The sequence below is a fragment of the Ancylobacter mangrovi genome, from assembly GCF_024752355.1.
In the GTDB taxonomy this organism is placed as follows: domain Bacteria; phylum Pseudomonadota; class Alphaproteobacteria; order Rhizobiales; family Xanthobacteraceae; genus Ancylobacter; species Ancylobacter mangrovi.
The window spans coordinates 1-56,082 of sequence record NZ_JANTHZ010000009.1 but is presented as its reverse complement, the minus strand read 5'-3'; the positions used below and the strand labels follow the sequence as shown (position 1 = coordinate 56,082).

Sequence of the window (56,082 nt, the reverse complement as noted above, 5' to 3'; positions counted from 1 at the left end):
TCCGCGGCGGGAGCCGTCTAACCCTTGCCGCGCACACGGAACCGCCGATGGGGCCGCCTATGAGCGCTGCGCGCACCGCCTTCTATCCCGGCTCGTTCGATCCGCCGACCAATGGGCATGTCGAGGTGGCGCGGGCCGCCGCGCGCCTGGCGGACCGGCTGGTGGTCGGGGTCGGGGTTCATCCGGGCAAGACGCCCCTGTTCGCCGCCGCCGAGCGGCTCGACATGCTGCGCGAAGTGTTCGCTCCGGTCGCGGCGGAGCAGGGCGCGGCGCTCGACTGCGTGACGTTCGACGGGCTGGTGGTCGACGCGGCGCTCAGCCATGGCGCCGGCATCCTCATTCGCGGCCTGCGCGACGGCACCGATCTCGACTACGAGATGCAGATGGCGGGAATGAACGGCACGCTGCGCCCGGAAGTGCAGACCGTGTTCCTGCCGGCCTCGCCGATCGCCCGCCCCATCACCGCCACTCTGGTCAGGCAGATCGCCGCCATGGGTGGAGACGTCTCCGCCTTCGTTCCGCCCGCCGTGCTGAGCCGCCTGAAGGCGCGCTTCGGCCGGACCGACTAGACGCGGACGCCGCCGAACGAGCGTCCAACGGAGTTCTCCCGATGATCCGAAGCCTTTTCGCCGCCGTCGTCCTCGCCTGCGCCTTTGCTCTCCCGGCCGCGGCGCAGGCGCCCAAGCTGCCGCCGAATGTCGACCCGCAGAACACCATCGTCATGCAGACCACCAAGGGTCCGGTGGTCTTCGTGCTGCGTACCGACATCGCTCCCAAGCACGCCGAGCGCATCAAGAAGCTGGCGCGCGAGGGCTTCTACGACAACGTGCCGTTCCACCGCGTGATCGACGGCTTCATGGCCCAGACCGGCGACGGCCAATATGGCAACGGCACCGGCGGATCGCGCTATCCCGACCTCAAGGCCGAGTTCTCCAACGTGCCCTTCAAGCGCGGCACGGTCGGCATGGCCCGCGCCTCGAGCCCGGACAGCGCGAATTCCCAGTTCTTCATCTGCTTTGGCGACGCCTCGTTCCTGAACGGCCAGTACACGGTGATCGGCCAGGTCGTCTCCGGCATGGAGAACGTCGACAAGCTCAAGCGCGGCGAGCCGGTGCAGAACCCGGACAAGATCGTCTCGATGAAGGTCGCCTCCGACGTCAAGTGAGGCGCTTCCGCGTCCGCAACGTCCATTTCCAAGGAGAAAGTCATGTCCGACAACACGAATTTCCTGCTGCTCGAAACCACGCAGGGACCGGTGAAGATCAAGTTCCGCCCGGATCTTGCTCCGAACCATGTGGCCCGCATCGCCGAGCTCGCCACCGAAGGCTTCTATGACAATGTGCCGTTCCACCGCGTGATCGAGGGCTTCATGGCCCAGACCGGCGACGGCCAGTTCGGCAACGGCACCGGCGGCTCGGGCAAGAAGCTCAAGGCCGAGTTCAACAAGGGCAAGCACGTGCGCGGCACCGCCTCGATGGCGCGGGCTCAGAACCCGGATTCGGGCGACAGCCAGTTCTTCATCTGCTTCGCCGACGCCTCCTTCCTCGACGGCCAGTACACCGTCTGGGGCGAAGTCGTCGAAGGCATGGAAAACGTCGACAAGATCAAGCGCGGCGAGCCGGTGCAGAACCCCGACAAGATCGTGAAGGCTTCCGTCTCCGCCTGATCGACGCCGTTTCGACCGAACTGGTCCCGGGGACGCGCGCGAGCGCGCTCCGGGATCGTCGTTTCCGGGCTTAGGCGCCGCCCGCCGCCCGCCCGTCTTTTCGCGTTCAGCCATCGCCGCCGAAGCCCATGCATGTCGACCTTTTCGATTTCGAGCTCCCGCCCGAGCGCATCGCCCTGCGTCCCGTCTCGCCGCGCGACGCGGCCCGGATGCTCGTCATACGCCCCGGCGCCGAGCCGGAGCTGACGGACGCCCATGTGCGCGACCTGCCGGAGGTGCTGGCGCCCGGCGACGCACTGGTGGTGAACGACACCCGCGTCGTGCCGGCCCGGCTCGACGGCATCCGCCGGCGGACCTCCTCGCAGGGCGAGGGCGTGCATGTCGAGGCGATGCTGCACAAGCGCATCGCCGCCGATACGTGGCTGGTGCTGGCGCGCCCGGGCAAGCGCCTCGCGCCGGGCGACGTGATAGAGTTTTCCGCGCCGGATGGCGTGCGGCATCTTTCCGCCACGCTGGAAGCGAAGGGCGAGGGCGGCGAGGTCACGCTGCGCTTCGAGCTTGGCGGTGCCGAGCTCGACGCCGCCATCGCCGCCATCGGCCACATCCCGCTGCCGCCCTACATCGCGACGCGGCGCCCCGACGACGCGCAGGACCGCAGCGACTACCAGACCATGTTCGCCGCCCATGAGGGCTCGGTCGCCGCGCCGACGGCGGGGCTGCACTTCACGCCCGAGCTGATCGCCCGGCTGGAGGCGCGCGGCATCGCCACCCACCGCCTGACGCTGCATGTCGGGGCGGGCACCTTCCTGCCGGTGAAGGTGGAGGACACGGCCGACCACCGCATGCACGCAGAGTGGGGTGAGGTCTCGGCCGAGACCGCGGCCGCGCTTAACGCCGTGAAGGCGCGCGGTGGGCGGGTCGTCACCATCGGCACCACGGCGACCCGGCTGATCGAGAGCGCCGCCTCGCCTGAGGGCGACTTGCAGGCCTGGCGCGGCGAGACCGACATCTTCATCACGCCCGGCTACCGATTCCGCTATATCGACGGCATGCTGACCAACTTCCACCTGCCGCGCTCGACCCTCGTCATGCTGGTTGCCGCCTTCATCGGGCACGAGCCGCAGAAGCGGGCCTATGCGCACGCGATCCGCGCCGGCTATCGCTTCTATTCCTATGGCGACGCCTGCCTTTTGCTGCCACAAGCGCGTCCATGAACGACCTGTCCACGATCGACTTCCACTACCGCCTGAAGGCCACCGACGGCGCGGCGCGCCTCGGCGAGGTCGTCACCCCGCGCGGCATCGTCAACACGCCGGCCTTCATGCCGGTCGGCACCGCCGCCACGGTGAAGGGCATGTATCCCGAGCAGGTGCGCGAGCTCGGCGCCGACATCGTGCTCGGCAACACCTATCACCTGATGCTGCGTCCGACCGCCGAGCGGGTGGCGGAGCTGGGCGGCCTGCACGCCTTCATGCGCTGGCCCCACCCGATCCTCACCGATTCCGGCGGCTTCCAGATCATGTCGCTGGCCGCGCTCCGGAAGATGAACGAGAAGGGCGTGACCTTCCGTTCGCATATCGACGGCAGCTATCACGAACTCTCGCCCGAACGCTCGGTGGAGATCCAGGGCCTGCTCGGCTCCGACATCCAGATGCAGCTCGACGAATGCGTGCGCCTTCCCGCCAGCCGCGAGGAGATCGCCCGCGCGCTGAACCTCTCGCTGCGTTGGGCCGAGCGTTCGAAGAAGGCGTTCGAGCGCCAGCCGAAAGGCCGGGCGCTGTTCGGCATCGTGCAGGGGGGCGACGACGCGGCGCTGCGCGAGGAATCCGCGCGCGGTCTCGTCGACATCGGCTTTCCCGGCTATTCGATCGGCGGCCTCGCCGTCGGGGAGCCGCAGGCCGTGATGCTCGCCATGCTGGAGGTGGTGAACCCGATCCTGCCGGCGAACCGGCCGCGCTACCTGATGGGCGTGGGCACGCCAGAGGACATCATCGAGAGCGCGGCGCGCGGCGTCGACATGTTCGACTGCGTGATGCCGACCCGCGCCGGCCGGCACGCGCAGGCCTTCACCCGCTTCGGCAAGATCAACCTGAAGAACGCCCGCCACGCCGACGATCCGCGCCCGCTGGACGAGGAGAGCGACTGCCCGGCCGCACGCGACTATTCGCGTGCCTATCTCCACCATCTCACCCGCTGCGACGAGATGCTGGGCGCGATGCTGCTGACCTGGGTGAACCTCGCCTATTACCAGAGCCTGATGGAGGGCATCCGCACGGCGATCGGCGAGGGCCGGTTCGAGGCCTATCGCGCCGAAGTGAAGGACGGCTGGGCGCGCGGCGACATCCCCGCGCGCGGCTGAGGGCACGCCCTCCAAGGCACGAATCGAAAGCGGCCGGGCTTGGAACCCGGCCGCTCACGCTTCGATGGTCTGCCACGATCAGCCGTGCAGCTTGCCGGCGATGGTGGCGACATGGCGACCCTGATAGCGGGCGCCGTCGAGCTCCACCGCCGAAGGCTGGCGGCTACCGTCGGCATTGGCGATGGTCGAGGCGCCGTAGGGCGAGCCGCCCTTGATCTCGTCGACGCCCATCTGGCCCTGGAAGGCGTAGGGCAGACCGACCACCACCATGCCGTGATGCATCAGGGTCGGGATGAAGCCGAGAATGGTCGATTCCTGGCCGCCATGCTGGGTCGCCGAGGCGGTGAACACCGAGCCGACCTTGCCGACCAGCCCGCCGGAGAACCACAGGCCGCCGGTCTGGTCGATGAAGCTGCGCATCTGCGAGGCGACGGTGCCAAAGCGGGTGGGCGCGCCGAAGATGATGGCGTCGTAATCCTTCAGCTCGTCGACGGTGGCGACGGGCGCCTTCTGGTCGAGCTTGAAGTGGTTCGCCTGGGCGACTTCCGTCGGAACGGTCTCCGGCACGCGCTTCACCACCACCTCGGCGCCGGCCTCGCGGGCACCCTCGGCGACGGCCTCGGCCATGGTCTCGAGGTGGCCGTAGGTCGAATAGTAGAGAACGAGAACTTTAGCCATCGGATCAACTCCCTGCATCTCGCTGCGAACCGCGAGGGCGATCCGCTGAATGTCGCGGTGCAAGCTAAGACCGGCATGGCGGGCACAAAAGCCATATGATCGACAGAGTGGTATTGCATCCGCGCAATCGAAACCCGGTCGACGGCCGCCATCTTCGCGTGGGAGGCGGACATATGGGACAACCTCGCGCGCGGCTTGCCTTCGGCGGGCGAAACCCTTAATCCCCCGGTACGTGGGAGAGCCCGTAGCTCAGCCGGTAGAGCACGTGACTTTTAATCATGGGGTCCTGGGTTCGAGTCCCAGCGGGCTCACCACGCGTAAGGCATTGATAGATATAAGATAATCGGCGTCTTGCGCCGCTCGCCGGAAGAGAACATGAGGCGGTTTGAACCCGTCTCACGTCTCGCCCGAGATCCGCAGGGCTTTCTCTTGTTCGCTCGCGGCTTCGGCGGCCGTTTTCGAACGATGGACGAACCCGCCGATCAGCCGGCGACGGCGGACGCAACCGAGGCGACGGGCGCCGCTTGGAGGGCCTGAATGCCGCTCCAGCCATGCCAGCCGACATACACACCCACGGCGACGAGGAGCGCGCCGGAGAGATAGGGCGCCCGCCGGGCGGCCGTCGAGAACCAGCTCCACCGCTTCGAGGCGTGCTGGACGCTCAGCGCCGCCGCCGCACCGACCACGACGAGCGTGACGGCAAGGCCGATCGAGAAGCAGAGCACGAGGCCGAACCCCAGCGTGAACTCGCGCAGTTGCAGACAAAGCAGCAGCACCGTGATGGCGGCCGGGCAGGGGATAAGCCCGCCGGTCAGGCCGAAGAGAACGATCTGCCAGGTGGTCACGTTGCGATCGGCGAAGCGCTTGCGGATGTCGTTGGCATGCGCCAGCTCGTGCGCATCCTGATAGCCGTCCGTTCCGACCTCGAGGCCGCGCAGTTCCTCGTGCAGATGGTCGTGCCCCTCCGAGCTCTTGAGGAACGACACATCGAAGTCATGCGAATGATTGCCGTGCCCGAGCGCCAGGCGAACCATGAAGTCGAACGGCTCGGGAATCGCCTCCACGCTCTCGATGTAGCTGCCGCGCTCGGCGAAGGCGAAGCTCTGGCTGCGGCCGTCCGGACGCTCGATGGTGAGCTTCACCTCGCCCGCCGTCCACGGCTTGCCGCGCTCGGGGCTGAAGCGCCAGTGGGCGTCGCCGTGCCCATGATCGTGCAGTTCCAGCTTGTGGAGCCCATGGCCGGTGTCGATCATCCGCACATCCGACGTGCCGTGCCCATGATCGTGGCCGCCGTGATCATGATCGCCATGATCGTGACCATGGCTGTGATCATGCCCATGGCTGGAACCGTGATCGTGCCCCATCGCCAGCTTCGCGCGCTGCTGGTCCTCGTAGGTCCGCCAGAGCATCCATGCCGCCATGGCAACGATGACGAACGCCGAGACGAGCTGCAGATACGGCTCGAAGGTTTCTGGGGCGATCCCCCGCCAGAGGTACGTGCCGCCGAGCGCGATGATCCAGACGATCAGCGTGTGCGATGCCGTGGCGGCGAGGCCGAGGAGAACCGCCTGGCTCACGGTGCCGCGGACGGCGACGATGAAGGCGGCCATCATCGTCTTGGAATGCCCGGGCTCCAGCCCGTGGAGCGCGCCGAGCAAGATGGCGCTGGGAATGAAGAGCCACGCGTGGGTGGTACTTTGCTGGATCAGCTCGGCGAATGTGGGCATGGGACCTCAGAGATATTTGATGATTTCCTTGAAATCGTCGATCGAGCGCCGCTCATCCCGCTCCAAAGGCGCCACGACTTCATCGAGGCAATGATCGAGATGGTCCTGGATAAGGGTCTTCTTGGCCTGACTGATCGCCTTTTCCACGGCGTGGAGCTGCTGGGCGATGTCGAGGCACGTCCGACCGGACTCCAGCATCTCGATCACCGTGCGCAGGTGGCCGTGAGAACGCTTGAGGCGCTTCACGATCTGCGGGTGGCTCGCGTGGACATGCGGATGCTCGTTCATGGCTGACTCCTATCCCCCCTAGGGGGTTATGTCCATCCCCTCTGGGGGGATATGTTGATGGCAGATTTTCGCACGGGGTCGCCGCGCGGCCAACGCGGCGCTGTTAAAGCATTGATGGATTGGTGCGCGAGCCATTGCGCTTCGCTTCAGTCCCGTGCCGGCATTGCTGTGCCGTCGCGGCCGGGTGGCCGAGACTCGCGATCGCGGCGCAAATTTTCGACCTCGCCGACCACGACCATGCGGGCCGCCGGAACAAATTGCGGTCTCGGAATTTCTATCAGCGGTTGTCAACGCCTGCGTCGCAGGTCGGCCTGTCGCTGCGGCAACCCCAGCACGCTGTTCCCTGAAGATGTGAGTTGACACCTGCATTGCCGGTCGTGTTCTATCGTCCTTATCTGCCAGAGTCGCGCTAACCTCGGCGATATATGTAGTAATTATTGCGCATAGATCTGTACGCGCCGCAGAAATGTGCAGTATTGAATTCGACAAATAAATAAATAATGAAATTCGAAATATTGTCGACTTCATGTAGAGGTAATATAGTCCTTACGACGTGAGCGGTTACGCCGGGCAGGCGGTGCGGGTTCTTTCGCCTCGTTTGCCCGGCCTTCTTCCTCGGAGCGGCGGTGCCTCATGCAGCAGAATGCCATCTATCTCCACTTTCCCGATCGTGCCGCCGCGCTGGCCATGGGCGCGGCACTCGCGGGCGGGGAGAGAGTCGAGCAGCTCGCGCCGGAAGGCGTCTATGCCGGCACCTATTGGCGGATGGACGATATTGGCACGCTCTACCGGCCGACCGGCGCCATGGACGGGGTGGGCGCGCCGCTCTACGAGGCGCTGGCGGGCTATTACGTCAATATGGTGTGGTGCGGGCCCGTTGAGACGCTGCCGGACGCCATCGACGCCTTCCGCATCTATCCCGACACGCCGTTTGCCGTGCAGGCCGGGCGTGCTTCCTGAGCGATCCTTCGCCCCCCTAGGGCGGCGGACTTTCGTGGTCTAGCGGGCTGCCGGACGGCTCGACGCCAGCGTCTCGACCGACTTCAGGTGCCGCTGGGAGACCGGCGTCGACAGGCCGTTGCTGAGGCGGAGCATCCCGGTGCGCCCGGTGCGGGCGAAGCTCTCCACCGCCTCATCCGCCACCCACCAGGAACGGTGCACCTGCCGCCCGGCCGTCGGCGCAGTCTCGGCCATCGCGTCGCTCAGGCGCAGCAGCAGGAGCGCCGAGCCGCGCTCCGTGTGCACGCGCACATAGTGGTCTTCCATCTCGAGGCAGATCAGCCGGCCGCGCAGTTCCGGGGCAAGGCGCTGGACGAGGCGGCTCTCCACAAGCTGTGGCACGGCGGGGCGCACGTCCGGCACGATGGCGGCCGGCAGCGCGCCCGCCATTTCCCGAGGGGTGGGCGGGCAGATCGCGGCGGTTTCGGGCGTGCGGGCGAGAGCGGCGCGGGCGATCAGCCACACGCCGGAGCCGACGAGGACGATCTGCACGTATTTCTCGCCGAGTTCGAGAAGGGTCACCTGCCATCCGGTGAACAGGTAGGTCGCCGGCGCGACGATAAGGAGCATCGGGAAGGCGGCGAGTGCGATGATCGCCGCCCTCTTCGCCGCCGGGCGCGCCTCCGCGAACAGGCCCGCATTGCCGAGCAGTTCCTCGGTGATCGCCATCACGACGAACCAGCTCGCCAGCATTCCGCTCCAGTAGATGAGCCCGGAGAGAAAGGGCTCGTCATCGGTGCCGAACGGACCGACCCAGGCGAAGGCCGGGCCGAGGGCGAGGGCGAACCCCACCTCCGCGGTCCAGCGCGGCAGCCGGACGGCGGGGTGGAAACTGGCGAATTCACGCATCGTGAACGGTCCCGATTCCTGTGTCGGGGCACCGTTGACGAAGAGTTTGGCGCAATTGCGAAACCGGGCTGGAGGCGGCCGGGTGCGGCGGGGATTGTGCGGCGGTCCGCAAGACCTGCGTTTTCACTCACGAAGAGCCGCTGCATGAGAAACGCCGACCTGACCTGCATCAGGCCGTTCTCGATCGTCCCTGCCATGATGATCGCGATCCTGTCGCTCGCCCCGAGGCCGGCGAGAGCCGACGAGGCCGCGCCGCCCGAAACGGCCCCGCGCGAAACCGCCGAGCCCATGAGCGGCTGGGACTTCGACACCGCCAGCGCCGATCTGCGCTCCACGGTGAGCGAGCAGCTCACCTTCGCCAACCAGCGGCTGGCGGAGTGGAAGGTCATCCTCGGCGGCGGGGCGATGATCGCGCCGAAATATGAAGGCTCGAACGAGCTCGACGTGCAGCCGATCCCGTTCTTCGCCGCAAGCTTCGGCGAGTGGGTGAAGGTCGACCCGCGCGCGGTCTCGATAAGCCTGTACGAGCTCGGCAATCTGCGCTTCAGCGGCCAGGTCGGCTACGACCGCGGGCGCAAGGAGGACGATTCCGACAAGCTGCGCGGCCTCGGCGACATCGACGTCGGCGCTGTAGTCGGCGGCACGGTGCAGTTCGGCACCGACCCGTTCGACTTCTACGCCTCGTTCAGCCAGATCATCGGCGGCAGCGACGGCATCGAGGTCACGTTCGGCGGCGACTTCGCGCAGACCATTGACCGCTTCCGCCTGTCGGCCGGCCTGTCGACCACCTGGGCCGACGGGGACTACATGCAGACCTTCTTCGGCGTGACGCCGGAACAGTCCGCGCGCTCGGGCCTGCCCGCCTATTCGATCGGCGCGGGCTTCAAGCGCGTCGATCTCGACCTCGCCGTCACCTATGCGGTCAGCGAGCACTGGGTCGTGCGCGGGCAGGTCGGCCTCGGCTACCTGCTCGGCGACGTCGCCGACAGCCCGATCGTGCAGGAAGAGTTCCAGCCATCGGTCACATTCGCCGTCGGCTACCGCTTCTGAGCGGCGCCGACGCGGAAAGCCCGGTGCCCAGGTCTGCGAGCCCCCGAGGGCCCGGGCACCGGGCTGCTATTCCCGGAAGCGGAACCGGACGCGGGTCTACATGAACGTCACCTGCCCGGTGGAGATGTCGTAGACGCCGGCCGCAGCCGTCAGCTTGCCCACGCTGTGCAGATCCGACAGGATCGGCGCCGCGGTCTTCGCCCGCTCCGCGTTCAGCTGCGCGTTCTTCGCCGTCGCGGCGGCGAGCAGATCTTCCGCCTTGTCGTCCATCGCGGCATACACCGCCGGCCGGATGGCATTGACGAGGCTCGGCAGGTGGCCGGGCGGCAGGGTCCTGTCCTTGATCGACTTGATCGTGGCGTCGACCGCGCCGCAGGACGAATGGCCGAGCACCAGGATCGTGCCGATGCCGAGCACGGCGGCGCCGTATTCGAGGCTGGCGAGGCCGTCCTCGTTGATGAAGTTGCCGGCGACGCGGACGATGAACAGCTCACCCGGTCCCTGGTCGAAGATCAACTCGGGAACGACGCGCGAATCCGAGCAGGTGACGATGGCGGCGAAGGGCTGCTGCCCGAGCGAGCGCTTGGAGCGGCCGACCGAATGGTCGGTGTTGATCGGCGCATTGGCGACGTAGCGCGCATTGCCTTCCTTGAGACGCGTCAGCGCGTCCTGCGAGCCGGCGGGAGCCGCCGTCTGGGCGGAAGCCCGGGACATGAAGGCACCCGTCAGCGAGAGGGCGAGGCCGCCCGCGATCAGACGTCGCCGGTCGAGCAAACCCATCGAACAGTCACGGCACATGGCCAACCCCCCAGTTGTTTGTTGCCAGGATGCGCAAAAAGGGCGCGCACGCTTTTTTCAATAGGAAGCTGAGGCAATGCCGACTATCCGGAAACCGCAAAGCTGGCGGTGGCGGCGGCCGATTTCCCTTGTCGCTCCGTTCATTAGGAGGTGAGCGTCGCGGACGGCGTCTCCTCGAACATCTGTTTGTAATCGCCGGCGAAGCGACCCAGATGCAGGAAGCCGAGCCGCATCGCCACCTGCGTGACGCTGGTCTCCTCCGGCGTGGCGGCGAGCAGCATCGCCCGCGCCCGGCTGAGGCGGCACAGCCGCAGATAGGCGAGGGGCGAGATGCCGACATATTCGCGGAACGCGTATTGGAGCGTGCGCTCGCACACGCCCACGGCGGCGCAGATGTCGGCGAGGGTGGGAAGATCGTCGCCCTCCATGCGCTCCTCGACGAAGGCGCGCGCCGACTGGCAGATCCGCAGCGCCCGCGCCCGGGTGGGGGGCGGCGGAGAGGCGGTGCCCTGCCTAGCCGCCACCACCACGGCCTGCACCACGGACTGGAAGACGAGCCGGTCCAGCACGCGGGGATCGGGATGGTCGCCGTCGTCGGCCTCGGCGCTCTCCAGCCACAGGTCCACCGCCTGCCGTAGCTCGGGGAGGGCGGCCGGCAGGGCCGTCAACGCGCGCGGCGCGTCCTCCCACCGCTCGGGATCGAGCGCGCAGGCCGCGTGCTGGAACGCCTGCTGGCTGAAGCCGACATAGAAGGTGCGCGCCCCGGCGGGCACGCGCAGGTCGAATTCGGTGTTCTCCGGCATGAAGAAGATCGCATCCTCCGCACCGGCGCAGCGGTCGGTGAAGCGGAACGCCGGATCGGGCGTGCATTGCGAGACCGTGCACAGATCGGCCGGCGTGGCTCCCAGCTTCTGGACCGCCGCATATTGCGTCTCGCGCACGATCTGCGCCCCCGACAGGCCGAGGCTGTCCATGCGCGCGACGCGCCGGCCGGGGCTGAGCTGGAAGCACTGCATGGAGAAGCGCGGCTGCAACGCCGCCTGAAGCGCGGCGTCCTCGATCTCCACCGAGCGCAGGTCCTCCTCGCGCGGATGCTCGCCGCACATATCCCCGTCCCCGTCCCCGGGAGGAGGGAGCGGAGTGCCGGGGGCTGCCTCTCCCGCCGGGAGAGCTCCGGTGTGCCAAGCCGATTCCATGTGCCCTCGTGTCGACCCGCCGCACGGTAGAGCAGCGGGCACGACTATACCTGCGAAACCTGGCAAACCGCCACCCGACCTTCCCAAGGGGCGAGAGCGGTTCCGTCCGGGCCGTTACGGCGAAGGGCGTGCGCGAATACATCTTGGCCGGCACGGCGCTACCGGCGATAATCTCACCGCGAGGCCGGAGTCCGACGGCCGCGAGCTTAGGATCGCCCGCGAGGCGCCATGAGTGCGGCCAACGTCTCCCGCTCCCGTCTCCTGTCGTCCTTTCCGGTCGACCTCGGCTGGCGCAATGTCAGCTTCGCGCTGCGGATCGGGATTGCCGGCGTCGCGGCCCTCGCCATCGCCTACCAGCTCGAGATGCAGGACCCCCAATGGGCGATCCTGACCGTCTATCTCCTCGCCCAGCCAACCGCGGGCGGCGCGCTCGCCAAGAGCGCGTATCGCGTGGTCGGGACGGTCGGTGGCGCCTTCGCCGGGCTGCTGATCCTGAAGCTCTACGCCGAGGCGGCGGTGCCGCTGGTGGGCTGCGTCGCGCTCTGGTTCGGCGGCTGCTTCTATGCCGGCGCGCGGCTGCGCAACTACGCCTCCTACGGCTTCATGCTGTCGGGCTACACCGCGCTGCTGGTGGCGCTCGAAGGCGCGACCGACCCGATGAACGCCTGGTCGATCGCCGCCGACCGCACCGGCGAGATCATCATCGGCATCGCCTGCGCCACCGCGGCGACCGTGCTGGTGATGCCGCGCTATGCCGGTGTCGTGCTGCGCGAGCAGATGGCGCGGCTCGTCAGCGAACTCGCCCATTACGGGGCGACCGCGCTGCGCCCGGGCACTTCGCTCGCCGCCTTCGCGGCGCTGCGCCGGCAGATGGTGGAGGCGATCGTCAGCTTCGACGCGCTGCGCTCCTACACAGTGTTCGAGGCGCCGGAAATGCGGGCCGACGACGTGCTGCTGCGCCGCGCGGTGCGCGAGTTCCTGCGCGTGCTCGCCGTGGCGCGCGGGCTCTACATGCGGATCGGCGACTTCCGCGTCGAAGGCGCCGGGCCGGTCCTCGCGCAGATGCAGCCGGCGATGGAGGCGACCGCGGCGACGCTCGACCGAATCGCCGCGAACCCCAACGCCTTCGCCGACCTGCACGCCGTGCGCAGGGAATTGCTGGCCGCGCGGGCCGGCCTCGGCGCGGGCGCGCAGCGGCTGGAGGCGATGGCCGGCACGGTGCCGTTCGAGCCGCTGGCCGACGGGCTGCTCATCCTGCGCCGCTCAGGGGACCTGCTGCACGGCCTCTCCATGGTGATGGTGAGCGAGGCGGCGAGCGTGCGTGCGCGCCGTCCGACCTCGGTGCGGCGCCCGCAGCACACATTGCCGGCCTCCGCGCGCGTCGAGGCGGTGCTGATCGGCCTGCGCGCGGTGCTCGCCATCGTCCTCGCCAGCCTCTTCTGGGCCGCGACCGAATGGACCTACGGCTTCAACGCGCTGACCGGCGTCGGGCTGATGCTGTTCTTCTCGGTCAACCAGGACCGGCCCGGCAAGCTCGGCCTGCCGGTGATGATCTGGACCGTGCTCGCCCTCGTCATCTCCTATGCCGCGATGGTGCTGGTGCTGCCGCGCATCGAGGGGTTCGAGGCGCTCGCCCTGTTCCTCGTCCTTCTCCTCCTGCCCGGCGGGCTGATGGCCGGCACGCCGCAGTTGATGTGGCCCGGCGTCATGCTGGCCGGCTTCATCGGCGCCCAGCTCGGCACCGGCAACGTGTTCCGGCCGGACGACATCGCCTTCTTCAACTCCAACCTCGCCTTCGTGCTCGGCATGGCGACGTGCCTCGGCTTTCTCGCCCTGGTGCCGGTCACCTCGACGGCGACCCGCACCGCCTTCTGGAGAAAAGTGATCGGCCGGCTGCTGCCGGAAGCGGCGCGCGGGGTGCGCCACGAGCGGCGGATCCTCGGGCAGGTCCTCGACATGCTGGCGGAGCTGCTGCCGCGCCTGTCGCTCGACCGGACGCCGGATGAGGATTTCCTGCGCGGCGCGCTCGGCGCCGCCTCGACGGCTCTCGAGCTCGGCCGGCTCAACCGCCTGCGCCGCGACCCGGACCTGCCGCCCGAGGTGGCAGCGCTGCTCACCACCTTCCTGGCGCGCTTCGCTGGGATGCTGGAAAGCCTGCCGCAGGCGGGGGAGGCGCGGGCAGGGCGGCTCGCGGAGGCCGAGGCCGAGGTGCGCTCGGCGCGCGCCGTCCTCGCCGGGCTGGCGCTGCGGCCGGGCGAGCCGGGTGCAGCGCTGACGGTGCGCGCCGGCGCGTCGCTGCGCTTCATCTCGGACCGCTTCGACATCGACCGGGCCTTCCTCACCCGTTCGCTCGCGGAGGAATGAGCGTTGCTGTTCGCGCCGCAGATCGCCTTCCACGCGCCCGAGGCGTTCGGCTTCTACCTGCCGCCGCTTTTGATGTGGGGGCTGGTCGCGCTGCCGCCGTTCTTGGTATTGCGCTGGCTGCTGGGCCTGGCGGGCTTCTACCGCCTCGTCTGGCACCGGCCGCTGTTCGACACGGCATTCTACGTCATCCTGCTCGGCGTGCTCCTGCTCGCCTTGCCGATTCTCGCGGGAGGACAGGGATGAACCGGGGCGGCGCCCTGCTTCGCGTCGGCATCACCTGCGTCGCGGTCGCGGCCGCGCTGGCGATCGGCTGGCAGCTCTGGATCTACTACACGCTCTCGCCCTGGACCCGCGACGCGCGGGTGCTGGCCAACGTGATCGAGATCGCCCCGGACGTGTCCGGGCTGGTGAGCGCCGTCAACGTTGCCGACAACCAGCTCGTCCACAAGGGCGACGTGCTGTTCGTCATCGACCAGCAGCGCTTCAAGGTCGCGGCCGAGCAGGCGAGGGCGCAGGTGGCGCTGAAGGTGCAGGCGCTGAAATACGCGCAGGACACCGCCAATCGCGACACGAGCCTCGTCCGCGACGACAGCGAGGCGATCTCGGTGCAGACGGTCGAGCGCACCTCGGTCTCGGCGGCCGAGGCCGAAGCCGAACTGCAGGCCGCGCAGGCGGCGCTCGACACGGCCGAGCTCAACCTGACCCGCAGCGAAGTGCGCGCGCCGGTCGAGGGCTACGTCACCAATCTCAACGTCTTCGTCGGCAACTACACCACGGTCGGCAAGGGCGCGATGGCGCTGGTCGATCGCAACTCCTTCTATGTCTATGCCTATTTCATGGAGACCAAGCTGCCGGCGATACGCGACGGCGATCCCGCACGGGTCGAGCTGATGGCCGGCGGGGTGGTGATCGATGGTGTGGTCGAGGGGCTGAGCCGCGCCATCGCCAACACCACCGACCAGAGCGGCCTGCTCGCCAATGTGAACCCCGAGTTCGACTGGATCCGGCTCGCCCAGCGCATTCCGGTCCGCATCAAGCTCGGCCCGCTGCCGTCCGGCGTCGAGCTCGCCGCCGGCATGTCGGCGACGGTGATCGTCACTCCGCGGCGATGATCGCGCACACGTGAGCACGGTCGTCCCATAGCCAAGGCCGATGATGTCGTTCCCCGCGCCGGGCTCGATTCCGGCGCCGAGGCCGGCCGTCTACGTCGCGGCCTCGCGACGAGAAAGGTAATCCATTCTGCATCCGGTTGAATTTCATGCTGACGCATAGGTCGCGTGCGAGATGATCGGGTCACAAGTGCGAGCGAACGGTGCTAGGTTCCCCGCCGCAAGCTTTTGTTAACCAACGAAGCGAGCGGCAGGGTGGACGGGTATTCGATCAGCAGGCGTTTCAGGCCGATGCCGCGCGGGCGCATCGGCACCATCATCACCGTGCTGGTGGCCGTCGCCTCCCTTTCGGTGGTCGCGGTCATGGTCGAGACGGTCCGCATGGCCTATCGCGACGCCGAGTACCGCGCCGAGCGCGAGGGCCTCGGCCTGCTGCAGGCGAGCGAGAGCTACATCGCCAGCCGGCTCAGGGTCTGGGACCTGGCGCTCGAGATGAGCGTCGATCTGGTGCAGGACCCGCGCTTCTCGTCCACGCCGGTCGCCGACAAGAACGCGCTGCTGGCCAATCTGGCGTCGAAGATCAGCTTCATCGGTTCGCTGCTGGTGCTCGACAGCAACGGCAACATCGTGCTCGACCCGCTGTCGCCGCAGCCGCGGCTGGGCAATTTCGCCGACCGCGACTATTTCCTGGCGCAGAAGCCGAGGGATGCCGGGCTCTATATCAGCCAGCCCTTCCGCAGCCGCCTGCGCAACAACGACCCAAGCATCGGCATCAGCCGCCGAATCTCGAATCCCGACGGCTCGTTCGGAGGAATCGTCCTCATCGCCATCCGCCTGAACTCGATCCGGGACCTGTTCAGCAGCCTCGATCCGGGCCAGCGCGGCTCCATCACCCTGTTCAATGCCGCCGGCCGCGTACTGATGCGCCAGCCGTCGCTGGACGGCACGGGCGACACCGACATCGACCTGTCGAGCAGCTCCACCTTCGCGCGCATGCTCCAGGAGAGATCGGGGACATTCACCGCGGTAGCCATCACCGACGGCACCGAGCGGCTCTATAATTTCTCCCAGATCCCGGGCACCGATCTCTTCATGGCGGTCGGACTCGCCTGGAACGACATCCTCTCCGGATGGTGGTTCCGGCTCTACATGACCGTCGCCTTCACCTTGACGCTCTGCCTTCTCGCCCTCGTCGTCGCGATCCGGTTGCAGCGGGAGCTGGCGCGGCGGGAGCGGGTCGAGAACGAACTGGCGAAGCTGGCGCGCACCGATCCGCTGACCGAGCTCGCCAACCGGCGCGTCTTCGACGAGAGCCTGGAGCGGGAATGGCGGCGCACGAAGCGCACCCACAAGGAACTCTCGCTGCTGCTGGTCGATTCCGACCACTTCAAGCAGGTCAATGACCGCCATGGCCACACCATCGGCGACCGCGTGCTCAAGAAGATCGGCGACGTGCTGGCTCGCCATGCCCGCCGCGCGGGCGACCTCGCCGTGCGCTATGGCGGCGAGGAATTCGCGATGATCCTGCCCGATACGCCGGCCGAGGGCGCGTGCAAGCTCGCCTCCGAAATCTGCCAGGCGGTCGAGGAGGAGACCGGGCACATGACCTCGCTCTCCCAGGCCTGCACGGTGAGCATCGGCGTCGCCTCCTCCCACGCGCATGTGGCGACCGCGAGCCAGCTCGTGAAGGAAGCGGACGCCGCGCTCTACCTCGCCAAGGAAGCGGGCCGCAATTGCGTCAAGTGCTTCGAGCCGCCGCTGAAGGGAACGGCGTTCCCGGCGACGTAGGGGGCTGGCGCCGGACGAGAGTCGGGGAGGGGACGGGCACGGCCCCGCCTGCCGCAACGCGAGGCGGAGGGCGGCGGAGCACTGTCATCGTGGCACCCCTTTCGCATGTCACACGGGTCGAGTAGAAGCGCCCACGAACCCTCCGTGGGCGAGCGAGGAACTGGGGAAGCGCATGACCGCCATAGTCGATATCGTTGGGCGTGAGATTCTGGACAGCCGCGGCAACCCGACCGTCGAGGTCGATGTGGTGCTGGAGGATGGCTCGAAGGGTCGCGCCGCCGTTCCCTCGGGCGCCTCGACCGGCGCGCACGAGGCCGTGGAGCTTCGGGACGGCGACAAGGAGCGCTATCTCGGCAAGGGCGTGACCAAGGCGGTCGACGCGGTCAATGGCGAGATCTTCGACGCCATCGGCGGCATGGATGCCGAGGACCAGGTGGCGATCGACCAGATCCTGATCGACCTTGACGGCACGCCTAACAAGGCGCGGCTCGGCGCCAACGCCATTCTCGGCGTCTCGCTGGCGCTCGCCAAGGCGGCGGCGGCAGCGCGCGACCTGCCGCTCTACCGCTATATCGGCGGCACCAATGCCCGCACCCTGCCGGTGCCGATGATGAACATCGTCAATGGCGGCGCCCATGCCGACAATCCGATCGACTTCCAGGAATTCATGATCCTGCCGGTCGGCGCGCCGACCTTCGCCGAGGCGCTGCGCACCGGCTCGGAGATCTTCCACACGTTGAAGAAGGCGCTCAAGGACGCCGGGCACAACACCAATGTCGGTGACGAGGGCGGCTTCGCGCCGAACCTGCCGTCCGCCGACGCGGCGCTGGGCTTCGTGATGAAGGCGATCGAATCGGCCGGCTACACCCCGGGCGAGGACGTGTGCATCGGCCTCGACTGTGCCGCGACCGAGTTCTTCAAGAACGGCAAGTACGACTATGAGGGCGAGGGCACCGTCCGCGACGTCGAGGCGCAGGTGGCCTACCTCGCCGACCTCGTGGCGCGCTACCCCATCGTTACCGTCGAGGACGCCATGTCCGAGGACGACTGGGAGGGCTGGAAGCTGCTCACCGACGCGATCGGCTCCAAGTGCCAGCTGGTCGGCGACGACCTGTTCGTGACCAACGTCACGCGCCTGTCGGCCGGCATCAAGCAGGGCGTCGGAAACTCGATCCTGGTCAAGGTGAACCAGATCGGCTCGCTGACCGAGACGCTGAACGCGGTCGAGATGGCCCACAAGGCCGGCTACACGGCGGTGATGTCGCACCGCTCGGGCGAGACCGAGGATTCGACCATCGCCGACCTCGCCGTCGCGACCAATTGCGGGCAGATCAAGACCGGCTCGCTGGCCCGCTCCGACCGCACCGCCAAGTACAACCAGCTCCTGCGCATCGAGCAGGAACTCGGGCCGCAGGCGCTCTATGCCGGCCGCGCGGCGCTGAAGGCGCTGGGCTGAGTCGCGAGGACTGCCGCCGCGGCGCCCGCCTCTCAGGCGTCGCCGGCATCCATTAGCCGACCACATAAACGATCCCGGCGGGCATCCCCTCCGGGATCGTTTCTTTTTCGGCGTGCCGAAGCGAGGAGCGGGGAGGGCGACATGCGCACGTCGCTTTTTGCCCGCAGAGTTAACGGAGCCTCAACCCGCGCGCGGCTAGGCTCCGCTCCATGATCATTCGCACCCGCTGGCGCTCCTTCTTCCAGACCGTCACCCTGCATCTCGGGGCGGCGGCGCTGATCGGCTATTTCGCCTTCCAGGGCTATAACGGGCAGTACGGGCTTCTGGCCCGACGCCACTTCGAGCAGGAGCTCGCCGACCTCACGGCGCAGCGCGACGACATCCGCTCCCGGCGCGAGGCGCTGGAGGCCAAGGTGGCGCTGCTCTCGCCCGAGCGGATCGACGCCGACACGCTCGACGAGGAGGCGAGGGCGCTGCTCAACCTCGTCAATCCCAAGGATCTCGTTTTGCTGCGCACCCCCGGAACGACGGCGCGCCCGGAATAATCATGCGGAACCGCATTTTCGGCGCAGCGTTGGTATGCCACATACGCAGGGCGGGAAGTGGCGCGATTGCAAAAGCTTAACTTGATGTGAGCTAATTTCGTTCTTAAACTATATTTCAGTTAAAATCCGGAAACCGCTGCGTCTACAGCATGTTGTGCGCTGCAGCATTGCGCTGAAAGCGTAGCGCAGTGTCCGAAGGTGCGTTATTAAGCTCGGCAAATTCCGCAACGAGCTGAGGATGCGCCATGGTAGTTGCCGCCAAGAAATCGGCCGCCAGCAAGACCGTCGCCAAAGCCGCCGCGCCCAAGGGAACTTCCCGGCGTTCGGAGAAGGCCCCGACGGTTCCCGACTTCACCAAGGCGGAAGAGCTCGACGCCTACCGCGACATGCTGAGGATCCGCCGCTTCGAGGAGAAGGCGGGCCAGATGTACGGCATGGGCCTGATCGGCGGCTTCTGCCACCTCTATATCGGCCAGGAAGCGGTCGTGATCGGCATGCAGGCGGCGCTGAAGGATGGCGACCAGGTCATCACCGGCTACCGCGACCACGGCCACATGCTGGCCTGCGGCATGGACCCCAAGGGCGTCATGGCCGAACTCACCGGCCGCCGCGGCGGCTATTCCAAGGGCAAGGGCGGCTCGATGCACATGTTCAGCATCGAGAAGGGCTTCTTCGGCGGCCACGGCATCGTCGGCGCGCAGGTCTCGCTCGGCACGGGCCTCTCCTTCGCCAACCACTACCGCGAGGACGGTGCGGTCTGCCTGACCTATTTCGGCGACGGCGCGGCCAATCAGGGCCAGGTCTATGAGAGCTTCAACATGGCGGAGCTCTGGAAGCTGCCGGTGGTCTACATCATCGAGAACAACAAGTACGCCATGGGCACCGCGGTGAATCGCGCCACCGCCCAGGCGGACTTCTCCAAGCGCGGCAGCTCGTTCAACATTCCCGGCGAGCAGGTCGACGGCATGGACGTGCGCGCGGTGAAGGCCGCCGGCGAGCGCGCGGTCGAGTTCGCCCGCTCCGGCAAGGGCCCCTACATCCTCGAAATGCTCACCTACCGCTATCGCGGCCACTCCATGTCCGACCCGGCCAAGTACCGGTCGAAGGAGGAGGTGCAGAAGATGCGTACCGAGCACGACCCGATCGAACAGGTGCGCGCGCGTCTGCTGGACAAGAAGTGGGCGAGCGAGGACGAGCTCAAGGCGATCGACGCCGAGATCCGCGACGTCATGAACGCGGCTGCCGACTTCGCCTCGCACGATCCCGAGCCGGATGCTTCCGAGCTCTATACCGACGTCCTGCGCTGAGCGGCGGGGCCATCGGATGCTCGTCGAGCTGTTCTGGGCCGCGATCGTCGCCGGGGCGTCTTCCGCCGTGGTGATCTGGGTTCTCGCGACCCGGGCCGCCTTCGGCGTCGTTTCGGCGGGCCATCCGAGCCTCGCAGATCGCATCCGCCTCGTGCTGTGGCCCTTCGGGGTCCGCCACTCGGCCGCGGTGTCCGCCGAAACCGCCGCCAGCTTCAACAAGATGCTGGTCGGCTTCTTCATAGCCCTTCTCGTGGCCATCGCTTCGGTGGCCGTCTACAGCAACCTGACGTTCGTGCCACCCGCACGGATGCAGTGACGCGCGATCTTGCCGAGGAACGCCGCCATGTCGACCGAAATACTGATGCCGGCCCTCTCCCCCACCATGGAGAAGGGCAATATCGCCAAGTGGCTCAAGAAGGAGGGTGACACCGTCAGGTCCGGCGACGTCATCGCCGAGATCGAGACCGACAAGGCGACCATGGAGGTCGAGGCGATCGACGAGGGCACGCTGGGCAAGATCCTGGTTCCCGAGGGCTCGCAGGACGTCGCGGTCAACACGCCGATCGCGGTGATCCTCGCCGATGGCGAGGACGCCAGCGCCATCGGCTCCGCGCCCAAGGCCGCCGAATCGGCCCCGCCGGTGGAAGCCGCCCCGCTCGCTCCCTCGCCGGTGGCGAGCGCTGCGCCGGCGACCCCCGCGAGCGTCACCTCGGCCGTGGCGGCCCCGCCGCAGCCCGAGACGGTGCCCGAGCCCGACGTGCCGGAAGGCACGGAGATGGTGAACCTCACCATGCGCGAGGCGCTGCGCGATGCCATGGCCGAGGAGATGCGCCGCGATGGCGACGTCTTCGTCATGGGCGAGGAGGTCGCCGAATATCAGGGCGCCTACAAGATCACCCAGGGCCTGCTGCAGGAATTCGGCGCCAAGCGCGTCATCGACACTCCGATCACCGAGCATGGCTTCGCGGGCGTCGGCGTCGGCGCGGCGATGGCGGGGCTGAAGCCGATCGTCGAGTTCATGACCTTCAACTTCGCCATGCAGGCGATGGACCAGATCATCAACTCGGCGGCGAAGACGCACTACATGTCGGGCGGGCAGATCGGCTGTTCCATCGTGTTCCGTGGCCCGAACGGCGCGGCGGCGCGCGTCGCGGCCCAGCACAGCCAGGACTTCACCGCCTGGTACAGCCACATCCCCGGCCTCAAGGTGGTCGCGCCCTACACGGCGGCGGACGCCAAGGGCCTGTTGAAGGCGGCGATCCGCGATCCCAACCCGGTCGTGTTCCTCGAGAACGAGATCCTCTACGGCCACTCCTCGCCGGTGCCGAAGCTCGACGACTTCGTGATCCCGATCGGCAAGGCGCGCATCGCGCGGCCCGGCAAGGACGTCACGCTTGTCGCCTGGTCGATCGGCATGAACTACGCGCTCAAGGCGGCCGAGGAGCTCGCCAAGCTCGGCATCGACGCCGAGGTGATCGACCTGCGCACCATCCGCCCGATGGACGTCGATTCGATCGTCGCCTCGGTGCAGAAGACTGGGCGCTGCGTCACGGTCGAGGAGGGCTGGCACCAGTCCGGCGTCGGCGCCGAGATTGTCGCCCAGCTCATGGAGAAGGCGTTCGACTATCTCGACGCCCCCGTGCTGCGCGTCACCGGCAAGGACGTGCCCATGCCCTACGCCGCCAATCTCGAAAAGCTCGCCCTGCCGTCGGTGCAGGAGGTCGTCGAGGCCGCGCGGGCCGTCACCTATCGCTGAGGCGGGAGTTCGCTATGTCCATCGACATTCTGATGCCTGCCCTGTCTCCGACCATGGAGAAGGGCAACCTCGCCAAATGGCTGAAGAAGGAAGGCGACAAGGTCGCGCCGGGTGACGTGATCGCCGAGATCGAGACCGACAAGGCGACCATGGAGGTCGAGGCGATCGACGAAGGCACGCTCGCCAAGATCATGGTGCCGGAAGGCTCGGCCGACGTGCCGGTGAACCAGCTCATCGCTGTGCTCGCCGCCGATGGCGAGGATGTGAGCGCGGTCGCCGCCAGCGCCGGTTCCGCGCCCGCGCCGGAAGCCCCGAAGGCCGAAGCGCCCAAGGCAGAGGCGCCCGCCGCGGAGGCCCCGAAGGCTCCCGAGCCGGCGCCTGCCGCGGCTCCCGCCGTCGCCGCGCCGACCGCTCCGGCGCCCGGCGTCGCGCCGGTGCCGGCGGCCGCTGCTTCCGGCAACCGCGTCTTCGCCTCGCCGCTGGCCCGTCGCCTCGCCAAGGAGAAGGGGATCGACCTCTCGGCCGTCGCCGGCTCCGGCCCGCATGGCCGCATCGTCGCCGCCGATATCGCCGGCGCGACGCCCGGAGCCGCCAAGCCGGCCGCTGCGGCGCCGGCGGCCGCGCCCGCTCCGGCGGCGGCTCCCGCGGCACCTGCCGCCGCCGCTGCCGCGCCGGTCTCCGCCAGCGCGGTGCTTGAGCAGGCCAAGGCGTTCTACGAGCCCGGCACCTATGAGGAGGTGCCGCTCGACGCCATGCGCCGCGTCATCGCCCAGCGCATGACCGAGGCCCGGCAGACCGTCCCGACCTTCTACCTCACCGTCGACTGCGACGTGGACGAGTTGCTCAAGCTTCGCGAGATGCTGAACAAGCAGGCGCCGGAGAAGGACGGCAAGGCCGCCTACAAGCTCTCGGTCAACGACTTCGTCATCAAGGCCTACGCACTCGCCTTCCAGCAGGTGCCGGACGCCAACATGGTGTGGGGCGGCGATCGCTACCTCAAGCTGAAGCACTCCGACATCGGCGTCGCGGTGGCGATCGACGGCGGCAAGGGCCTTTTGACCCCGATCATCCGCAAGGCCGAGATCAAGACCCTGTCGGCGATCTCCAACGAGACCCGCGACCTCGCCATCCGCGCTCGCAACAAGAAGCTGGCGCCGAACGAGTATCAGGGCGGATCGTCGGCGATTTCCAACCTCGGCATGTTTGGAATCAAGGACTTCACGGCGATCATTAATCCGCCGCATGCAACGATCCTCGCCGTCGGCACGAGCGAGCAGCGCGCCGTCGTGCGCAAGGGCGAGCTCACCATCGCCACCCAGATGACGGTGACGATTTCCTGCGACCACCGGGTGATGGACGGCGCCATGGGCGCCCAGCTGATCGGCGCCTTCAAGCAGATCATCGAAAACCCGATGTCGATGCTGGTGTGAGGAACGAGATGGCCACGAATTACGACGTCCTCATCATCGGTTCCGGTCCCGGCGGCTATGTCGGCGCCATCCGCGCCGCCCAGCTCGGGCTTAAGGTCGCTGTCGTCGAGCGCCAGTACATGGGCGGCATCTGCCCGAACTGGGGCTGCATCCCGGCCAAGGCGCTGCTGCGCTCGGCCGAGATCTTCCACTACATCGAGCACGCCAAGGACTACGGCCTCGTCGCCGAGAAGTTCGGCGTCGACATCGCCGGCGTGGTGAAGCGCTCGCGCGGCATCGCGGCGCAGATGAGCAACGGCGTCGGCTTCCTGCTGAAGAAGAACAAGGTCGACGTGATCTGGGGCCAGGCGACCATCACCGCGCCCGGCAAGGTCTCGGTCGCCGCCACCGACGGCGCCCCGAAGGGCGCGCTCGGCGCCGGCGAGTACACGGCGAAGAACATCGTCATCGCCACCGGCGCCCGCCCGCGCGTGCTGCCGGGCATCGAGCCGGACAAGAAGCTGATCTGGACCTATTTCGAGGCGCTGGCCCCGGCGAGCGTGCCGAAGTCGCTGCTGATCATGGGCTCGGGCGCCATCGGCGTCGAATTCGCCTCGTTCTACAAGGCGATGGGCTCGGACGTGACGATCGTCGAGCTACTGCCGCAGATCCTCCCCGTCGAGGACGAGGAGATCGCCGAGCACGCGAGGAAGCGGTTCGAGAAGCAGGGCATCAAGATCCTCACCGGCGCCAAGGTGTCGAAGGTGGTGAAGGGCGCGGATAATGTCACCGCGACCGTCGAGACCGCCGACGGTAAGAGCCAGGCGATCACCGCCGACCGGCTGATCGCCGCGGTCGGCGTGGTCGGCAATGTCGAGAATCTCGGCCTCGAGGCGGTCGGCGTGAAGACCGACCGCGGCTGCGTCGTCATCGACGGGCTGTGCCGCACCAACGTGCCGGGCATCTGGGCCATCGGTGACGTCGCCGGCCCGCCCATGCTCGCCCACAAGGCCGAGCACGAGGGCGTCATCTGCGTCGAGGCCATCGCCGGCAAGCATGCCCATCCGATGGACAAGCTGATGATCCCCGGCTGCACCTACTGCATGCCGCAGGTCGCCTCGGTCGGCCTTACCGAGAAGAAGGCCAAGGAAGCGGGCTACGAGGTCAAGGTCGGCCGCTTCCCCTTCATCGGCAACGGCAAGGCGGTGGCGCTCGGAGAGGCGGACGGCCTCGCCAAGACCATCTTCGACGCCAAGACCGGCCAGCTTCTCGGCGCGCATCTCGTCGGCGCGGAGGTGACCGAGCTGATCCAGGGCTTCGTGGTGGCGATGAATCTCGAGACCACCGAGGAAGAGCTGATCAACGCCGTCTTCCCGCATCCGACGGTTTCTGAGACGATGCACGAGAGCGTGCTCAACGCCTATGGGCGCGCCATCCACATCTGACGCGGGCGGACCGGCGCGGGGGCAGGGGCGTTTCATGGAGACGGAAACCTATTCGGCCTTGAACCAGCCGGGCGTCGGCTGGTTCGCCATGATCGTCATCGGCCTGCTGGCCGGATGGATCGCGGAGAAGGTGACGGAGAGCGACCACGGCCTGCTCACCAACCTGCTGTTCGGCCTGGTCGGCGCCTTCCTCGGCAAATACCTCGCCGAGATGGCGGCGATCCCGATCTTCGGCTTCTTCCGCACGCTGATCGCCGCGACGGTCGGCGCCATCATCGTCCTGTTCGTCTGGCGCAAGATTCGCGGGCGCTAGGCTCCGCCATGCGTTGCGCAGGGGGCGGCTGCGTGCGCGAAGCCCTTTCGCATCGGCCGGTGCGGGCTTAACTGTGGGGCATCCGCTCCCCGATGAGGCAACGGAAAGCGAATGGTCGTCGTTCTCAACACCCTGAACCGCGCTCTCGAAAAGCCGCGTCATCCCGAGAAGGCGAAGCGCGCCGAGACGCCGGCGCTGAAGAAGCCGGACTGGATCCGTGTGCGCGCGCCCGGCACGCCGGGCTGGGCCGAGACGGCCTCGATCGTGCGCGCCAACGGCCTCGTCACCGTGTGCGAGGAGGCGAGCTGCCCGAACATCGGCGAGTGCTGGCAGAAGAAGCACGCGACCTTCATGATCATGGGGGATACGTGCACGCGCGCCTGCGCCTTCTGCAACGTGCGCACCGGCATGCCCGCCCCGCTCGACCAGGACGAGCCGCAGAAGGTGGCCGACGCGGTCGCCCGGCTCGGCCTCGAGCACGTGGTCATCACCTCGGTGGACCGCGATGACCTCGCCGATGGCGGCGCCGAACATTTCGCCCGCACCATCCGGGCGATCCGCGCCACCAGCCCGAAGACCACGATCGAGATCCTGACCCCGGACTTCCTGCGCAAGGACGGCGCGCTCGAGGTGGTGGTCGAGGCGCGGCCGGACGTGTTCAACCACAACCTCGAATGCGTGCCCTCGCTGTATTTGACGGTCCGCCCCGGCGCCCGCTATTTCCACTCGCTGCGCCTGCTGCAGCGGGTGAAGGAGCTCGACCCGTCTATCTTCACCAAGTCCGGCATCATGGTCGGGCTCGGCGAGGAGCGGAACGAGGTGCTGCAGCTCATGGACGACCTGCGCTCGGCCGATATCGACTTCATCACCATCGGCCAGTATCTCCAGCCGACCCGCAAGCACCACGCGGTGATGGCCTTCGTCACGCCGGAGGAGTTCAAGTCCTACGAGACGATCGCCTACACCAAGGGCTTCCTGATGGTCTCGTCGAGCCCGCTGACGCGCTCGTCGCACCATGCGGGCGAGGACTTCACCCGGCTGCGCGCCGCCCGCGAGGCCAAGCTCGGCGTCATGGGCAAGGGCGCGATGGACAAGGACGCGGCGCCCACCGCCGCGCAGGTCGCGGCAGCCGCCCCGGCGACCGCCTGAGCGATGCCGTCCTTCCGCAACAAGCGGCACGTCCGCCATTCCGCGAATGACATGTTCGACCTCGTGGCCGATGTCGAGCGCTACCCCGAATTCGTGCCGCTGTGCGCGAGCCTGCACGTGCGCCGCAAGGTGGCGAGCGGCGAGGGGGTAGAGATCCTCGTCGCCGATATGAGCGTCGCCTACAAGATGCTGCGCGAGAACTTCACCAGCCGCGTGACGCTGGACCGGCCGCGCTTCGCCATCACCGTCGAATATCTCGACGGGCCGTTCAGTCGGCTGGAGAATCGCTGGACCTTCCGGCCCAACGGCGAGCACGCCTGCGATGTCGAATTCTTCATCTCCTACGAGTTCCGCTCGCGCACGCTCGGCCTGCTCATGGGGGCGATGTTCGACGCCGCCTTCCGCCGCTTCGCCGAGGCGTTCGAGAAGCGGGCGGATGAGGTCTATGGCCGTCAGGGCGTGACGGGTTCCTGAGCCGCGAGCTCGGCCAGCATGGCGAGCGCGGTGAGTACCGAAAGCTGCCTCACGCCTGTGCGATCCTCGCCGGCGAAGACCTCCCGCCGCTCGATCATCTTCCCCGCCGCCGTCACCGCCGCGAAATGCACGAGCCCGACCGGCTTCGAGGCCGACCCGCCGCCCGGCCCGGCAATGCCGGTGATCGCCACGCCGAGCGAGGTACGGGCGATGCGCAGCAGACCGGAGACCATCTCGCGCGCCGTCTCGGCACTCACCGCGCCATGGGCGTCGAGCGTCGCGGCGGCGACGCCGAGCACCTCGCGCTTGGCCGCGTTCGAATAGGTGACGAAGCCGCGGTCGAGCACGTCCGAGGAGCCGGCGATGTCGGTCAGCGCGCCCGCGACCAGGCCGCCGGTGCAGGATTCCGCCGTCGCGACGGTCAGGCGCCGCGCCCGGCACAGGTCGAGCACGCGGATCGCCTCGAGATCGATCGCATCGGTCCGCTCGTTCATCCCGTCATCCTCGCTGGCTGGCCCGGCGGCAGTCTAACCGTTCGACGCTCAGTCTATCCAGGGCAGGCGGACCGTGGCACTCGCCATCGCCGCGATGCCCTCGCGCCGACCGGTGAAGCCGAGCTTCTCGCTGGTGGTCGCCTTGACGCTGACCCGGGCCAGCGAGATGCCGGCGATCTGCGCGATCCGCTCGCGCATCGCCTCGCGATGCGGGCCGATCTTCGGCGCCTCGCAGATCACGGTGGCGTCGAGATGGGCCACCAGCCCGCCGGCCGCCTTCACCAGCGCCACCGCATGGGCGAGGAAGAGGTCGGAGGAGGCGCCCTTCCATTGCGGATCGGAGGGCGGGAAGTGGTGGCCGATATCGCCGCTACCGATCGTGCCGAGCAGCGCGTCGGTGAGTGCATGCAGCACCACGTCGGCATCGGAATGCCCGCTGAGCCCCTGCTGATGGGGAATGCGCACGCCGCCGAGCACCACATGGTCGCCAGGCCCGAAGGCGTGGACGTCGAAGCCGGTCGCGCTGCGGACATCGGCGAGTTCGAGGGCGACATGGCGTTCGGCGGTCACGAAATCCTCGGGGGTCGTCAGCTTGGTGTTGGCGGGATCGCCGGGGAAGGTGGCGACCCGGTGGCCCGCCGCCTCGGCGACCGCCGCGTCGTCGGTGAGGTCGTCCGCTCCCGCGCGGGCGCGGTGGGCGGCGCGAATCAGCTCGTAGCGGAAGCTCTGCGGTGTCTGCACGCTGCGAAGGCCGCCGCGGTCGGGGCCGGCGCCGACGAATCCGGGCTCGCCCACCGCCTTGATCGTGTCGACCAGCACCAGCGCGGGCACCGCCGCGCCGTGGCGCTCCGCCGCCGCGATGGCATCGGCGACGAGGCGCGCCGAGACGAAGGGGCGGGCGGCGTCGTGGATCAGCACCAGGTCCGGCGGGTCGTCCGCCAGCGCCTCGAGCCCCGCACGCACCGAAGCCTGCCGCGTAGCGCCGCCGGCGACCGGCGCGAGCACGCCCTCGAGCCCCGCCATGGCCTCGGCGCACCAGGGCGCGTGGTCGGGATGGATGACCGGCAGTACGTGGCGAATGCCCGGCCGGCCGAGAAAGGCCTCCAGCGTCCGGCGCAGCACGGCGCGTCCGCCGAGCGGGCGGAACTGCTTGGGTATGCCATCGCCCGCTCTTTGGCCGCTGCCTGCCGCGACCACGATCACGTCCGTCCGCATCACCCCGGGTACCGCCTCGTCCAATGATTGCCGCTTCATCAATCACGGCTTGTCCTGCCGGATCGTTTAGCGCAAAAGCGGGGCACATTTATAAAAGTTTTGACGTATCGTCGTCACGAGGGTTGATGATGGGCGCGCCGTGGCTATTATGTAGGCAGAGCCCTTGAGGCTCATTTCGTGTGCATCGAGTGATCACGGCTTGATCCCTACTGCTTCTGCGATCGTCAATCCCAGCATCGGCCCCGTTCCGGTGCCCAGCATGGTCGTGCTCGCGCCCATGGCCGGCATTACCGACGCACCGTTCCGGCGCATGGCGCTGCGCTACGGCGCGGGCCTCGTCGTGTCGGAGATGGTCGCGTCCCAGGCGCTCGAGGACGGGCACGAGGAGACCGTGCTGCGTGCCGAGGGCGAGGGTGTCGCCATCCACGCCGTCCAGCTCGCCGGCAACGAGCCCGCCTCCATGGCGCGGGCGGCGCGAATCGCCGAAGGCGCGGGCGCGACCATCATCGACATCAACATGGGCTGCCCGGCCAAGCGGGTGACGACCGGGCTCGCGGGCTCGGCGCTGCTGCGCGACCTCGATCTCGCCCAGCGCATCATCGAGGCCGTGGTCGGCGCGGTGAAGGTGCCGGTGACGCTGAAGACCCGGCTCGGCTGGGACGAGGCGCAGACGGTGGCGCCGGAGCTGGCCCGCCGGGCCGAGGCGATCGGCGTCGAGATGATCACCATTCACGGGCGCACACGCTGCCAGTTCTACACCGGCAAGGCGGACTGGGCCGCGATCCGGCAGGTCAGCGAGGCGGTGTCGATCCCGGTGCTGGCCAATGGCGACCTCGTCCATGCCGACGACGCGCCGGCGATGCTCGCCGCCTCCGGCGCCGACGGCGTGATGATCGGGCGCGGGGCGCAGGGGCGCCCATGGTTCCCCGGCCAGGTGGCCGTGCGGCTGAAGGACGGGACCGCCCCCGCCGATCCGGACCTCGCCGAGCAGCGCGACGTGCTGCTGGAGCTCTATGACGGCTGGCTCGGCCATTACGGCCGCGATCTCGGCCTGCGCTGCGCCCGCAAGCACATCGGCTGGGCGCTCGCCGCCGCCGCGCAGAGCGCCGGCCGGCCGGCCGAGGCGGCCAGTGCGTGGCGCCGACGCCTGCTTACGCTCGATACGCCCGAAGGGGTCGTTGCCGGCATCGTCGACGCGTTCGATGATCTCGCCGGGGACGGGCCCGCCCGGGACGACCTTGATTGGAGTGCCGCAGCATGACGTCGGCGTCGTCGGAACGCCCCGCGCCCGTGATCCCGACCGCCGAGGCCGTGGTCAACGCGCTTCCGCATCCGGTCATAACGGTCGCGGAAGACGACCGCATGGTCGACGCCAATGTCGCGGCCGAGGCATTCTTCGAAGCCTCGCTCGCGGTGCTTCAGCGCCACCGCCTGCAGGAATTCGTGCCGTTCGGCAGCCCGATCCTGGCGCTGGTCGAGCAGGTGCGCACGCGCGGCGCGGCGGTGAACGAGTATCGCGTCGACCTCGGCACGCCGCGCAATGGCGGCGAGCGCATCGTCGACATCCATGTCGCGCCGCTGCCCGAGGTGCCGGGGCACGTCGTCATCATGCTCCAGGAACGGACCATCGCCGACAAGATGGACCGCCAGCTCACCCATCGCGGCGCGGCGCGCTCGGTCACCGCGCTGGCGGCGATGCTGGCGCACGAGATCAAGAACCCGCTGTCCGGCATTCGCGGCGCGGCGCAGCTTCTGGAGCTCTCCGCCAGCGACGACGACCGCTCGCTGACCCGCCTCATCACCGAGGAGGCGGACCGCATCGTCAAGCTGGTCGACCGCATGGAGGTGTTCTCGGACGAGCGCCCGATCGAGCGAGAGCCGGTGAACATCCACGCGGTGCTGGAGCATGTGCGCACGCTCGCCTCGTCCGGCTTCGCCCGGAACATCCGCTTCGTCGAGGAATACGACCCCTCGCTGCCGCCGGTGCTGGCCAATCGCGACCAGCTCATCCAGGTGTTCCTCAACCTCGTGAAGAACGCCGCCGAGGCGGTGAGCGACGTGCCGGATGCCGAGATCCAGCTCACCACCGCGTTCCGGCCGGGCGTGCGGCTGATGGTGCCCGGCGCCCCGGCGCGGGTGAGCCTGCCGCTCGAATTCTGCGTCAAGGACAATGGCCCGGGCGTGCCCGAGGACCTGATGCCCCACCTGTTCGATCCCTTCGTGACCACCAAGCCGACCGGAACCGGCCTTGGCCTCGCCCTGGTGGCGAAGATCGTCGGCGACCACGGCGGGATCATCGAATGCGACAGCCAGCCGCGCCGCACCACGTTCCGGGTTCTCATGCCCATGTATCGCGGTGGCCGCGGTAACGAGAAGAGTTGAGAGCGCCATGCCGACGGGAAGTATCCTGGTTGCCGATGACGATGCCGCCATCCGCACCGTGCTCAATCAGGCTCTGTCGCGGGCAGGCTATGAGGTGCGCTCCTGCGGCAATGCCGCGACCCTGTGGCGCTGGGTGAGCCAGGGCGACGGCGACCTCGTCATCACCGACGTGGTGATGCCGGACGAGAATGCCTTCGACCTGCTGCCGCGCATCAAGAAGGTGCGCCCGGACCTGCCGGTCATCGTCATGAGCGCGCAGAACACCTTCATGACGGCAATCCGTGCCTCGGAGAAGGGCGCCTACGAGTACCTGCCCAAGCCCTTCGACCTGAAGGAGCTGATCGCCATCGTCGGGCGGGCGCTGTCGGAGCCGAAGAAGCCCGACGCGGCGCTGAAGCCCGGCGGCGACGACGTCGACAACATCCCGCTGGTCGGCCGCTCGCCGGCGATGCAGGACATCTACCGGGTGCTCGCCCGGCTGATGCAGACCGACCTCACGGTCATGATCGCGGGCGAGAGCGGCACCGGCAAGGAATTGGTGGCGCGCGCGCTGCACGACTACGGCAAGCGCCGCAACGGCCCGTTCGTCGCCATCAACATGGCGGCGATCCCGCGCGACCTGATCGAATCCGAGCTGTTCGGCCACGAGAAGGGCGCGTTCACCGGCGCCAATGCCCGCTCGGCCGGCCGCTTCGAGCAGGCCGAGAGCGGCACGCTGTTCCTGGACGAGATCGGCGACATGCCGATGGAGGCGCAGACCCGCCTGCTGCGCGTGCTGCAGCAGGGCGAGTACACGACGGTCGGCGGGCGAACCCCGATCAAGACCGACGTACGGATCGTCGCGGCCACCAACAAGGACCTGCGCATCCTCATCCAGCAGGGCCTGTTCCGCGAGGATTTGTTCTTCCGTCTCAACGTCGTACCGCTGCGTCTTCCTCCTCTGCGCGAGCGCACAGAGGACGTGCCGGACCTGGCGCGCCACTTCTTCCTTCAGGCCGAGCGCGAGGGACTGCCGAGCAAGCAGATCGACGCCGCCGCGCTCGACCGGCTGAAGCGCTACCGCTGGCCGGGCAATGTGCGCGAGCTGGAGAACCTGATCCGCCGGCTCGCCGCGCTCTACCCGCAGGAGATCATCACCGCCTCCATCATCGAGGCGGAGCTCTCGACCCCGATCTCGACCTCGGCGACCGAGGAATCGAGCCAGGACGAGACGCTCTCCTCCTCGGTGGAGCGGCACCTGAACGCCTATTTCGGCGGCTTCGGCGAGAACCTGCCGCCGCCCGGCCTCTATCACCGCATCCTGAAGGACGTGGAGTACCCGCTGCTCTCGGCCGCGCTGGCCGCGACGCGCGGAAACCAGATCAAGGCGGCGGAGCTTCTGGGCCTCAACCGCAACACGCTGCGCAAGAAGATTCGCGATCTGGACATCCAGATCATCCGAACCAGCCGATGAAGGCGACGCCGCCTTCCGGTGAATAAATCCGGGCGGTGGCGTTCAATGTCACATTTTTGCACCAGTGTCGTTTCACTGCATCACCCGTGCGGGCCGACTCTGCGGCTCTTCGGGTGATGAATGACTGATTCCTCCAACCGCGACCTGGACCGGAACGACGCGCCCGACATCGGCGCGCTCGGCTTCCGGTTCTCGCTCTGGGGGCTGGCGCCGCTCGCGGTTCTGCTGGCGCTGATCATCGCGCTGGCGAGCTTCCTGATCCTGATCGGCCTGACCCCGCTGGTGCCGGCGCAGACCGTCGTCATCATCGTGCTGGCGATCAACGGCGTAATGTCGCTGGTGCTGGTCAGCATCATCGGCCGCGAGGTCTGGCGCATCGTCAAGGCGCGGCGGCGCGGGCGGGCGGCGGCGCGGCTGCATGTGCGGGTGGTCGGGCTGTTCGGCATCGTCGCCGTGGTGCCGGCGCTGCTGGTGGCGCTGCTCGCCAGCATCACGCTGGACCGCGGCCTCGACCGCTGGTTCTCGGTGCGCACGCGGGCCATCGTCGACAATGCGGTGTCGGTGGCGCAGACCTATGTGCGCGAGCACGCCTATTCGATCCGCGGCGACATTCTCGGCATGGCGCGCGACCTGCAGCGCATCCGCCCGCTATGGGACCAGGACCGCAGCCGGTTCCGGCAGGCGCTGACCGCGCAGGCGGTGGTGCGCGGCCTGCCGGCGGCGATGATCATCCAGCGCGACCTCACCATCGTCGATCGGGCGACGATCCGGGTCGGGCGCGAATTCGTGGTGCCGCAGAACCTCCAGCTCAAGGATGCGACCGACGAGCAGCCGCTGATCTACCTGCCGAACGACGCGGACTTCGTCGGCGCGGTGATCCCGCTGAAGGATTTCGGCGGCCTGTTCCTCTATGTGGCGCGCCCGATTGACCCGCGCGTCATCGAATATCTCAAGGAAACGCAGGCGGCAGTTGCGGATTATCGCAATCTCGAGCAGCAGCGATTCGGCGTGCAGGTGGCCTTCGCGCTGCTCTATGCGGTGATCTCGCTCACCGTGCTGCTCTGCGCGGTCTGGCTCGGCATCCACTTCGCCAACCGACTGGTCGCGCCGATCCGACGGCTGATCGGCGCCGCCGACCTGGTGGCGGCGGGCAATCTCTATGTCGAGGTGCCCGTGCGCCGCTCCGAGGGCGACCTGTCGAGCCTCGCCGAGACCTTCAACAAGATGACCCAGGAACTGCGCACCCAGCGCAACGACCTGGTGCAGGCGCGCGACCAGATCGACACCCGCCGCCGCTTCACCGAGGCGGTGCTGTCGGGGGTCGGGGCAGGGGTCATCGGCCTCGATTCGACCGGGCGCATCTCGATCATCAACCGTCCGGCCGAGAAGCTCCTCGGCGTCACCGAGGCCGAGGTGCTGGGCACCGAACTCGGCGCGGTGATCCCCGAGATCGCCTCCCTGCTGGCCGAGGCGATGCAGCCCGACCAGCGCAGCGCACAGGGCAACACCACCCTGACCCGCAACGGGCGCGACCGGGTGATCGCGGTGCGCGTCACCACGGAGCAGTCGCGCGAGGCCGACCATGGCTGGGTGGTGACGCTCGACGACATCACCGAGCTGGTGCTGGCGCAGCGCTCCTCGGCCTGGGCCGACGTCGCCCGGCGCATCGCCCACGAGATCAAGAATCCGCTGACGCCGATCCAGCTTTCGGCCGAGCGGCTGCGCCGGCGCTACGGCAAGGTGATCGGCGAGGACCGCGAGGTCTTCGACCAGTGCACCGACACCATCATCCGTCAGGTCGGCGACATCGGCCGCATGGTGGACGAGTTCTCCTCCTTCGCCCGCATGCCCAAGCCCGTGGTCGAGGACCAGGACGTGGCGGAGACGACGCGGCAGGTGGTGTTCCTGATGCGGGTCGGCAATCCCGATATCGCCATCGACTTTGCCGTGCCGGACACGCCGGTGATCGCCCGCTTCGACCGCCGGCTGATCTCGCAGGCGCTGACCAACATCATCAAGAACGCCACCGAGGCGCTCGCCGCCGTTCCTCCCGAGGAGCGCACCGAGCCCGGGCGCATCAAGGTCGACCTCACGGGCGACGAGCGCATGGTGGCGATCGACGTCATCGACAACGGCAAGGGGCTGCCGACCGAGAACCGGCAACGGTTGCTCGAGCCCTATGTGACGACGCGCGAGAAGGGCACCGGGCTCGGCCTCGCCATCGTCGGCAAGATCATGGAAGAGCACGGCGGCGGCATCGAACTGCTGGACGCGCCGGAGGGGCAGGGGGCATGGATCCGCCTGACCTTCGCGCGCGACGGCGGCCCGGCGACCGCGGCCCTCGCTGCCGGCAACGGCAGACTGGCTGGCTAAAGGAGAACGGACTCATGGCGACCGACATTCTGATCGTCGACGACGAGGCCGACATTCGCGGACTGGTGGCCGGCATCCTCGAGGACGAGGGCTATGGCTGCCGCACGGCGAAGGACAGCGACGAGGCGCTCGCCGCCATCGAGGCGCGCCGCCCGCATCTGGTGTTCCTCGACATCTGGCTGGAGCGCTCCAAGCTCGACGGCCTGCAGCTTCTCGAGCTGATCAAGAAGCACCACCCGGACGTGCCGGTGGTGATGATCTCGGGCCACGGCACGATCGAGACCGCGGTGGCGGCGATCAAGCAGGGCGCCTACGACTTCATCGAGAAGCCGTTCAATTCCGACCGCCTGATCCTCGTCGCCGAGCGCGCTCTGGAGACGCTGCGGCTCAAGCGCGAGGTGAAGGACCTCAAGCAGCGCGCGCCGGTCGCGCAGCAGCTCGTGGGCAAGTCATCGGTGATGAACCAGCTCCGGCAGGCGATCGAGCGGGTCGCCCCGACCAACAGCCGCATCATGATCGTGGGCCCCTCCGGCGCCGGCAAGGAGCTGGCGGCGCGGATGATCCATGCCGCCTCGGGGCGGGCCAACGGGCCGTTCGTGGTCATCAACGCCGCCGCCATCACGCCCGAGCGGATGGAGGTCGAGCTGTTCGGCATCGACGAGGCGAGCGGGCAGGGGCGCCAGACCGGCGCGCTCGAGGAAGCCCATGGCGGCACGCTGTTCATCGACGAGATCGCCGACATGCCGCGCGAGACTCAGAACCGCATCCTGCGCGTCCTCGTCGACCAGAACTTCCTGCGCGTCGGCGGCGCGACCCGCGTCTCCGTGGACGTGCGGATCATCTCCTCGACCGCGCGCAACCTCGAGAAGGAGATCGCCGAGGGGCGGTTCCGTGAGGACCTCTACCACCGGCTCGGCGTGGTGCCGATCCGGGTGCCGCCGCTGGCCGAGCGCCGCGACGACGTGCCGGAGCTGGTGCAGTTCTTTCTCGACCAGATTTCGCAAGGCACCGGCCTGCCGCGCCGACGCATCGCCGACGACGCGCTCGCCGTGCTGCAGTCGCACGACTGGCCGGGCAATGTCCGCCAGCTCCGCAACAATATCGAGCGGCTGCTGATCCTCGCCTCCGGCGAGGCCGAGGCGCCGGTGACGGCCGACATGCTGCCGCCCGATGTCGGCTCGCTGGTGCCGAGCCTGCCGAACGGCAATGGCGGCGAGCACCTGATGGGCCTGCCGCTGCGCGACGCGCGCGAGGTGTTCGAGCGCGAATATCTCGTGGCCCAGATCAGCCGCTTCGGCGGCAACATCTCGCGCACCGCCGAGTTCGTCGGCATGGAGCGCTCGGCGCTCCACCGCAAGCTCAAGGCGCTCGGCATCGGCTGAGGACCAGCCGAGGGCCCGCCCGCCTCAGTCGGTGAGGAAGTCCGCCGCCACCTGCGCCACCGAGGCGAACACCGCGTCGGTCTCCGCCTGCTTGAGGGTGATCTCCTTCATATAGGCGGCGATCACCACCGGGGCGCGGTCGGGCGGCCACGCGATGGCGACGTCGTTGGCCGCGCCGGTCGTCGTTCCGGTCTTGTCGCCCGCCTTCCAGTCCTTCGGCAACCCGGCGCGCAGGCGCTTGCCGCCGGTCTGGCTGGCGATCAGCCAGTCGGCGAGCTGCTGGCGCGAGCCGGGCTGGAGCACGTCGCCGGTGACCAGGCGGCGCACGTCCTCGGCCATCGCGGCGGGGGAGGTGGTGTCGCGCCGGTCGCCGGGCTTCACGTCGTTGAGCGCGGTCTCCCAGCGGTCGAGCCGGCTGGTCTCGTCGCCAATGCGGCGGGCGAAGGCGGTCAGCCCCTCCGGTCCGCCGATCGTCTTCAGCATGAGGTTGCCGGCGGTGTTGTCGCTCAGCGTTATCGCCGCCTCGCAGATGGCGCCGAGGCTCATGCCCTCGCCGGCGTGCTTCTCCGTGGCCGGCGAATAGGCGACGAGGTCGTCCTTGCCATAGGCGACGACGCCATCCAGCCGGTCCTTGTGCGCGTCCACCCGCTCCAGCACCGCCGCGCCGGCGAGCAGCTTGAACGAGCTCAGCAGCGGGAATCGCTCGTCGGTGCGGTAGCCGACGCGGGTGCCCCAGGCGCAGTCGATGATGCAGATCCCGAGCTTCGCGCCGCCGGCCTTGCGCTCGATCGCCTGAAGCGCCGCGATCAGGTCCGACGGGCCGGTGACGGCCGCGCCAGCCGGGCGCGCGAGAGAGGGAAGGGCGAGCGCGGCAAGGCCGCCGGTGACGAGCTGGCGTCGGTCGATCCGCATGGTGGAAGCCCCCCAGGTCAACTTGCGCGAGATGATCAATATCGACGAGAAGCGTCTGCGGCCGCTCGCGAAGCTGCTATAGAGTGAATCGAACAAGGCAGGCCGATGGCAATCCGGCGGTATCGGGCGCCACCCGGCATCCGTTCGAACGAGGCGTTTTCATGAAGGTCGTCATTTGCGGCGCGGGGCAGGTCGGGTTCGGCATCGCCGAGCGGCTGGCCGCCGAGCAGAACGACGTTTCGATCATCGACACCTCGCCACGTCTCATCCAGGCCATTACCGATTCGCTGGATGTCCGCGGCTTCGTCGGCCACGGCTCGCATCCGGACGTGCTGGCGCGCGCCGGCATCGAGGCGGCCGACATGCTGATCGCGGTGACGCTGCATGACGAGGTGAACATGGTCGCGTGCCAGGTCGGGCACGCCCTGTTCGACGTGCCGACCAAGATCGCGCGCGTGCGGGCGCAGAGTTACCTGCAGGGCCACTGGCGCGACCTGTTCTCGCGCGATCACCTGCCGATCGACGTGGTGATCTCGCCCGAGGTCGAAGTGGGCGAGACGGTGCTGCGCCGGCTCTCGCTGCCGGGCGCCATCGACACGGTGAGCTTCGCCGATGGCGAGGTCGTGGTCGCCGGCGTGCTGTGCGAGGAAGACTGCCCGGTGCTGGACACGCCGCTGCGCCAGCTCACCGACCTGTTCCCGGACCTGCAGGCCGTGGTGGTCGCGGTGAACCGCAAGGGGCGGGTGTTCGTGCCGCACAGCGCCGACCAGCTCACGGCCGGCGATGTCGCCTATTTCGTCGCCCAGGGCGACCAGGTGACGCGCACGCTCTCCATTTTCGGCCATGACGAGCCGCCGGCGCAGCGCATCGTCATCTGCGGCGGCGGCAATATCGGCCTCTACGTCGCCCGCCAGCTCGAGGAGCGCAATCCGCGCGCACGGCTGAAGATGATCGAGGCCGACCTCGACCGTTCCGAGGAAATCGCGCAGGAGCTCTCGCGCACCGTGGTGCTGCGCGGCAGCGCGCTCGACCGGACGATCCTTGAGGAGGCCACCGTCGACGCCGCCGACACGGTGATCGCGGTCACCAATGACGACCGGGTCAACATCCTCTCCTGCCTGCTGTCGCGCGAGCTCGGCGCCAAGCGCATGCTCTCGCTGCTGAACGACCCCGCCTATCCGGCCTTCGCGCGCGGGCTCGGCATCGACGCCTATGTCAATCCGCGCCAGATCACGGTCTCGAAGATCCTCCAGCACGTGCGTAAGGGGCGCATCCGCGGCGTGCACTCGCTGGTGAACGGGCAGGGCGAGGTGATCGAGGCGGAGGCGCTGGAGACCTCGCCGCTGGTCGGCAAGCCGCTGCGCGAGCTCGACCTGTTCGACGGGATGCGGATCGGCGCGGTGATCCGCGGCGGGCGCGTGCTGCTGCCTCGCGGCGACATGGTCATCCAGGCCCGCGACCGGGTGGTGATCTTCGCCCTCGCCGGCAAGGTGAAGCGGGTGGAGCAGCTCTTCCGCGTCAGCCTCGAATTCTTTTGAGCGCACGCCGATGATCGCAGTCGCCCGCCACAGTGCCGTCGCTGCCGGGGTGATGGCCGTCTTCCTCCTCATCGTTTCCCTCGGGGCGCTGTTGCGCAACGAGGCGGGGGCGGACGTCTACATCATGACGGCGCTGCTGACCGTGTTCGGCGCCGGCGCGGTGCATCTCGCCGTACGCAATCGCGGCGGCCGGCTCGACCGGCGCGCCGCCTACAGTTTCCTGGTGCTGATGTGGGTGGGTGTGCCGGTGATCGCGGCCTTCCCGGTCGCCGCCACCACCTCGCTGTCGCCGATGCAGGCCTGGTTCGAGACCGTCTCCGCCTTCACCACCACGGGGGCGGTGCGGATCCACGAACTCGAGGACGTGCCGCGCGCGACGCTCGCCTGGCTGCTCACCCTGCAATGGGGCGGGGGACTGCTCACCCTCCTCGGCTTCGTGGCCGTGCTCGGCCCGGCGGGAATCGGCGGGCTGCCGGACCGGAGCATGCGGCTCGACCGCTTCGGCGGCACCGAGGCGCAGGAAATCGACGACGCGCTGCGGCAGGTGCTGCCGCTCTATCTCGGCGCGACGGTCGCCTGCGCGCTGGCGCTGTTCGCGGTGGGCGTGCGCGGCTTCGACGCCATCGGCCTCGCCGGCGCCGCGCTTTCCACCGGCGGGCTGATGCCGGACGCGGACGGCATCCCCGCCTACGGGCATTTCTCGGTCAAGCTCGTGATGATGGCCTTCATGCTGGTGGGCGGCACCAGCGTGCTGTGGCACCGGCTGCTGCTGACGCGGCGCTTCCGGCTCGCCATGGGCCAGCAGGAGAACATCGCGCTGCTGGCGGTGTGCCTCGTGGTCGGCATCCTCGCGGCGTCGCTGCATTATGGCGGACCGTTCGGCCACCTCTCGCTGCCGGTCGCCATCACGGACGGGCTGTTCACCGCCGTTTCGCTGGTCACCACCACCGGCGCGCAGCCCTATGGCGACGCCTTCGCCACGCTGCCGCTGGCGCTGGTGCTGGCGCTCATCTTCATCGGCGGCGCCACCTTCTCCACCACCGGCGGAATCAAGATGTACCGCGCCGGCATCATGATGCTGCAGAGCTTCCTGGAGCTCGAGCGGCTGGTCCAGCCCCATGCGGTGCGCATGCGCAAGCTCGGCCAGCAGAACGTCTCGCTGCAGATGATGAAGGGGATCTGGATCATGTTCGGCGTCGCCTGCACGGTGACGGCGGCGCTGACGGCGGCGGTCTCGCCCGCCATGCCGAGCTTCGCGGCCGCCTTCGTCGCCGTGATGTCGGCGATGTGCAATATCGGCCCGGTCTACGCCACCGGCTGGCCGGATGCGGGAAATTGGCCCGAATGGAGCACATTGCCGGCCTATGCGCAGATAATATTGGCGCTCGCCATGATTCTCGGCCGGCTGGAGATACTCGTCGTGCTCGGCCTCGCGAATTTCACGCTCTGGCGGCGGTAAGTTGGGGACGACCATGTCGCGCATCGCCTATGTAAACGGACAGTACGTACCGCACGATCAGGCGGCCGTGCATATCGAGGACCGCGGCTACCAGTTCGCCGACGGCGTCTATGAGGTCTGCGAGGTGACCGGCGGGCGGATGGTGGACGAGCGGCGCCACATGGCCCGGCTGGTGCGCTCGCTCGGCGAGATCCGCATCGCCATGCCGATGTCGCTCGCCGCGCTCGGCGTAGTGCTGCGCGAGACGATCCGGCGCAACCGGGTGCATGACGGCTTCGTCTATCTTCAGGTGACGCGCGGCGTCGCCCGCCGCGACCACTATTTCCCCGATCCCTCCACGCCGCCCTCGATCGTGGTCACCGCCCGCGCCGCCGATCCGCGCAAGGCGGACGCGCAGGCGCTGCAGGGAATCGCGGTGATCACCACGCCGGACAATCGCTGGGGCCGCGTCGACATCAAGACCGTCGGCCTGCTGCCGAACGTGCTCGCCAAGCAGGCGGCGAAGGAGGCCGGCGCGCGCGAGGCGTGGTTTGTCGACGCCGAGGGCAGGGTCACCGAAGGCGGCTCAACCAATGCCTGGATCGTCACGCAGGACGGCAAGCTCGTCACCCGGCAGGCAGACAACGCGATCCTGCGCGGCATCACCCGCACGGTGATGATGGAGGTGGCCGAGAAGCTCCAGCTCCGCGTCGAGGAGCGCGCCTTCACCGTTCCCGAGGCGCTGGCGGCGAAGGAGGCGTTCGTCACCTCGGCCACCAATTTCGCCATGCCGGTGGTACGAATCGACGGCAAGCCGGTCGGGGAGGGCAGGCCGGGCCCGGTGGCGCGGGCGCTGCGCGAGCATTTCCACGAAACGGCGGAAATCGCCGGATGACGCGGTGCGGCGGGCTATGGCGCACTGCCATATCAATGTCACGAAAGCATCTTGCGCGACGATCATGGTGTGCGATGCTATAATCGCACGTCTTCGTCGATGTTCGTCCCCGGACGGGACGCAACGGAGACGAGGATAACCGCGCCGACTTACGAGCAACAACAAACAAACGGATCAAAAAAATATGGCCGCGGAACGGTCCCAGAATCTCCAGGACACCTTCCTCAATCACGTCCGCAAGAACAAGACGCCACTCACGATCTTCCTCGTCAATGGCGTCAAGCTCCAGGGGGTCGTCACCTGGTTCGACAATTTCTGCGTGCTGCTGCGCCGGGACGGGCATTCGCAGCTCGTCTACAAGCACGCCATCTCCACCATCATGCCCGGCCATCCGGTGCAGCTGTTCGAGCCGGACGAGACCGCGGAGAAGGGCTGAGTTGGAACTGAAGGGCAGCCGGCGCTCGCCAGCCGGCCGCACCGCCGGGCTTCCCGCCGACGACACGACGAGGGGCGACGCGACCCGCGTGGTGGTGATCGTTCCGAACCTGACGCGGCGGAGCGCCGAGGAGGAGACTCCCCGGCGTGCACCAGAGGCACGCCTCGACGAGGCGGTCGGGCTGGCCCTCGCCATCGAACTCGACGTCGTCGCCAGCCTTGTCGTCGGGCTTAGCCAGATCCGCCCGGCGACGTATCTCGGTACCGGCAAGGTCGAGGAGATCGCCGGGCTGGTGCGCGCCGAGGAGGCGGGGCTCGTCTTCGTCGACGCGCCGCTGAGCCCGGTGCAGCAGCGCAACCTCGAAAAGGCGTGGTCGGCGAAGGTCATCGACCGCACGGCGCTGATCCTCGAGATCTTCGGCCAGCGCGCCCGCACCAAGGAGGGCGTGCTGCAGGTCGAGCTCGCCCATCTCAACTACCAGCGCAGCCGGCTGGTGCGTTCCTGGACCCATCTGGAACGCCAGCGCGGCGGCTTCGGCTTTCTCGGCGGTCCCGGCGAGACGCAGATCGAGGCCGACCGCCGGCTGATCGGCGAGCGCATCATCAAGATCGAGCGCGAGCTGGAGCAGGTGAAACGCACCCGCGCCCTGCACCGCGCCAGCCGCAAGAAGGTGCCGTATCCGGTGGTTGCGCTGGTCGGCTACACCAATGCCGGCAAGTCGACGCTGTTCAACCGGCTGACGCGCGCGGAGGTGAGGGCGCAGGACCTGCTCTTCGCCACGCTGGACCCGACGCTGCGCGCGGTGCAGCTTCCCGGCGGCGAGCGCGTCATTCTCTCCGACACGGTGGGCTTCATCTCCGACCTGCCGACCCAGCTCGTCGCCGCCTTCCGCGCCACGCTGGAAGAGGTGATCGAGGCCGATCTGATCCTTCACGTGCGCGACGTGTCGCACGAGGACACCGAGGCGCAAGCCCACGACGTCGCGCAGGTGCTGGCGGATCTCGACATCGACCCGGACGACCATCACCGGCTGATCGAGGTCTGGAACAAGATCGACCGGCTCGACGAGGACGGCCGGGCGGGCCTGTTCAACACCGCGTCGCGTCGCGAGGGCGAGGCGCGGCCGATCCCGGTCTCGGCGCTGACGGGGGAGGGCATGGACGCCCTGCTCTCGGCCATCGCCACCCGGCTCGGGCGCGACCGCACGGTGCTCGGCGTCGAGCTCGAGGCCACCGATGGCAGCGGGCTGAGCTGGCTCTACCGCCACGCCGAGGTGCTGGAGCGGCACGAGGATGCCGAGGGACGGCTGCACCTCGCGGTGCGCGTGCCGCACGATCGCGCCGATCACATCCGGCATCGCTTCGGCGCGCGCCGCGTCACCGTGCAGGGCGCGGCCTGAGCTATTCCGTGCCTTCGGCGGCGCCCGCGGCAGCCGTTTTCGCGGCCTGCCAGTGCGCTTCCATCTCGTCCAGAGTCGCCTCGCGCGGCGTGCGGCCCTCGCGCGCGAGCTGGTCCTCGATATAGGCGAAGCGGCGCGCGAATTTCGCGTTGGTGCCGCGCAGCGCCGCCTCGGCGTCGACGTCGAGATGGCGGGCGAGATTGGCCATGGCGAAGAACAGGTCGCCGACCTCGGCAGCTGCAGCCGCCTGGTCGCCGCGATCGATCTCGGCCTCGACCTCGTCGATCTCCTCGCGGATCTTCGCCAGCACGAGACGCGCATCCGCCCAGTCGAAGCCGACCGTCGCCGCCTTGGCCTGGAGCCTTGCGGCGCGGGCGAGGGCGGGGGTGCCGGCTGGCACCCCGTCCAGCGTGCGGCCCTGCGGCGGTTCCGGCGGCAGGCCGGCCCGTGCCCGGCGCGCGGCGCGCTCCGCCTTCTCCTCGGCCTTGATCTGCGCCCACGCCGCGTTGACCGCCTCGACGTTGCGCCCATGCTTGTCGCCGAACACGTGCGGGTGGCGGCGGATCATCTTGGTGGTGACGGCGGTGACCACGTTACCGAAATCGAACGCGCCGCGCTCCTGTGCCATGCGGGCGTGGAACACGACCTGCAGCAGCAGGTCGCCCAGTTCGTCGCACAGATCCTCCAGGTCACCGCGCGCGATCGCGTCGGCCACCTCGTAGGCTTCCTCGATCGTGTAGGGTGCGATGGAAGCGAAGTCCTGCTCGAGGTCCCACGGGCAGCCGGTTCCGGGCGTGCGCAGCGCGGCCATGATCTCGATGAGGCGGGAAATGTCCCGGGAAGGCGTCATGTGCGGTTCTCCGGTTTCCGGCATCCACGATTCGCAGAAGACATATTATGGAAATTATTGTTGGACCCGATATGGGCGCCGGGCATGGTTCCGTACATGAGGACCACACGCCAACAGCCTGTCAGATCGTGATTTTCAGGCCGTCATAGGCGGCGACGATGCCCTCCGGCAGTCCACGCGACACGGTCGCATAGTCGAGGTCGGTGTGCATGTTGGTCAGCACGGCGCGCCGCGGCTTCATGCGCGCGATCCAGCCCAGCGCCTCGCTCAGCGAGAAATGCGTCGGATGCGGCGTGATGCGCAGCGCGTCGACGATCCACATGTCGAGGCCTTCGAGATGGTGCAGGCTATCGTCCGGCAGGTCGTGCAGGTCGCTCGAATAGGCCAGCCCGGCGATGCGGAAGCCGTAGGAGATGATGTTGCCGTGATACTGCTGGAACGCCGTCGCCTCGATCGGGCCGCCGGGCCCGTCGATGCGGATGGTGTCGCCGTTCCGGAAGCGGTGCTCGGCGAGGATCGGCGGATAGTCGCTGCCGGGCGGCGTCTCGAAGCAGTAGCCGAAGCGCTGGTGCAGCACCGCCGAGGTCTCGGCGTCGACATGCACGTTGATGCGCCGGCGGTGCATGATGGTGAGCGGGCGCAGATCGTCGATGCCGTGGGTGTGATCGGCATGCTCATGGGTGAAGAGCACGCCGTCGAGCCGGTCGACCCCGACGCCGAGAAGCTGCTCGCGCAGGTCCGGCGAGGTGTCGATGAGGACTCGCGTGGGTTGTGCGTCCCCATCGGCAAATCGCTCGACGAGGAGGGAGCAGCGCCGGCGACGGTTGCGCGGCTCGTCCGGATCGCAGGCCCCCCACCCCTGCCCGACTCGCGGCACCCCGCCCGAGGAACCGCAGCCGAGAATGGTGAAGACATAAGCCATGCGCCGGATTCGTCCCTGGCTAGTGCGCCCGCGCGAACAGGCGGAAAAAATTCCCAGTGGTCAGCGCCGCGATCTCCTCGCGGGAGACGCCGCGCGCCTCGGCCAATATACGGGCCGTCTCGACCACATAGGAAGGCTCGTTGCGCTTGCCGCGCCAGGGATTGGGCGCGAGATAGGGCGCGTCGGTCTCCACCAGCAGCCGCTCCGCCGGCAGGCCCGCCGCGATCTCGCGCAGCGGCGCGCCGGACTTGAAGGTCAGTATGCCGGAGAAGGACACGTAGCCGCCGAGCGCCACGGCGCGCCGGGCGAGCTCCGGCCCGGCGGTGAAGCAGTGCAGGACGAAGGAGAACGCCCCGCGGCCGGTCTCTTCCTCGAGGATCGCCGCCACGTCGTCGTCCGCCTCGCGGGCATGGATGACCAGCGGCAGGCCGGTGCGCCGCGCCGCCTCGATGTGGAGCCGGAAGCCGGCCGCCTGCGCCTCGCGCGGGGCAGAGTCGTAGTGGTAGTCGAGCCCCGCCTCGCCGATGGCCACAACCCTCGGGTGGTCCGCCTCGGCGAGCAGCTCGTCCAGCGTCACGTCGGCTTCCTCGCCCGCATTGTGCGGATGGGTGCCTACAGAGCAGAACACGTCGTCGAAGCGCTCAGCGATCGCCCGCACCTGCGCCGAGCGGCGCACGCGGGTGCCGATCGTCACCATGCGTCCGACCCCAGCGGCGCGGGCGCGCTCGACCACGGCATCGAGTTCGGCCGCGAAATCGGGGAAGTCGAGATGGCAGTGGCTGTCGACGATCATGCCGGGCTCGAGGTCTCGGGTTCGACGTAGCGCGGGAAGACCGGGGCGGGGGCAGGGAGCACCGTGCCGCCCGCCAGCCGACCGCCCTCCCCCAGGTTCGCGAAATCGCGCGCATCTGCTGGAATGGCGAGCAGGTCCAGCAGCTTGGTGGCGCCGGCCGGCACGAAGGGCTGCGCCAGCACGCCGACCTGCCGGATCACCTCGGCCGTCGTCCACAGCACCGTGCCGAAGCGCTCGGGATCGCTCTTGCGCAGTTCCCAGGGCGCGGCGGTGGCGAAGTAGCGGTTGGCCTCCGCGACCACGGCCCAGATCTCCGCCAGAGCGTGGTGAAGCTGCTGCTGCTCCATCGCCGCCCTCACCTTTCCGCCAAGCGCATCGGCGGCGGCGAGCATCGCCGCGTCGTCCGGCGACAGAGGGCCGGGCGCCGGCAGCGTGCCGCCGAGATTCTTGGCGATCATGGACAGCGAGCGCTGCGCGAGGTTGCCGAGATCGTTGGCAAGGTCCGCATTGGTGCGCGCGACGATCGCCTCATGGCTGTAGGAGCCGTCCTGGCCGAAGGGGATCTCGCGCAGCAGGAAATACCGCAGCGCGTCGACGCCATAGGCCTTCGCGAGGTCGAACGGGTCGATCACGTTGCCGACCGACTTCGACATCTTCTCCCCGCGATTGTGGATGAAGCCGTGCGCGAACACGGTCTTCGGCGGCGCGACGCCGGCCGACATCAGGAAGGCGGGCCAGTAGACCGCGTGGAAGCGGATGATGTCCTTGCCGATGACGTGCAGGTCCGCCGGCCAGAAGCGCTCGAAGCTGGCGCTGTCCGTCTGCGGATAGCCGACGCCGGTAATGTAGTTGGTAAGCGCGTCGACCCACACATACATCACATGCGCCGGATCGTCCGGCACCGGGATGCCCCAGGTGAAGGTGGTGCGGCTGATGGAAAGGTCCTGCAGCCCGCCCTTCACGAAGCTCAGCACCTCGTTGCGCCGCACGTCGGGGCGGATGAAGTCCGGGTGCGCGGCGTAGTAGTCGAGCAGCTTCTGCTCATAGGCCGAGAGGCGGAAGAAGTAGCTCTTCTCCTCGGTCCATTCGACCGGCGTACCCTGCGGGCCGAGGCGCGTGCCGTCCTGGTCGACGATGGTCTCGTCCTCGGCGTAATAGGCCTCGTCGCGCACCGAGTACCAGCCCGAATAGGCGCCGAGATAGATGTCGCCCGCCTCTACCATCCGGCGCCAGATGGCCTGGCTGGAGACGATGTGGTCCTCGTCCGTGGTGCGGATGAAGCGGTCGTAATCTACGCCAAGAAGCGCGTCCATCTCCTTGAAGCGGTTCGCATTCTTCGTCGCCCATTCGAGCGGTGCGAGGCCCTGCTTCTCGGCGGTCTGCGCCATTTTCAACCCGTGCTCGTCGGTGCCGGTCAGGAAGAACACGTCGTAGCCGTCGAGCTTCTTGAAGCGGGCGAGCGCGTCGGTCGCGATCTTCTCATAGGCATGGCCGATATGAGGAGCGCCGTTCGGGTAGTCGATCGCGGTGGTGATGTAGTAGGCGGGTTTCACGCGGGTGTTCCTGCGGCACGGCCGGCCCCCGGAGCTGTCACGGGCGGACGGCCTCGTTGAGCGTCGCGAAGATCCTGAAGACGAGGGTCTTGCGGTCGAGATTGTAGACGTCGGCGTCGACCGCGGCGCGGCGAACCTTGTCCCACACCTCCGGCAGCCGTGCAAGGAGCAGGGACGGGCTCTGGCGGCGGCCGGTGGCGTGATCGGAGATCCAGCCCTCCACCGTGGAGACGAAGCTTTCCAGCGCCCCTCCCCGGTCGCCCTGCAGGCTGTCGCCGAGCGCGTGCAGCGCCTTGGGATCGACCGCCGGCAGCGTGTCGAGCAGCTCCGCCGTGCGGCGCCGCACAACCAGCCCCTCGCCGGAGAGCAGCGTCAGCGCGGCGCGCACGCTGCCCTCGCTGGCCTCGGCCGCCTCCTCGAAGCGGCTGCGGTCGAGGTCGGGCATAACCGGGGCGAGATCCTCCAGCGCCGCCGCCACCTCGTCCGGCGCCAGCCCGCGCAACGCCACCATGCGGCAGCGCGAGCGGATGGTCGGCAGCAGCCGGCCGGGGGCGTGGCTGACCAGCAGGAACAGCGCACGCTCCGGCGGCTCCTCCAGCGTCTTCAGCAGCGCGTTCGAGCCCTGCGCGTTCATCTCGTCGAGCGTGTCGACGATGCACACGCGCCAGCCGCCCAGCGCCGCCGTCGAGCCGAAGAAGCTGCGCACGCGGCGCACCGTCTCGGCGGGGATCATCGAGGGCAGCCGGCCGCTGTCGTTCGCGGTCCGGCGCAGCACCAGCAGGTCCGGGTGCGACAGCGCCGCGACCTGCCGCGCCGCCGGATGGGACGGGTCGACGTCCAGCCCATGCGCGGGCGCCGCCCCGCCGGCGAGCACGAAGCGCGCGACCTGGTAGGCGAAGGTCGCCTTGCCGATGCCTTCCGGCCCGCCGATCAGCAGCGCGTGCGGCAGCCGCCCGGCATCCCACGCCTCGCGCACCATGGCGCGGGCCTCGTGATGGCCGATCAGCCCGTGGCGCTCACGGGGGGCGGGTGCGCCGGGCAGGCGATCCGCTTCGGGCGTGTCGCTCATGGGGTGGCCCCGCCGGCCGCCGTGCCGAGCGGCAGCCGCGCGCTCACCGCCTGCCAGACCGCCTCGGCGACCGCCTCGGCATCCTGGCGCCCGTTGACCAGCACGCAGCGCTCGGGCTCGCGCTCGGCGAGCTCACGGAACGCCTCGCGCAGCCGGCGGTGGAAGCTCAGCCCCTCGCTCTCGAAACGGTCGGCCGGTCCACCCGAGCGGGCGGCGGCGCGCGTCAGCCCCTCCTCCGCCGGAATGTCGAGAATGATCGTCAGGTCCGGCCGGGTCGGGCCCACGGTCACGGCCTCCAGCTTGGCGATCAGCCGGGCATCCACGTCGCCGACCGCGCCCTGATAGACGCGCGTGGAATCGGCGAAACGGTCCGAGATCACCCAGGCGCCGCGCTCCAGCGCCGGGCGGATGGTGACGTCGAGATGGTCGGCGCGGGCGGCGGCGAACAGCGCCGCCTCGGCGAGCGGACCGAGCGGCTTGGCGGCGCCCGACAGCAGCAGGTGGCGCACGATCTCCGCGCCCGGCGAGCCGCCGGGCTCGCGCGTCGTCACCACCTCGATGCCCAGCGCCTGCAACCTCTCGCCGAGCCGGCGCACCTGCGTGGACTTGCCGGCCCCCTCACCGCCTTCGAAGGTGATGAAGCAGCCGCGCCGGCCGGACCGGCGTGCGGCGGGTCGGGCCGCGGAACGCGCGGCAGATCGGACGGCAGGTCGGACTCCTGCGGAACTGGCTTTACCGGTGGGCATAATCAGCTTGTCAGTTTCGCGTAGCCTTGGCGGATCAGGTTGACCATCAGTTCATACGCCCCGTCCATGGCCCGCCGCCAGAGCGGGCCGCGCGGCACCGACTCGGCGGCAACGAGCGGCACCTGCAGGGCGAGCTGGTCGCCGCGATAGACGTCGAGCCGGGCGATCTCGTCGCCCTCGGCCACCGGCGCCGGGATCGGCCCCTGGAAGCGGATGCGCGCGGTCACCCGCTCGTTCCCGTCGCGCGGCACGACGATGCGGATCGGGCCGGTGCCGGTCAGCGGTGCACCGCCGCGCGCGCCACCATAGAGCGTCGCCTCGCCGACGATCTGCCCGGGCTTGAACAGGAGCCGCGTCTCGAACGAGCGGAACCCCCATTCGAGCAGTTTTCGCGCGTCTTCCGCCCGGTCCTTTGCGGTCTTGTCGCCCATGATCACGACGATCAGCCGCTGGTCGTTCTGCACCGCCGAGCCGACGAGGTTGTAGCCGGCATCCTCGAGATAGCCGGTCTTCAGCCCGTCCGCGCCGAGACTCATGCCGAGCAGCGGGTTGCGGTTGTTTTGGCGGATCTTGTTCCAGGTGAAGCTGGTCTCGCCATAGATCGCGTAGAACTGCGGGTAGTTGCGGATGATGTGGGCGGCGAGCTTCGCCATGTCCCGCGCGGTGGTCACCTGGTCGGGAGCGGGCAGGCCGTTCGAATTGCGGAAGACCGAATTGGTCATGCCGATGCGCTTGGCTTCCTCGTTCATCTTGGTCGAGAAAGCGAGCTCGTTGCCGGCGAGGCCTTCCGCCAGCACGATGGCAGCGTCGTTGCCCGACTGGATGATCACCCCGCGCATCAGGTCGCTGACCTTGATCGAGCTCTTCAGCGCCGCGAACATGGTCGAGCCGCCCGAGGGCGCTCCGCCACGCCGCCAGGCATATTCGCTCACGGTGTATTCAGTATCGGGGGTGATGCGCCCTTCCTTGATCTCGCGGAACACGACCGCCATCGTCATGAGCTTGGCGAGGCTGGCCGGAGCGCTCTGGATGTCGGCGCCACGCTCGAACAGGACGCTGCCGCTCTCATAGTCGAGCAGGATCGCCTGAGGTGCGGAGATGTTGGGGGCTTCGGTCTGGGCGAACGCGGCGGCGCCGGGCAGAAGCAGCCGGGCGGCGAGCAGCACCAGCGCACAGGCAAGCACGCGCGCCGAGCGGGCGATGACACCAGGGTTAGCTGTGCACATCATGCTCGTCGGCCCTCCCTGCCCCATCGCAGAGTTATCAGCCGACGGCGGCTCCCGCAATGCAGGTCCCGTCAGGGACGCGTATTGAAATACCGTCAGGGGTCAGTAGAGGCCGCGACCGCTGCCGACCGGCGTGACGACCGCCTCGGAGGCATAGCCCATGGCGGGCTGCGCACCCACGACCCAGCCCGCCGGCGGCGCCGAGGGGTCCATCTCGATCTGCGGAGCGGGAACGCTCGCCACCCGCACCGGGCGCGGCTTGGCAACCGGCTCGGGAACCGCGACCGCCACCGCGCGCGGCTTGCTCGGAACATAGGCCGGGCGCGCATAGGCGACCGCCGGGCCCGACTCGCCGAGATCGAACGGCCGGCTCGGCGGCAGCGGCACATTGGCCGGCGCGGACGCGACATGACCCGGCAGTGGGCCGGCCGAAGCCACCATCACGCTCGGCGCCGGGGCCTCGCCGTTCTGGCGGAAGGTCGCGGCGAGCTGGACGTCGCTGGAGCCTTCCAGCGGCGCGGGGCCGAGATATTCCATCTGAACCCGGGCGGTGCCCTTGCTCTTGAAGCCGAGCATGTCGGCGGCGCGGCGCGACACGTCGATCATGCGGTTGCCGTGGAAGGGGCCACGATCGTTCACGCGCACGACCATGGAGCGGCCGTTGCCGAGATTGGTCACGCGGACATAGGAAGGCAGCGGCAGCGTCGGGTTGGCCGCGGCGATCGCGTCCATGTCGAACACTTCGCCATTGGCGGTCAGGCGACCGTGGAAGTCGTCGCCATACCAGGACGCCAGGCCCTGGGCCTTGTAGCCCTTGGGCGGAACGCGCGGCGTATAGGTCTTGCCGGCGACGACATAGGGCTTGCCGACGCTGTACACGCCGCCGCCCTTGGGTACCGGCTGACCCGGCTCGACGACACGCGGGCTGGCCGCGACGCCATATTTGGGATCGATCTTGCTGGAAAGCTTCGAGCCGCTGCAATTGGCGGCAAGGAGGCCGACACCGCACAGCAACACCGCACGGCCAAGGCCGGAAAGGACTTTACTTGCCGGCATGCCACCGGCAACCCAAGCGAGAGCTGGTTTCGTCCCCATGCACCCCGACCACTTCGCGTGCCCCTCACCCTTCGCAGCACCTGAAAGATGCCGAAAGCCGGGCGAAGCGCGCCTCAACTCAGATCGCAGGCCCCTTACCTGCGACCCCACTCCATGTCGCACAAAAGGCTGCCCGAGTGGGGCGAAAATGCGGCGCACATTACATTATGGTAAAGAAGCCGTAAGCTGTCGGTAGGGAACCGAAAAACCCGGCGTCTTCCGGGGCTTGCGTGCACCGGAAGCCTTTGAATCGAGCATTTTCAGCCCCTGAGCGCGCTCGCCGGCGGCTGGCGATAGGCCAGCAGGGCCGGCAGGCTGGCGATGATTCCCGTCACGAGAAGCAGCAATCCGAGCCGGAACAGGTCCGCCGGCTCGAAGGTCACCGGCAGCGTGATGCCGCTCGCCGCGGTGAAGGCGGTCGACAGCGCGCGCGCCGCGCCGTAGCCCACCGCGAAGCCGAGGCACAGGCCGACACCGATGATCGCGAACGCCTCCGACCACACGATGGCGAAGATCGCATGGCGCGGTGCGCCGAGTGCCCGCAGCGCGCCGATCTGGCGTCGGCGCTGGAGGATATGCACCGTGACCACCAGCAGGATCGCCGCGCCGACCAGCGCCTGCGCCCCGGTCGCCACCATGGAGAGGATGAAGCGCACGTCGCCCAGCGTGCCGTAGAGGCGGGTGAGCACCTCGCCCGGGAAGACCGCGACCGTGCGCTCGCTGCGATATTGCTGGCGCAGCTTGTAGGCGTCGGCGATCGAGGCCGGCTTCACCACGATGGCCGGCAGGCCGGGCGCGCCGGCGTCGGCGACGGCGGCCGGGTCGACCGCCGCGTCGAAGCCGAGCGCGTCGTGCCCGTCCTCGTCGCTGGCAGGGGCGGGCGCGAAGAAGGAATGCGGCTCGGCTTGGCCCGGCTGCGCCTCGCTGGCCCCCTGCCCCTCACTATCGCCCTGCCCGCCATGCTCCTCATGTTCCTCGTGGCGATGCAGGTTCCACACCGCCTGGATCGGCACCAGCACGGCGCGGTCCCATGGCGTTCCGGTCGGCTTCAGCCGGCCGACCACATGGTAGCTCGCCTCGGTATGGACGCCGCCCGGACCACCGACCTGCCCGTGCTGGGGATGGAAGCGGTCGCCCGGCCGCATGCCGACGCTGGCGCCGATCACCGCGTCGCCGATGTGCTCGAAGCCCCGCCCCTCGGATACGCCGCCGACCCCTTCGACCAGTGCCGCCGTGGTGCCGACGATCGGGCTACCCTCGACGAAATCGCCGAAGCCGACCGGTGCCGCCCAGGCGACGCGCGGGTCGGCGACGAGCCCGGCGAGGACGCTGCCGGGCATCAGCGGCAGCGGCGCGGCCTGCAGGAACACCGAGGACAGCACGAGCTGGGTCTCGCTGCCCGGCGCGCCGATGACGAGGTCGAACGCGTCGGCGGCGCGGGCGCTGCCGAGTCGGAGCGCGCGCTCCTGCAGCGTCACCACCACGCCGAGCGCGGTGGCCAGCGCGACGATCAGCGTGACCGCGACGACGCCCGCCCAGTGGCGCCTCAGATCGGCGAGGATAAAGCGGAACATGGCTCAGCCCTCCAGCCGGCCGCCATCGAGGCGCAGCACGCGCCCGAGATGGCCGACGAGGCGCGGATCGTGGCTGGCGACGATCAGCGTGGCGCCGACCTCGCGGGCGAGGCCGGTCAGCAGGTCGGCGACCGCCGTGCCGGCATCGCCGTCGAGGCTCGCGGTCGGCTCGTCGGCGACGATGATGCCGGGATGGGCGAGCAGAGCGCGCGCCACGGCGACCCGCTGCATCTGGCCGCGCGACATGGTCTCGACCGGCTGGTCGAGCCGGGCGATGCCGACGCGCTTGAGCAGGCGCCGCGCCTCCTCCTTCGCTCCCCTCGGCAGGCGGAAGCGCGCGAGCCGCTGCGGCAGCAGCACGTTCTCGATCGCGGAAAGGCCGGGGAACAGGTGGAAGTCCTGCATGACGAGCCCGACATTGGCGGCGCGCCAGCGATCACGCGCGCCCTCGCCGAGCGTCACGAGATCAGTGCCCTGCCAGTCGACATGGCCGTGGCGGACACGCTCGAGGCCGGTCAGCACGTTGATCAGCGTGGTCTTGCCGCAGCCGGACGGGCCGGTCAGCGCCACCTGCTCCCCAGAGCGCAGCTCGAGCGCGGGAATCTCCAGTGCCGGCCGCTCCAGCCCGGGGAAGCGCACTTCGAGGTCGCGCAGCGTGAGATCGGCCATGGTCAGACGGCGTGGAAATGCGCGCCGACGATGCGCAGCAGGCTGACGAAGCCGGTCGCCGGGTCAGTCCAGGAGCCGACCTCCAGCGTGCCCTCGACCTCGATCAGCGCGTTGGCCTGCTCGAAGGTCTGGGCCCGGTCGAGCCGGATGACGACGATGTTGTCCGGCCAGTCCGCGTCAGAGGAGCAGAACGGGCAGAGCGCCATCGGGATTTCGGTGAGGACGAAGAAATCCGCCTCGGCCTTGAGCGGAGGCGCCATGAAGCCGCGCATCGCGACCTTCTTGCCGGCGAGCGACTTCACCTTGTCGGAAAAGCTCAGACCGAGCACGCTGATCTTGCCGTAGAGCTCGTCGAAATCGAGCGCGGTCGCGGCGGCGGCCGGTCCCACGCCCAGCACGGACATGCCAAGGAGCCCGGCGCCGGCCTGCAGGAGGCGACGGCGGGACAGCGGCGGGTGCATCTGCCGAACGGGCGAGATCCTGTTACGCGGCATGGCCTGAAGGCTCCTTCACAGGCGCGGCCCGGGCGTCGCCGCCCGGGCCGGAAGGTCGTGTTGGCGCGCGATCAGTTCTGGACCGGCGCGATGGCCAGCGCGTCGACCAGCGCGCGGTAGACGTCGCTCTGCTCCATATAGCCGCGGAAGCCTTCGGCGCCCGGGCCGGTCGCCTGCAGGACCACGTCGTCGACCGCGTGGACCGCCGTGTCGCCGTTGCGCGGGATGTTGCCGGTGCGAAGCACCGCGCCGGGCACGTCCTTGTACTGCTCGTTGGCGACGTACTCGCCCTTCTCGTTCTTCACCGCCGGCTCGAACGGGCCGTCCAGCTTGGGACGGAAGGTCTCGTAATAGTCGGGGAAGTTATTGGCGAAGAGCATCAGGCGGCGGGAGACGTCGACGCGGTCGGGATAGCCGTCGCCGTCCTTGTCCTCGTAGTTCGGAAAGCCCGCCTCGGCATAGGTGCCGACCTTCTCGCGCATGTCCGCGCCCGGCTTGTCGTCATCGACCGTGCCGATGATCGAGACGCCGTGCGTGTGGTCGCCGGTGACGACGATCAGCGTATCGGGATGGGTCCTGGCGAACTCGACGGCGACGCCGATGGCCTTGTCGAACTCGATGGTCTCGACCAGCGCGCGGTCCCAGTCCATCGGGTGGGACATCTTGTCGATCGAGGAGCCCTCGACCATCAGGAAGAAGCCGTCCGGGTTCTTGGCGAGTTCGTCGATCGCCACCTGCGTCATCTGCACCAGGCCTGGCTGGTTCGGGAACTTCGACACCGTGCCCTTCTTGAGGAACTCGCGGTCGAGCGTCACGTCCATGTTGCCGGTGTGGAACAGGCCGAGGATCTTGCCGGAGTTGGTGCCGGCGGCAGTGGCGAGCTCGTCCTTGCTGGTGGCGAGCGTGTAGCCGGCGTCGCGGAACAGCTGGACGTAGTCCTTGTCGTCCTTGCGCTTAGAACCGGGGGTCGCCTTGCCGAGGAAGTAGGCCGAGCCGCCGCCGAGGATGACCTCGGGCTTCACCGCGAAGAAGTCGTTGACCAGCGCCGCCTTCTCGGCGCGCAGGCGCGTGTGGCCGACAACGGCCGCCGGGGTGGCGTCCTCGATCTCGGAGGTGGCGACGACGCCGATCGACTTCTTGGTGGTGCGGCGCAGCGCCTCGGCAATGTTCTCCACCCGCGGATCGTCGAACGGATCCTTGGTGCGGTCGGCATAGACGCCGATCGCGTTCACCGCCGTCTTGTGGCCGGTCATGTAGGCCGACATGGTGTTGGCGCTGTCGGTGGCGACGGCGTTGGTCGCCGAGGTGCCGATGAAGGCCACCGGCGGAATGTCGTCCATGTTCAGGCGGCCGTCGGCCTTGCCCTCATGCATGCCCTTGGACATCAGGCGGGCGCCGGTGCGGTGCGCGACCGACAGGCCGTCGCCGAGGAAGAAGATCACGTTCTTCGCGGTCGGGGTCGAGGGGGTGGCGAAGACCTCCCACACCACGGTCTTGGTCTCGCCGCCGGCCTTGGCCTCGACCGTGTAGGTGCCGGGCTTGGCGATGCTCGCCGCGCGCACGATCACCGCCGACGCGTCGACGCCCTTCTCCTTCTCGACGAACGCGACGCTCTTGCCGAGCACCTTCTCGGCCGGCTCGCCATTGATGGTGACGGTGACGTCGCCGGAGGCGACGACGGCGTCGAATTCGACCTTCATGTCGAAGGGCGAGCCCGCGAGAATGGTCGCGCGGTCCAGCGGAAACACGGTCGCCGCCTCCGCGACCGAGACAAGACAGGTTGTGGCCACGAGGGCCGCGAGCAGGCTGCGCATCCGGTTTCTCCGAGGAATATGGGCTGACCCTCGGTTAGTCCGGCTGGATGTCAGTGAGATGACCATTCGTCACCCTGCTGGGGACGGCGCGTCCGCTGCCGCCACGCAGGGTGAATCGGGTGGACGTTCGATGCGCCGGCACCGCGCCGACACGGGTTCTCGACCTGCCGGATCGGAAGGGGTTGCCGTGCGGGCCGGCAAGACCGGGCGTCGGCCATGTCGCACTCTGTTCGCGGTGCCGGGGGCCATGCGGGCCTTCACACTCCAGCCCCAACCACATCATGCGGGTGCGGATCGCTGGGCTACTCTCACTCCTTTCAGCCGTCGGGACGCCTCATGGAGTTCGACATGGATCCTCAGCGCCGCAATCTCCTCGGCATGGCCGCACTCGGTCTTGCAACAGGCCCGCTCGCCCTGTCCTCCGCCGCCGCGCAGCCGGCCGATTCATCGTCGACGGCTCATGCCGATGCCTCGGCCGGGCGTGGGGCTCACACCGCCTTCGCTCCGTTGAAGACGGTGCGCGCCGGATCGCTCGATGTGGGCTATGCCGAGGCCGGCCCGGCCGACGGGCCCGTCGTCCTGCTGCTGCACGGCTGGCCCTATGACATCCACGCCTATGTGGACGTGGCGCCTCA

General features: G+C 68.7%; 51 protein-coding genes, 1 tRNA gene and 2 pseudogenes. 33 read left to right on the top strand and 21 right to left on the bottom strand.

Translation table 11 applies throughout. The annotated features are described in order from the left end of the window. The first annotated feature begins 59 nt into the window (after positions 1-59). From coaD to tgt, 5 genes are all read left to right on the top strand, one after another. Positions 60-569 carry a pantetheine-phosphate adenylyltransferase gene (gene coaD / locus NVS89_RS17950; protein ID WP_258734129.1) on the top strand — a complete coding sequence of 170 codons (510 nt, stop codon included), beginning with the start codon at positions 60-62 and terminating at the stop codon, positions 567-569. A gap of 41 nt (positions 570-610) precedes the next feature. After that, positions 611-1,165, top strand: coding sequence for a peptidylprolyl isomerase (locus NVS89_RS17945; protein ID WP_258734128.1), 555 nt, complete (start codon positions 611-613; stop codon positions 1,163-1,165). A gap of 42 nt (positions 1,166-1,207) precedes the next feature. Further along, a complete protein-coding gene (locus tag NVS89_RS17940; protein ID WP_258734127.1) occupies positions 1,208-1,666 on the top strand; it encodes a peptidylprolyl isomerase in 459 nt (152 codons plus the stop codon). Positions 1,667-1,794: 128 nt separating this feature from the next. Further along, complete coding sequence (gene queA / locus NVS89_RS17935; protein ID WP_258734126.1) at positions 1,795-2,880, top strand: tRNA preQ1(34) S-adenosylmethionine ribosyltransferase-isomerase QueA; 1,086 nt, start codon at positions 1,795-1,797, stop codon at positions 2,878-2,880. Beyond that, positions 2,877-4,025: a tRNA guanosine(34) transglycosylase Tgt gene (gene tgt, locus NVS89_RS17930; protein WP_258734125.1), complete on the top strand. Its 1,149-nt coding sequence runs from the start codon at positions 2,877-2,879 to the stop codon at positions 4,023-4,025. Before queA ends, tgt begins: the two co-directional genes overlap by 4 nt. Before the next feature lie 78 nt (positions 4,026-4,103). Here the strand turns inward: tgt and wrbA are convergent, their stop codons facing one another. After that, positions 4,104-4,703 (bottom strand): NAD(P)H:quinone oxidoreductase, encoded by a 600-nt coding sequence (wrbA, locus tag NVS89_RS17925; protein ID WP_258734124.1) that lies wholly within the window; start codon positions 4,701-4,703, stop codon positions 4,104-4,106. A gap of 238 nt (positions 4,704-4,941) precedes the next feature. Here wrbA and NVS89_RS17920 point away from each other — a divergent pair. After that, positions 4,942-5,017 (top strand) — tRNA-Lys (locus NVS89_RS17920). Positions 5,018-5,185: 168 nt separating this feature from the next. On the opposite strand, the gene NVS89_RS17915 is transcribed toward NVS89_RS17920, so the two are convergent. Both NVS89_RS17915 and NVS89_RS17910 read right to left on the bottom strand, forming a co-directional pair. Further along, entirely contained in the window at positions 5,186-6,430 is a 1,245-nt protein-coding gene (locus NVS89_RS17915) for a nickel/cobalt efflux transporter (protein ID WP_258734123.1), read from the bottom strand. A 6-nt stretch (positions 6,431-6,436) separates the two neighbouring features. Next, positions 6,437-6,718, bottom strand: coding sequence for a metal-sensing transcriptional repressor (locus NVS89_RS17910; RefSeq protein ID WP_258734122.1), 282 nt, complete (start codon positions 6,716-6,718; stop codon positions 6,437-6,439). Between the two features lie 633 nt (positions 6,719-7,351). Between NVS89_RS17910 and NVS89_RS17905 the strand changes: the two genes are divergently transcribed. Further along, on the top strand, positions 7,352-7,678 hold the full coding sequence (locus NVS89_RS17905; RefSeq protein WP_258734121.1) for a hypothetical protein: 327 nt from the start codon (positions 7,352-7,354) through the stop codon (positions 7,676-7,678). A 39-nt stretch (positions 7,679-7,717) separates the two neighbouring features. Here NVS89_RS17905 and NVS89_RS17900 read toward each other — a convergent pair whose 3' ends face one another. Then, positions 7,718-8,566 carry a LytTR family DNA-binding domain-containing protein gene (locus NVS89_RS17900; protein ID WP_258734120.1) on the bottom strand — a complete coding sequence of 283 codons (849 nt, stop codon included), beginning with the start codon at positions 8,564-8,566 and terminating at the stop codon, positions 7,718-7,720. A gap of 144 nt (positions 8,567-8,710) precedes the next feature. Here NVS89_RS17900 and NVS89_RS17895 point away from each other — a divergent pair, with 144 nt between their 5' ends. Further along, positions 8,711-9,616: a MipA/OmpV family protein gene (locus NVS89_RS17895; RefSeq protein WP_258734119.1), complete on the top strand. Its 906-nt coding sequence runs from the start codon at positions 8,711-8,713 to the stop codon at positions 9,614-9,616. Positions 9,617-9,712: 96 nt separating this feature from the next. On the opposite strand, the gene NVS89_RS17890 is transcribed toward NVS89_RS17895, so the two are convergent. Together NVS89_RS17890 and NVS89_RS17885 are read right to left on the bottom strand one after the other, a co-directional pair. After that, positions 9,713-10,330 (bottom strand): carbonic anhydrase, encoded by a 618-nt coding sequence (locus tag NVS89_RS17890; RefSeq protein WP_258734118.1) that lies wholly within the window; start codon positions 10,328-10,330, stop codon positions 9,713-9,715. A 227-nt stretch (positions 10,331-10,557) separates the two neighbouring features. Then, positions 10,558-11,520: an AraC family transcriptional regulator gene (locus NVS89_RS17885; RefSeq protein ID WP_258734117.1), complete on the bottom strand. Its 963-nt coding sequence runs from the start codon at positions 11,518-11,520 to the stop codon at positions 10,558-10,560. A gap of 318 nt (positions 11,521-11,838) precedes the next feature. Here NVS89_RS17885 and NVS89_RS17880 point away from each other — a divergent pair, with 318 nt between their 5' ends. The 14 genes from NVS89_RS17880 (at position 11,839) to NVS89_RS17815 (ending at position 26,725) form a co-directional block, all read left to right on the top strand. Further along, the gene (locus tag NVS89_RS17880) at positions 11,839-13,974 is read left to right on the top strand and encodes an FUSC family protein (RefSeq protein ID WP_258734116.1); all 2,136 of its coding nucleotides are present in this window, start codon (positions 11,839-11,841) and stop codon (positions 13,972-13,974) included. Between the two features lie 3 nt (positions 13,975-13,977). Then, positions 13,978-14,217 (top strand): DUF1656 domain-containing protein, encoded by a 240-nt coding sequence (locus NVS89_RS17875; RefSeq protein ID WP_258734115.1) that lies wholly within the window; start codon positions 13,978-13,980, stop codon positions 14,215-14,217. Further along, the gene (locus NVS89_RS17870; protein ID WP_258734114.1) at positions 14,214-15,086 is read left to right on the top strand and encodes an efflux RND transporter periplasmic adaptor subunit; all 873 of its coding nucleotides are present in this window, start codon (positions 14,214-14,216) and stop codon (positions 15,084-15,086) included. Before NVS89_RS17875 ends, NVS89_RS17870 begins: the two co-directional genes overlap by 4 nt. Positions 15,087-15,374: 288 nt before the next feature. Beyond that, positions 15,375-16,871, top strand: coding sequence for a sensor domain-containing diguanylate cyclase (locus tag NVS89_RS17865; RefSeq protein WP_258734113.1), 1,497 nt, complete (start codon positions 15,375-15,377; stop codon positions 16,869-16,871). Positions 16,872-17,043: 172 nt separating this feature from the next. Next, complete coding sequence (gene eno / locus NVS89_RS17860) at positions 17,044-18,327, top strand: phosphopyruvate hydratase (RefSeq protein ID WP_258734112.1); 1,284 nt, start codon at positions 17,044-17,046, stop codon at positions 18,325-18,327. Positions 18,328-18,536: 209 nt separating this feature from the next. Continuing rightward, the gene (locus NVS89_RS17855) at positions 18,537-18,872 is read left to right on the top strand and encodes an FtsB family cell division protein (RefSeq protein ID WP_258734111.1); all 336 of its coding nucleotides are present in this window, start codon (positions 18,537-18,539) and stop codon (positions 18,870-18,872) included. Positions 18,873-19,117: 245 nt separating this feature from the next. Next, on the top strand, positions 19,118-20,179 hold the full coding sequence (gene pdhA, locus NVS89_RS17850) for a pyruvate dehydrogenase (acetyl-transferring) E1 component subunit alpha (protein ID WP_258734110.1): 1,062 nt from the start codon (positions 19,118-19,120) through the stop codon (positions 20,177-20,179). A gap of 16 nt (positions 20,180-20,195) precedes the next feature. Next, positions 20,196-20,495 carry a hypothetical protein gene (locus tag NVS89_RS17845; protein WP_258734109.1) on the top strand — a complete coding sequence of 100 codons (300 nt, stop codon included), beginning with the start codon at positions 20,196-20,198 and terminating at the stop codon, positions 20,493-20,495. 27 nt (positions 20,496-20,522) lie between these two features. Beyond that, complete coding sequence (locus tag NVS89_RS17840) at positions 20,523-21,935, top strand: pyruvate dehydrogenase complex E1 component subunit beta (protein ID WP_258734108.1); 1,413 nt, start codon at positions 20,523-20,525, stop codon at positions 21,933-21,935. Between the two features lie 14 nt (positions 21,936-21,949). Beyond that, the gene (locus NVS89_RS17835) at positions 21,950-23,365 is read left to right on the top strand and encodes a pyruvate dehydrogenase complex dihydrolipoamide acetyltransferase (protein WP_258734107.1); all 1,416 of its coding nucleotides are present in this window, start codon (positions 21,950-21,952) and stop codon (positions 23,363-23,365) included. A gap of 8 nt (positions 23,366-23,373) precedes the next feature. Then, entirely contained in the window at positions 23,374-24,789 is a 1,416-nt protein-coding gene (gene lpdA / locus NVS89_RS17830; protein WP_258734106.1) for a dihydrolipoyl dehydrogenase, read from the top strand. 34 nt (positions 24,790-24,823) lie between these two features. Beyond that, entirely contained in the window at positions 24,824-25,102 is a 279-nt protein-coding gene (locus tag NVS89_RS17825) for a GlsB/YeaQ/YmgE family stress response membrane protein (RefSeq protein ID WP_258734105.1), read from the top strand. A 111-nt stretch (positions 25,103-25,213) separates the two neighbouring features. Beyond that, positions 25,214-26,251 carry a lipoyl synthase gene (lipA, locus tag NVS89_RS17820; protein WP_258734104.1) on the top strand — a complete coding sequence of 346 codons (1,038 nt, stop codon included), beginning with the start codon at positions 25,214-25,216 and terminating at the stop codon, positions 26,249-26,251. 3 nt (positions 26,252-26,254) lie between these two features. After that, positions 26,255-26,725, top strand: a complete 471-nt coding sequence (locus tag NVS89_RS17815; RefSeq protein WP_258734103.1) for a type II toxin-antitoxin system RatA family toxin — start codon at positions 26,255-26,257, stop codon at positions 26,723-26,725. On the opposite strand, the pseudogene NVS89_RS17810 reads toward NVS89_RS17815, so the two are convergent. Both NVS89_RS17810 and NVS89_RS17805 read right to left on the bottom strand, forming a co-directional pair. After that, positions 26,625-27,219, bottom strand: a pseudogene (locus NVS89_RS17810) (CinA family protein). The gene NVS89_RS17815 and the pseudogene NVS89_RS17810 sit on opposite strands and share 101 nt — an antisense overlap. Before the next feature lie 48 nt (positions 27,220-27,267). Then, entirely contained in the window at positions 27,268-28,434 is a 1,167-nt protein-coding gene (locus NVS89_RS17805) for a bifunctional 2-C-methyl-D-erythritol 4-phosphate cytidylyltransferase/2-C-methyl-D-erythritol 2,4-cyclodiphosphate synthase (protein WP_258734102.1), read from the bottom strand. 199 nt (positions 28,435-28,633) lie between these two features. Between NVS89_RS17805 and dusB the strand changes: the two genes are divergently transcribed. From dusB to ntrX, 5 genes are all read left to right on the top strand, one after another. Further along, positions 28,634-29,695, top strand: a complete 1,062-nt coding sequence (gene dusB, locus NVS89_RS17800) for a tRNA dihydrouridine synthase DusB (RefSeq protein ID WP_258734101.1) — start codon at positions 28,634-28,636, stop codon at positions 29,693-29,695. Then, a complete protein-coding gene (locus NVS89_RS17795; RefSeq protein ID WP_258734100.1) occupies positions 29,692-30,816 on the top strand; it encodes a two-component system sensor histidine kinase NtrB in 1,125 nt (374 codons plus the stop codon). The genes dusB and NVS89_RS17795 overlap by 4 nt, the downstream gene beginning before the upstream one ends. A gap of 7 nt (positions 30,817-30,823) precedes the next feature. Further along, positions 30,824-32,269 (top strand): nitrogen regulation protein NR(I), encoded by a 1,446-nt coding sequence (gene ntrC, locus NVS89_RS17790; protein WP_258734099.1) that lies wholly within the window; start codon positions 30,824-30,826, stop codon positions 32,267-32,269. A 120-nt stretch (positions 32,270-32,389) separates the two neighbouring features. After that, positions 32,390-34,642, top strand: coding sequence for a sensor histidine kinase NtrY-like (locus NVS89_RS17785; RefSeq protein WP_258734098.1), 2,253 nt, complete (start codon positions 32,390-32,392; stop codon positions 34,640-34,642). A 14-nt stretch (positions 34,643-34,656) separates the two neighbouring features. After that, entirely contained in the window at positions 34,657-36,024 is a 1,368-nt protein-coding gene (gene ntrX / locus NVS89_RS17780; RefSeq protein ID WP_258734097.1) for a nitrogen assimilation response regulator NtrX, read from the top strand. Positions 36,025-36,048: 24 nt separating this feature from the next. Here the strand turns inward: ntrX and bla are convergent, their stop codons facing one another. After that, complete coding sequence (bla, locus tag NVS89_RS17775) at positions 36,049-36,936, bottom strand: class A beta-lactamase (protein WP_258734096.1); 888 nt, start codon at positions 36,934-36,936, stop codon at positions 36,049-36,051. A 161-nt stretch (positions 36,937-37,097) separates the two neighbouring features. Here bla and trkA point away from each other — a divergent pair, with 161 nt between their 5' ends. From trkA to hflX, 5 genes are all read left to right on the top strand, one after another. Then, positions 37,098-38,474, top strand: a complete 1,377-nt coding sequence (trkA, locus tag NVS89_RS17770) for a Trk system potassium transporter TrkA (RefSeq protein ID WP_258734095.1) — start codon at positions 37,098-37,100, stop codon at positions 38,472-38,474. 10 nt (positions 38,475-38,484) lie between these two features. Beyond that, positions 38,485-39,933, top strand: coding sequence for a TrkH family potassium uptake protein (locus tag NVS89_RS17765; protein WP_258734094.1), 1,449 nt, complete (start codon positions 38,485-38,487; stop codon positions 39,931-39,933). A gap of 13 nt (positions 39,934-39,946) precedes the next feature. Continuing rightward, positions 39,947-40,807, top strand: coding sequence for a D-amino-acid transaminase (locus tag NVS89_RS17760; RefSeq protein ID WP_258734093.1), 861 nt, complete (start codon positions 39,947-39,949; stop codon positions 40,805-40,807). A 184-nt stretch (positions 40,808-40,991) separates the two neighbouring features. After that, positions 40,992-41,243 carry an RNA chaperone Hfq gene (gene hfq / locus NVS89_RS17755; protein WP_192638390.1) on the top strand — a complete coding sequence of 84 codons (252 nt, stop codon included), beginning with the start codon at positions 40,992-40,994 and terminating at the stop codon, positions 41,241-41,243. A gap of 1 nt (position 41,244) precedes the next feature. Further along, positions 41,245-42,642 (top strand): GTPase HflX, encoded by a 1,398-nt coding sequence (gene hflX / locus NVS89_RS17750; RefSeq protein WP_258734092.1) that lies wholly within the window; start codon positions 41,245-41,247, stop codon positions 42,640-42,642. A gap of 1 nt (position 42,643) precedes the next feature. Here the strand turns inward: hflX and mazG are convergent, their stop codons facing one another. The 12 genes from mazG to NVS89_RS17690 form a co-directional block, all read right to left on the bottom strand. After that, a complete protein-coding gene (gene mazG, locus NVS89_RS17745) occupies positions 42,644-43,492 on the bottom strand; it encodes a nucleoside triphosphate pyrophosphohydrolase (RefSeq protein ID WP_258734091.1) in 849 nt (282 codons plus the stop codon). 121 nt (positions 43,493-43,613) lie between these two features. Then, positions 43,614-44,414, bottom strand: a complete 801-nt coding sequence (locus NVS89_RS17740; protein ID WP_258734090.1) for an MBL fold metallo-hydrolase — start codon at positions 44,412-44,414, stop codon at positions 43,614-43,616. 19 nt (positions 44,415-44,433) lie between these two features. Then, positions 44,434-45,207, bottom strand: coding sequence for a TatD family hydrolase (locus NVS89_RS17735; RefSeq protein ID WP_258734089.1), 774 nt, complete (start codon positions 45,205-45,207; stop codon positions 44,434-44,436). Continuing rightward, on the bottom strand, positions 45,204-46,760 hold the full coding sequence (gene metG, locus NVS89_RS17730) for a methionine--tRNA ligase (RefSeq protein ID WP_258734088.1): 1,557 nt from the start codon (positions 46,758-46,760) through the stop codon (positions 45,204-45,206). Before metG ends, NVS89_RS17735 begins: the two co-directional genes overlap by 4 nt. A 37-nt stretch (positions 46,761-46,797) precedes the next feature. Beyond that, positions 46,798-47,829 (bottom strand): DNA polymerase III subunit delta', encoded by a 1,032-nt coding sequence (locus NVS89_RS17725; protein ID WP_258734087.1) that lies wholly within the window; start codon positions 47,827-47,829, stop codon positions 46,798-46,800. Next, on the bottom strand, positions 47,826-48,575 hold the full coding sequence (gene tmk / locus NVS89_RS17720) for a dTMP kinase (RefSeq protein WP_374114595.1): 750 nt from the start codon (positions 48,573-48,575) through the stop codon (positions 47,826-47,828). Before tmk ends, NVS89_RS17725 begins: the two co-directional genes overlap by 4 nt. Before the next feature lie 2 nt (positions 48,576-48,577). Beyond that, a complete protein-coding gene (locus NVS89_RS17715) occupies positions 48,578-49,804 on the bottom strand; it encodes a D-alanyl-D-alanine carboxypeptidase family protein (protein ID WP_258734086.1) in 1,227 nt (408 codons plus the stop codon). Between the two features lie 99 nt (positions 49,805-49,903). Continuing rightward, positions 49,904-50,857 carry a septal ring lytic transglycosylase RlpA family protein gene (locus NVS89_RS17710; protein ID WP_258734085.1) on the bottom strand — a complete coding sequence of 318 codons (954 nt, stop codon included), beginning with the start codon at positions 50,855-50,857 and terminating at the stop codon, positions 49,904-49,906. A 299-nt stretch (positions 50,858-51,156) separates the two neighbouring features. Then, positions 51,157-52,470 carry an ABC transporter permease gene (locus NVS89_RS17705; RefSeq protein WP_258734084.1) on the bottom strand — a complete coding sequence of 438 codons (1,314 nt, stop codon included), beginning with the start codon at positions 52,468-52,470 and terminating at the stop codon, positions 51,157-51,159. A gap of 3 nt (positions 52,471-52,473) precedes the next feature. Then, positions 52,474-53,139 (bottom strand): ABC transporter ATP-binding protein, encoded by a 666-nt coding sequence (locus NVS89_RS17700; RefSeq protein WP_258734083.1) that lies wholly within the window; start codon positions 53,137-53,139, stop codon positions 52,474-52,476. Between the two features lie 2 nt (positions 53,140-53,141). Beyond that, positions 53,142-53,633: a hypothetical protein gene (locus NVS89_RS17695; RefSeq protein WP_374114594.1), complete on the bottom strand. Its 492-nt coding sequence runs from the start codon at positions 53,631-53,633 to the stop codon at positions 53,142-53,144. Positions 53,634-53,704: 71 nt separating this feature from the next. Continuing rightward, on the bottom strand, positions 53,705-55,447 hold the full coding sequence (locus NVS89_RS17690) for an alkaline phosphatase (RefSeq protein WP_258734082.1): 1,743 nt from the start codon (positions 55,445-55,447) through the stop codon (positions 53,705-53,707). Positions 55,448-55,795: 348 nt separating this feature from the next. Between NVS89_RS17690 and NVS89_RS17685 the strand changes: the two are divergent. Further along, a pseudogene (locus NVS89_RS17685) lies at positions 55,796-56,082 on the top strand (alpha/beta hydrolase); the annotation flags it as partial.

Coding starts and splice junctions, on each gene's coding strand:
- coaD (WP_258734129.1), top strand. CDS start 60: ATGAGCGCTGCGCGCACCGCCTTCTATCCCGGCTCGTTCGATCCGCCG.
- NVS89_RS17945 (WP_258734128.1), top strand. CDS start 611: ATGATCCGAAGCCTTTTCGCCGCCGTCGTCCTCGCCTGCGCCTTTGCT.
- NVS89_RS17940 (WP_258734127.1), top strand. CDS start 1,208: ATGTCCGACAACACGAATTTCCTGCTGCTCGAAACCACGCAGGGACCG.
- queA (WP_258734126.1), top strand. CDS start 1,795: ATGCATGTCGACCTTTTCGATTTCGAGCTCCCGCCCGAGCGCATCGCC.
- tgt (WP_258734125.1), top strand. CDS start 2,877: ATGAACGACCTGTCCACGATCGACTTCCACTACCGCCTGAAGGCCACC.
- wrbA (WP_258734124.1), bottom strand. CDS start 4,703: ATGGCTAAAGTTCTCGTTCTCTACTATTCGACCTACGGCCACCTCGAG.
- NVS89_RS17915 (WP_258734123.1), bottom strand. CDS start 6,430: ATGCCCACATTCGCCGAGCTGATCCAGCAAAGTACCACCCACGCGTGG.
- NVS89_RS17910 (WP_258734122.1), bottom strand. CDS start 6,718: ATGAACGAGCATCCGCATGTCCACGCGAGCCACCCGCAGATCGTGAAG.
- NVS89_RS17905 (WP_258734121.1), top strand. CDS start 7,352: ATGCAGCAGAATGCCATCTATCTCCACTTTCCCGATCGTGCCGCCGCG.
- NVS89_RS17900 (WP_258734120.1), bottom strand. CDS start 8,566: ATGCGTGAATTCGCCAGTTTCCACCCCGCCGTCCGGCTGCCGCGCTGG.
- NVS89_RS17895 (WP_258734119.1), top strand. CDS start 8,711: ATGAGAAACGCCGACCTGACCTGCATCAGGCCGTTCTCGATCGTCCCT.
- NVS89_RS17890 (WP_258734118.1), bottom strand. CDS start 10,330: ATGTCCCGGGCTTCCGCCCAGACGGCGGCTCCCGCCGGCTCGCAGGAC.
- NVS89_RS17885 (WP_258734117.1), bottom strand. CDS start 11,520: ATGTGCGGCGAGCATCCGCGCGAGGAGGACCTGCGCTCGGTGGAGATC.
- NVS89_RS17880 (WP_258734116.1), top strand. CDS start 11,839: ATGAGTGCGGCCAACGTCTCCCGCTCCCGTCTCCTGTCGTCCTTTCCG.
- NVS89_RS17870 (WP_258734114.1), top strand. CDS start 14,214: ATGAACCGGGGCGGCGCCCTGCTTCGCGTCGGCATCACCTGCGTCGCG.
- NVS89_RS17865 (WP_258734113.1), top strand. CDS start 15,375: ATGCCGCGCGGGCGCATCGGCACCATCATCACCGTGCTGGTGGCCGTC.
- eno (WP_258734112.1), top strand. CDS start 17,044: ATGACCGCCATAGTCGATATCGTTGGGCGTGAGATTCTGGACAGCCGC.
- NVS89_RS17855 (WP_258734111.1), top strand. CDS start 18,537: ATGATCATTCGCACCCGCTGGCGCTCCTTCTTCCAGACCGTCACCCTG.
- pdhA (WP_258734110.1), top strand. CDS start 19,118: ATGGTAGTTGCCGCCAAGAAATCGGCCGCCAGCAAGACCGTCGCCAAA.
- NVS89_RS17845 (WP_258734109.1), top strand. CDS start 20,196: ATGCTCGTCGAGCTGTTCTGGGCCGCGATCGTCGCCGGGGCGTCTTCC.
- NVS89_RS17840 (WP_258734108.1), top strand. CDS start 20,523: ATGTCGACCGAAATACTGATGCCGGCCCTCTCCCCCACCATGGAGAAG.
- NVS89_RS17835 (WP_258734107.1), top strand. CDS start 21,950: ATGTCCATCGACATTCTGATGCCTGCCCTGTCTCCGACCATGGAGAAG.
- lpdA (WP_258734106.1), top strand. CDS start 23,374: ATGGCCACGAATTACGACGTCCTCATCATCGGTTCCGGTCCCGGCGGC.
- NVS89_RS17825 (WP_258734105.1), top strand. CDS start 24,824: ATGGAGACGGAAACCTATTCGGCCTTGAACCAGCCGGGCGTCGGCTGG.
- lipA (WP_258734104.1), top strand. CDS start 25,214: ATGGTCGTCGTTCTCAACACCCTGAACCGCGCTCTCGAAAAGCCGCGT.
- NVS89_RS17815 (WP_258734103.1), top strand. CDS start 26,255: ATGCCGTCCTTCCGCAACAAGCGGCACGTCCGCCATTCCGCGAATGAC.
- NVS89_RS17805 (WP_258734102.1), bottom strand. CDS start 28,434: ATGCGGACGGACGTGATCGTGGTCGCGGCAGGCAGCGGCCAAAGAGCG.
- NVS89_RS17795 (WP_258734100.1), top strand. CDS start 29,692: ATGACGTCGGCGTCGTCGGAACGCCCCGCGCCCGTGATCCCGACCGCC.
- ntrC (WP_258734099.1), top strand. CDS start 30,824: ATGCCGACGGGAAGTATCCTGGTTGCCGATGACGATGCCGCCATCCGC.
- NVS89_RS17785 (WP_258734098.1), top strand. CDS start 32,390: ATGACTGATTCCTCCAACCGCGACCTGGACCGGAACGACGCGCCCGAC.
- ntrX (WP_258734097.1), top strand. CDS start 34,657: ATGGCGACCGACATTCTGATCGTCGACGACGAGGCCGACATTCGCGGA.
- bla (WP_258734096.1), bottom strand. CDS start 36,936: ATGCGGATCGACCGACGCCAGCTCGTCACCGGCGGCCTTGCCGCGCTC.
- trkA (WP_258734095.1), top strand. CDS start 37,098: ATGAAGGTCGTCATTTGCGGCGCGGGGCAGGTCGGGTTCGGCATCGCC.
- NVS89_RS17765 (WP_258734094.1), top strand. CDS start 38,485: ATGATCGCAGTCGCCCGCCACAGTGCCGTCGCTGCCGGGGTGATGGCC.
- NVS89_RS17760 (WP_258734093.1), top strand. CDS start 39,947: ATGTCGCGCATCGCCTATGTAAACGGACAGTACGTACCGCACGATCAG.
- hfq (WP_192638390.1), top strand. CDS start 40,992: ATGGCCGCGGAACGGTCCCAGAATCTCCAGGACACCTTCCTCAATCAC.
- mazG (WP_258734091.1), bottom strand. CDS start 43,492: ATGACGCCTTCCCGGGACATTTCCCGCCTCATCGAGATCATGGCCGCG.
- NVS89_RS17740 (WP_258734090.1), bottom strand. CDS start 44,414: ATGGCTTATGTCTTCACCATTCTCGGCTGCGGTTCCTCGGGCGGGGTG.
- NVS89_RS17735 (WP_258734089.1), bottom strand. CDS start 45,207: ATGATCGTCGACAGCCACTGCCATCTCGACTTCCCCGATTTCGCGGCC.
- NVS89_RS17725 (WP_258734087.1), bottom strand. CDS start 47,829: ATGAGCGACACGCCCGAAGCGGATCGCCTGCCCGGCGCACCCGCCCCC.
- tmk (WP_374114595.1), bottom strand. CDS start 48,575: ATGCCCACCGGTAAAGCCAGTTCCGCAGGAGTCCGACCTGCCGTCCGA.
- NVS89_RS17715 (WP_258734086.1), bottom strand. CDS start 49,804: ATGATGTGCACAGCTAACCCTGGTGTCATCGCCCGCTCGGCGCGCGTG.
- NVS89_RS17710 (WP_258734085.1), bottom strand. CDS start 50,857: ATGCCGGCAAGTAAAGTCCTTTCCGGCCTTGGCCGTGCGGTGTTGCTG.
- NVS89_RS17705 (WP_258734084.1), bottom strand. CDS start 52,470: ATGTTCCGCTTTATCCTCGCCGATCTGAGGCGCCACTGGGCGGGCGTC.
- NVS89_RS17700 (WP_258734083.1), bottom strand. CDS start 53,139: ATGGCCGATCTCACGCTGCGCGACCTCGAAGTGCGCTTCCCCGGGCTG.
- NVS89_RS17695 (WP_374114594.1), bottom strand. CDS start 53,633: ATGCCGCGTAACAGGATCTCGCCCGTTCGGCAGATGCACCCGCCGCTG.
- NVS89_RS17690 (WP_258734082.1), bottom strand. CDS start 55,447: ATGCGCAGCCTGCTCGCGGCCCTCGTGGCCACAACCTGTCTTGTCTCG.